The sequence below is a fragment of the Burkholderia sp. Leaf177 genome (genome assembly GCF_001424345.1).
Lineage (GTDB): Bacteria > Pseudomonadota > Gammaproteobacteria > Burkholderiales > Burkholderiaceae > Caballeronia.
In genome coordinates, this window is record NZ_LMPF01000011.1 from 1 (window position 1) to 50,497 (window position 50,497).

A 50,497-nucleotide genomic window follows, 5' to 3' on the forward strand; every position below is an offset into this window, starting at 1 on the left:
CCGGGTGATGGAACTTGACCTGAACCAGCCCCCGACCTCACTATGAAAATGTGTCAGCTATGTCCCCGTACAAGTGTCAACCATGTCTCCGGTCTAAACAGCCGTTGGACAAAGAAATGAAGTCCCGCCACGGACAGTGGCTAATAGTGATAAAGAAGTCAGTTAAGACAGAGTCCGCGAAGGCCTAAGCAGCAGCAACCCGGCACCAACCCCGACCGCAACAAACAACCGCTCAAGCGTCAGCGTCCAACCTCGTGAAAATGAAGTCCTGCCACGGACAGTGGCTAACAGTGCTAAAGAGAACAACAAAGACAGAACCCGCGAAGGTCTAAGCAGCAACAACCCGGCATAAAACTCCCCCGACCGCCCCCAAGCGCGAACAAAACCCCACCTCCTATGCCGGTTCAACCAAAAACCCGCGCCTGCGCAATAACTCCAGCACCCCCCGCTTCCCCCCCAAGTGCAACGCGCCGATAGCAACAAAAATCGGCTTATTCGGTGCCGCCAGCAGCACCGCCCTCGCAACAAACCGATAATTCCGGTCATACACCAAACGGTTATCGATCTGCGCTGCAAGCGCCCTCGACCGTGCGATCTTTTCCGTCTTGGCATCGTCCCAAGCCTTCAGCGCATCAGCATCCCCAATGCGCCATAAACGATGCAACTCCTTCACATCCGCGACATTCTCCGCCGGCGTCTGCGCCAGATCCTGCGCGAGCATTTCGCGCTGCTGCGCCTGCGTCAGCCGCGTGAACGCCGATAACTGCTCGCCGATCGTCTCAAGACCAACCACGCGTCCGCGCGGCCGCAAATACACGTTCTGCAATTGCGTCTCGGAACCGTATTCGGTCTCGAAACCGGCCTTGATCGTATCGATGGTTTCAACCAGCATCGACGCAAGCCACGGACGCGACCGGCTGATATCCGCGAACATGGCGGGATTGTTGCGCAAGCGCGCCTCGAGACGTTTCCAGAGCGCATCGGGCAACGCGCGCTGCAGGCAAGGCACGCGGCACGTGCCGTACTTGCTGACTTCATCCTGCGATACAAGCAGGTCATCGGGCGAGATTTCGAGCGCAAGAGTCGGCGATGCATCCAGCGCGCCGAGTATCGGCTTTCGAAACGGCATGCTGGCCGGGTAATCGTCCGCATAACCCACATGCAGCGTGCCGAGCAAATAGATGGTGGTCTGGCCGCGCGTGGCGACATAGAACGGCATATGCGCCGGTTGCGCACGGACCGGGCCGCTGGCGGTGGTGCCGTCGGAACGGTCGGTGATATCGGGCGCTGCGGGGCGCGGCGATGGCACACGCAAACCGGGCAATGAAGCGGAAGGCGCCGCCGATGGCGTAGGCGGCGCCGCGACGCCGGTCAAGGCGAAAGCAGGCGCCGGACAACACGAAGCCATCACGACGACCAAAACAGCCAGGCGGCACGCGACCTGCCGCGCCGCCGTCGTGTCAGGCATCGATCTCCCCGACCTCCTCGGCGCGGTGACACGAGACGTGCCGACCATCGACGAAACGCAGCGCCGGTTCTTCCACGCGGCATTTATCGATTGCATACGGGCAGCGCTGATGAAATGTGCAACCTGATGGAGGGTTCAGCGGCGACGGCATTTCGCCTTGCAGCCGGATCTTGATGCGCCGGTCTTCTTCGAACAAAGCAGGCGTCGCCGACATCAGCGCGCGCGTGTATGGATGACGCGGCCGTGCGTAAATGGTTGCTTTGTCCCCGAGTTCGGCAACACCGCCAAAATACATCACCATGACGTCGTCGGCGATATGTTCCACCACCGACAAGTTGTGCGAGATGAACACATAACTCGTCCCGAATTGTTGTTGCAGATCCATGAACAAATTCAGGATCTGCGCCTGAATCGATACATCCAGCGCGGACACGGGTTCATCGGCGACGAGAATCTGCGGGTCGAGGATCATCGCGCGCGCGATTGCAACACGCTGGCGCTGACCGCCCGAGAACATGTGCGGATACCGCGCGGCATGTTCCGGCCGCAAACCGACCGTGCGCATCATGTGCGCAATGCGCTCGGCGCGCTCGCTCGCGGTCAGCTTCGTGTTGATCGCGAGCGGCTCGCCGAGCGTTTGCTCGACCGTCTTGCGCGGATTCAGCGACGCAAACGGATTCTGAAACACCATCTGCACGCGTTGCCGCAAATCCGCAATCTTCGCGCGATTCGCGTCCGCCACATCTTCGCCATCGATCAACAATCGGCCCGATGTAGGCGCTTCGATCATCGTCAACTGGCGCGCCAGCGTCGATTTGCCGCAGCCCGATTCGCCGACTACCGCAAGCGTCTTGCCGCGCTGGAGCGAGAACGATACGCCGTTCAGCGCCTTCACCGTGCCTTGCGCGAACATGCTGCGCTTGACGCTGTAGTGCCTGGTGAGTTTATCGGCGACGAGGACCGTATCTTGAGCCGCTACTCGAGGAACTGCGTTCATTGCGCGCCTCCGTGTTCTGCCACGAGTTCCATGTTCAGCGGCTTGATGCAGCGCGCGCGCACAGCGGGATCGTTCGGAGCGAGTTGAAAGAGCGCCGGGCGCGCCTTGCGGCAATCTTCGACGGCATATTTGCAGCGTGGCGCGAACAGGCATCCGACCGGACGATCGTCACGGCCCGGCACCATGCCTGGCAACGCCGCGAGACGCTCGGCGCCGCGGCTGTGCTCGGGAATCGCGGCGAGCAACGCTTCCGTGTACGGATGATGCGGCTCGCTGAAGATCGTAGGCACGTGATTCGTTTCGATGATCTCGCCCGCGTACATTACGGCCACGCGTTGCGCGACTTCCGAGACAACGGCGAGATCGTGCGAAATCAGCACGAGCGCCATGCCGCGTTCCTTCTGCAACTTCACCAGCAACTCCATGATCTGCGCCTGGATGGTGACGTCGAGCGCGGTCGTGGGTTCATCGGCGATCAGGAGTTTCGGGTTGCACGCCACGGCCATCGCGATCATCACGCGCTGGTTCATGCCGCCCGACATTTGATGCGGGAAAGCATCGATACGGCTTTTGGCATCGGGAATGCCGACCTGATCGAGCAGTTCCAGCGCGCGTTGATGTAGCTTCGATCCACGCAAACCTTCGTGCAGCTTCAAGACTTCCTTGATCTGATATCCGACCGTGTAGCTCGGATTCAGACTGGACAACGCGTCCTGAAAAACCATTGCAATGTCCTTGCCGATGATCTTCCTGCGTTGCCGCGCCGACGCCTTCAACAAATCGATGCCGTTGAACGTGACCTGATCGGCGGTGACGATTCCGGGTGCGTCGATCAGACCCATCAAGGCCATCATCGTGACGCTTTTGCCGGAACCCGATTCGCCGACAACGCCGACCACTTCGCCGGGTTTCACGGAAATATCGATGCGATCGACAGCCGGCAAGCCGTTGAAGCTGACCGCGAGATTTCGAATAGTGAGGAGATCTTCCATGGTCACGCCATCCGCTTGAGTTTGGGGTCGAGCGCGTCGCGCAAACCGTCGCCGAGCAGATTGATGACGAGCACCGAAATCAGGATGGACAAGCCGGGCATGGTCACGATCCACCACGCGCTTTCAATGTAATCCCGCGCCGACGCCAGCATGGCGCCCCATTCCGCTGCCGGTGGCTGAACGCCGAGGCCGAGAAAGCCGAGCGCGGCGGCATCCAGGATCGCCGATGAAAAACCCAGCGTCGCCTGCACGATCAACGGCGCGGCGCAGTTCGGCAAGACTTGCGAGAACATCAGACGCACGGTGCCAGCGCCAGCCACGCGCGACGCCGTCACGTATTCGCGCTGCAACTCACCGAGCGCCGCGGCGCGCGTCAGACGCACGTAACCCGGCAACGCAACGATCGCGATGGCAAGCATCGTGTTGACCAGCCCCGGCCCGATGATCGCGACCACCGCAACCGCCAGCAACAGCGAAGGCAACGCAAGCAGCACGTCCATGATGCGCATGATGGGTGTATCGAGCCATTTCTGGAAAAACGCCGCGATCAACCCGAGCACGATGCCCGGAATCAGCGCCAGCACCACCGACACGAAGCCGATCCAGAACGACAGCCGCGCGCCGTACATCAAACGCGAAAGGATGTCGCGGCCGGCTTCGTCGGTGCCGAGAACGAAACGCCAGTTGCCACCATCGAGCCACGCTGGCGGAATCTTGACGTTGTCCCGATATTGCTCGATAGGACTATGCGGCGCGATCAGCGGCGCGAAGATCGCGATAAACACGAGAATCAGCACGATCGCGCCAGCCACGACCGCGCCACGATTACGTGAAAAGTTCGCCCAGAATTCGCGTGCCGCCAGCGTGCGGCCGCCTGGGATGGGCGCCAACGCGCCAGGATTGTTTTGAATGTCGGCCATCGGCTTACCTCGTATGGCGAATGCGCGGATTCAGCACGCCGTACAACAAGTCGACGATTAGATTCACAAGAATGACGAGCGTCGCGATCATCAGGATACCGCCCTGCACGACGGGATAATCGCGGCGGCTGATGGCATCAATCAGCCACTTTCCAACGCCCGGCCACGAGAACAACGTCTCCGTCAGCACGGCGCCCGCGAGCAGCGTGCCGACTTGCAAGCCGATCACGGTGACCACGGGAATCAGCGCGTTACGCAACGCATGCACGATCACCACGCGTCCGGGCGCAAGACCTTTGGCGCGCGCCGTGCGAATGTAGTCCTCGCGCAAGACTTCGAGCATGGAAGAACGCGTCATCCGCGCGATCACCGCCAGCGGAATGGTGCCCAGCACGATAGTCGGCAAGATCAGATGGCTGACGGCGGACTTGAACGCGCCTTCGTCGTCGGAGAAAAGTGCGTCCCACAACATGAAGCCCGTGCGATGCGGAATGTCGTATTCCACCGCGATACGCCCGGATACCGGCGTCCATCCCAGCTTCGCCGAGAAGAACATGATGAGGATCAAGCCCCACCAGAAGATCGGCATCGAATAACCCGTGAGCGCCGTGCCCATGACGCCGTGATCGACAACCGTGCCGCGCTTGAGCGCAGCGGCCACGCCGGCGGGAAGGCCGACGACGAGCGCAAAGATCATCGCGCAGAAAGCGAGTTCCAGAGTGGCCGGGAAGCGGCCGAGGAATTCGCCCATCACGCTGGTATTGGTGATGATCGACATGCCGAGATCGCCTTTCAGCGCGTGTCCGACATAGTGGAAATATTGAACAGGAAGCGGCAGGTCGAGCCCGAGGCGCTTCATGGCTTCGGCGTGCATTGCCGGGTCCACGCCGCGCTCGCCCATCATGACTTCAATGGGATCGCCCGGGATCAGGTGGATGAGTGCGAAAGCCAGGATCGTGATGCCGATAAACGTCGGAATCACCATGCCTATGCGTCGCAGAACGAATCGGAACATGGTTCGTCTCTTTGGGGAGGAAAAATGCGACCGGCGACGCGGGCTTGTGACCCTTGTCGCCGGACCTTTTCGACTAGTTATAGTTTTCGTGCAAGAAGCGTACCGCTAAAAGATTACTGCACGCCGACGCCATCGAAACGCAGGTAACCCAGCGGCTCGATCTTCATGCCCGTCACCTTCTTGCTTGTCGGCTGATAAACAGTCGAGTGGGCGATCGGCGAGAACGGCAGTTGATCGGCGAAAATCTGCTGCGCCTGCGTATAAGCCTGCGTGCGCTGCGCCTGGTCCGACGTGTTGCGGCCCTTGATCACCAAGTCGTTGAACGGCTTGTAGCACCAGTGCGAGAAGTTGCTGCCGTTGACGGCATCGCAACCGAGCAGCGTGCCGAGCCAGTTGTCCGGATCGCCATTGTCACCCGTCCAGCCGATCAGCATGGCGTCGTGTTCGCCTGCGTGAGCGCGCTTGATGTACTCGCCCCACTCGTACGATGTGATGTTCGCCTTCACGCCGATCTTCGCCCAGTCAGCTTGGATCATCTCGGCCATCAAGCGCGCGTTCGGGTTGTACGGACGCTGGACCGGCATGGCCCACAACGTCATCTCGAAACCGTTCGGGAAACCGGCCTTCGCGAGCAGCGCCTTGGCTTTGGCGGTGTCGTAGGTCGCGAGCTTCAGGTTCTTGTCGTAGGACCATTGCGTTGGCGGCATCGGCGCGATCGCGGCTTGTCCCGCGCCCTGGTACACCGATTCGATGATCGCTTTCTTGTTGATCGCCATGTCGAGCGCGCGGCGGACATCGACGTTATCGACGTTCTTCTTCGTCACGTTGTACGCGACGTACCCTTCGTTGAAGCCCGCTGACGATGGTGTGTCGAGATTGGAATCGGCTTTCAGCGGCGCGATGTCAGCGGGACGCGGATAACTCATCACCTGGCATTCGTTGCTCTTCAGCTTTTGCACGCGAACGGCGGCGTCTGGCGTGATGGAGAAAATCAGCTTCGAGATTTTGACGGCGCCGGCTTTCCAGTAATCAGGATTACCATCGAAACGAATGGTCGCGTCTTTCGTATAGCTGCGGAAAATAAACGGACCCGTTCCAACCGGTTGCTGATTAATGTCCGACGCCTTGCCGGCTTTCAGCAATTGCTGGCCATATTCATCCGATTGGATCGATGCATATTCCATCGCCATATTCTGAATGAATGGTGCGTTCACTTCTTTGAGCGTGAATTTGACCGTGTACGGATCGACCTTTTCGATCTTCGTGATCAGCTTGTCGAGACCCATGTCCGTGAAATACGGGAACGATGCCGGATACGCCTTGCGGAATGGCTGATTCGGATCGAGCATGCGGTTGAACGTGAAAAGCACGTCGTCCGCGTTGAATTCGCGCGTGGGCTTGAAGAACGAGGTGGTCTGGAACTTCACGCCGTGACGCAGATGGAACGTGTACGTTAGTCCATCGGACGATACTTCCCACTTTTCAGCGAGACCCGGTTCTACTTTCGTGCCGCCGCGCTCGAACTCGACGAGGCGGTTGAACACCGTGAACGTGTTCGCGGTGAAATCGGTGCCGGTGGTGTATTGCGCGGGATCGAAACCGGCCGGGCTGCCTTCTGAGCAGTAGACGAGCGTTTTGTTCGGAATCGGTGCCGCATGAGCGACGCTCGCGGTTACGAGCGATGCCGCGATGGCGGCGCTGACGGCCATCGACAGATGGGCAGCTCGCAACAGGCCAATTTTCTTCATGTTTCCTCCAGGTCTTGTGCCGGCTAAAACCGGCGTAGCGCGATATTACTGAGCTTTGCCGGGAGGAACAAGGCGACGAAATTATCGGAGGGAACGTGTCTGGTAATAGGGTATGACGGAGCGTGATAGTAATCCGCGAGCCGAGGTCTCGAGCGGCCAGGAAGCCTACGGCTTACGCGGACGTTCTCGTGGCGGAGGAATCTCGAATCTGCCGACTGCTCAAACCAATGTTTATTCGATATCGCTCTGATTTTAAATAGTCGTTGCTTAAAAGCCTAATTACCCGATATCCAGGTCTTTTCCAAATGATATTGGATATCGATTAATTCGCGTTTAACCGCTTTATGTTGGGTACTGGTTTAACCGGGCGTCAACGCTAGATAAAATGGGAAAACAAGAACCGCGCGACGAACGCCGCGCGGGTACACCTGAAATATTACTTGCCCAACAACTTCAACCGCTCGCAAATTGTCTTGCTCGCGGCCGCGCCGTTCAGCGTATAAAAATGCAGCCCGGGCGCGCCTTCCTTCACAAGCCGTTCGCACAAACCCGTCACCACATCCAGCCCGAAAGCGCGGATGGATTCCTTATCGTCGCCAAAACTTTCCAGACGACGTGCAATCCACTTCGGCACTTCCGCGCCGCACATCTCGGAGAAGCGCATCAGCTGCGAGAAATTCGTGATCGGCATGATGCCCGGCACGATAGGAACATCCACGCCGAGCTTTCTGGCCTCATCGACGAAACGGAAATACGCGTCCGCGTTGAAGAAGTACTGCGTGATCGCCGAGTTCGCGCCGGCTGCATGAGAATCATGGCGTAGCACCGCCCGTGTCTTCTCACAAAACCATGCCCATGAGCGGTTCGGCGCCGTTGCGCATTACGTCCGCCAGTGCCGCAAAGCCCTCGCGTAAAATCCCGTCTCCGCTCGATGCATTGCTGACGCTGATGCGTATGCATTCAGGGAAGGTGCCGCGGCTTACGCTGAACGCTTCTGCCGTGGCGACTACCTGGTTTCGCTGACGCAGATTCCTGTCGATTTCGGAAGCGCGCCAAGGTGCGGGAACGTCGATCCAGAAATGCGGGCTGAACTGGTGCGTGCGATAGGTCATACCTTCAAGCTGTCCCATAACCAGCGTCTTGCGCCGCTCGATCTCCTTCGTCTGCTCGTCTAGCAGCCTAAATGTCGTGCCGTCGTCAATCCAGACATTTGCAATTTCGAGGCTCAACGGGGTTGCCATCCAGCAGGAGTTGCGGATTGCTGCGGTCATGCGGCTCACCATGGCCGCGGGCATGTGCACGTAGCCTGCCCGAAGACCCGCGGCAACTGCCTTGCTCAGACTACCTATGACAACACCCCGCTCCGGGGCAAAGTAACTGATAGGTAGCGGACGCTCCCGCATTAGCACGGCATGCGTTTCGTCTTCAATGATAAGGAGGTTGTGTTCGCGGCAAAGCTGTGCAATCACCTCCCTGCGAGCGAGGGACATTAACGCTGTCGTCGGGTTCTGGATCGTTGGCGTGCAATACAGAGCGTTGATCCGATGCGCGCGACAAAGTTCGTCGAGTGATGCGGGCAACAGCCCTTCCTTGTCCACCTCAACGCCCATGAGCTTGATGCCGAGCAAGCGCGATACACTGATCAATCCCGGATAGGTAAGCTGTTCCGTGATCAGCGTGTCGCCCGCGCGCATCGTTGCCATGAGCACCGCGAGCAAACCATGCTGACTCCCGTTCACGCAGACAATCTGTTCCGGCGATGGCTGAAAATTACCGTGGGCGAGCCATTTTGCGCCAGCTTGGCGGTGTCGTAATATTCCCGCCTCCGGTGTATATAGGAGCAACTCCTGCAGCCGTTCGGGATCCTTGGCAATCTGCGTTAGGGTGAGCGCAAGCAAGTCGGCCTCAACACCCGGTATGTGCATGTTATGGCTCATATCGTGGAAGCGATCGGGCGCGCCAGGAAAATTGTGAAAACCGGCATCCCGGCTGCGTTCTTGGTCGCGCTTACGAACAAACGTGCCGTCGCCGACCCGCGCTACCACCAATCCCGTGCGTTCCAGTTCAGCGTACGCATTACTTACGGTCCCGGCAGTGACCCCGATCTTGTCAGCAAGGATGCGATGAGGTGGCAGCTTGTCACCCGCCCGGATAGAACCGACTCGAATGGCCTCTTCAATGGCCTTTGCCAGCCGTTTGTACTTGACGCCCACGCCGCTAGCCAACAGATCTCGACAAATTGAAACGGTGTCAATACTTCCTTTGACTGTCATGTCAACCTCGAATTAACCTGCATGGTATTCCGAATGGCAGAAATTAAAACGGGTCAACTTAGAAAATATGGATTACTGAGGATAACTGCGGCATGACAAAGATTTTGACAATTGATAACCGACGGTCTTCGCGGATTACTGCCTTCGTGACAAGCATCTCATCCCGAGATGCTCAGCAACCGCACCTCGCGACCGGTCCACAAGCTGGCCATCGATGAAACCATTGGAGATGTTGTGACGAAAACTAAAGCATTGTTTCGTGAGGATGCCTATATGAGGCACTGTGAAGCGCACGTTATTCGCGCCGACAGCAACGGCCTGCTCTTGGATCAAACGGTTTTTTATCCGCGGGGCGGTGGGCAAGCAGGAGATACCGGCTATCTGATTCTGGACGACGGAACTCGATTGCGTATCGCAGATACACGTCTGGCAATATTCGACGGAGCGGGGCCGGACGAAGCACTTCACATTCCAGATCAGGACCAAGATTCAGTGTTGGAAAGGTTTGTTGTAGGCCAGCGTGTCCATGCGCAGATAGATTGGGAGCGCCGGTATCGGCACATGCGCCTGCACACGGCGGCACATTTGCTCTGCTCGATCGTTCCATTCCCGATCGATGGCTGCAGCATCACCGCGGAACATGCCCGCCTCGATTTTGTTACTACGGATACGCTGTCGCGTGACAGCATCAATGCTGCTCTGGCTGAACTCGTTGAAAAGGGAGCGATGGTATCGACCAGCACAATGAGCGACGAAACATTCGAAGCCAACGCAGAGCTTGTCCGAACCATGAATGTGAAGCCGCCTGCAGGAACCGGGCGAGTTCGTCTCGTGATAATCGATGGTACGGATCTGCAGCCTTGCGGGGGAACTCACGTAGCCAGCACGTCAGAAGTAGGTGTGGTGCGGGTCGCAAAGATGGAGAAGAAAACGGCACGTACACGCCGTGTCGTGTTGGCATTGGATTAGCCGCTATACGCAGTTTGCTCAACGGGATTGGACGTCAATACCCTGAAGCAAGACTGCTCGGCAGCATGCTTTGTTGAGTAGCGGTTACAGAGACAACGTGCTCACGGCCATTTGATTTATTGGAATTCCTCGGCGTCACTCCTCAAAATCGCGCGATAGAGCAGTCAAGGGCCGTGCGAAAGCTGCCGCACGGCCCTTGTGCATTCATCCCAACAACTTCAACCGCTCACAAATAGTCTTGCTCGCGGCCGCGCCGTTCAGCGTATAAAAATGCAGCCCGGGCGCGCCTTCCTTCACAAGCCGTTCGCACAAACCTGTCACCACATCCAGTCCGAAAGCGCGGATGGATTCCTTATCGTCGCCGAAACTTTCCAGACGACGCGCAATCCACTTCGGCACTTCCGCACCGCACATCTCCGAGAAGCGCATTAGCTGCGAGAAATTCGTGATCGGCATGATGCCCGGCACGATAGGAACATCCACGCCGAGCTTTCTGGCTTCATCGACAAAACGGAAATACGCGTCCGCGTTGAAGAAGTACTGCGTGATCGCGGAGTTCGCGCCCGCTTGCACCTTGCGCACGAAGTTGTCGAGATCGGACTTCGGCGAACGCGCTTGCGGGTGATATTCCGGATACGCCGCGACCTCGATGTTGAACCAGTCGCCATGCTCGGCGCGAATAAAGCTGACGAGTTCCGACGCATATCGCAACTCGCCGACTTCGCCCATGCCCGAAGGCAAGTCGCCGCGCAACGCGACAATGTGCCGAATGCCATGCTCGCGATACGCGCCCAGAATGCCGCGCAAGCTTTCCTTCGACGACCCGATGCACGACAAATGCGGCGCCGCCTCGAGACCTTGCTTCATCATCTCGAGAACGGTATTGAGCGTGCCTTGCTGCGTTGAGCCGCCCGCGCCGAACGTCACGGAGACGAACTTCGGATTGAGCGTCTTCAACTGCGCGCCGGTAGCGCGCAATTTCTCGATTCCTTCCGGCGTTTTCGGCGGGAAAAACTCGAATGAGAGTTCGATCGGTTTCATGATGATCTTTAGCCGGGTACGCGTGTTCGACGCGTTACCCGAAGGTGCGCTGACCGAGAATCAGCGCGGACAGCAGCCAGGACACGATGCTGTAAAGAATCGAGCCGATGAACGCCGACCAGAAACCCGATACCTCGAAACCCTTGAGCAAGGACGCGCACAGCCAGAAACACAACGCATTCACGACCAGGATAAAAAGCCCGAGCGTGAGAATGGTCACCGGCAATGTGAGCAGCACCAGGATCGGACGCAGGAATGTATTGATCAGCCCGAGGACGATCGCCACGATCAACGCGGTGCCGAAACTGCGAATGTGGATCGATGGCACGAGGTAAGTGATGATCAACAACGCGAGCGCGTTGATCAGCCAGGTCAGCAACACGGACATCGATGGTCTCCTGGAACTTGAAGTCAGAAGCGCATGGGCCTTGAAAAACCCATGCGCGGCCTAACGATTAATAGCGGTAATGGTTCGGCTTGAACGGACCCATCTTGTCCACGCTGATGTACTTCGCCTGGAAGTCGGAAAGCACGGTCAGTTCAGCGCCAATACGTCCCAGATGCAGACGCGCGACCTTTTCATCAAGGTGCTTCGGCAAGACATAAACCTTGTTTTCGTACTTGTCGCCGTGAACGAACAATTCGATCTGAGCGATCGTCTGGTTCGTGAACGACGCCGACATCACGAACGACGGATGGCCCGTTGCACAACCCAGGTTCACCAGACGCCCTTCGGCCAGCAGGATCACGCGCTTGCCATCGGGGAAAATGATGTGATCGACTTGCGGCTTGATGTTTTCCCGCGTGTACTGGCGCGTGGAAGCAACGTCGATTTCCGAATCGAAGTGACCGATATTGCAAACAATCGCGTTGTTGCGCATCGCCTTCATGTGGTCGTGGCCGATCACGTGGAAGTTGCCCGTTGCCGTCACGAAGATGTCGGCTTTATCGGCGGCATATTCCATCGTGACCACGCGATAGCCTTCCATAGCCGCTTGCAACGCGCAGATCGGGTCGATTTCCGTGACCCAAACCGTCGCGCCCAGACCGCGCAACGATTGCGCGCAACCCTTGCCCACGTCGCCGTAACCTGCAACGACCGCGATCTTGCCCGCGATCATCACGTCGGTCGCGCGCTTGATACCGTCGACCAGCGACTCGCGGCAACCGTACAAGTTGTCGAATTTCGACTTCGTGACCGAATCGTTCACGTTGATGGCCGGGAACGGCAGGCGCCCTTCCTTTTCCATCTGATACAGACGATGCACGCCCGTCGTCGTTTCTTCCGTCACGCCTTGAATGTGCACGAGGCGCTTGGAATACCACGTCGGATCGATATCGAGGTGAGCCGCAATCGACTTGTACAGCGCGACTTCTTCTTCGTTTTCCGGCTTGGCGATGACCGAGCGGTCCTTTTCGGCCTTCGAACCCAGGATCAGCAGCAACGTGGCGTCGCCGCCGTCGTCGAGGATCATGTTGGCGAATTCGCCGTTCGGCCATTCGAAGATGCGGTGCGAGAATTCCCAGTATTCATCGAGCGATTCGCCCTTGAAGGCGAACACCGGCACGCCGCCCTGAGCGATGGCGGCCGCAGCGTGATCCTGCGTCGAAAAGATGTTGCACGACGCCCAGCGCACGTCCGCGCCGAGAGCCGTCAACGTTTCGATCAGCACGCCCGTCTGAATGGTCATGTGCAGCGATCCGGCAATACGCGCGCCCTTCAACGGCTGTTGCGTCTTGTATTCCTCGCGCGTTTGCATGAGGCCGGGCATTTCCGTTTCAGCGATGTTCAGTTCCTTGCGGCCCCAGGCAGCAAGAGACATATCGGCGACGAGGAAATCTTGATTGGTTTTTGAATCGAGAACTGCGGCGTTCATCACGCCCTCCTTTCTAAAAAGAAACATAGAAATTTGACGTGAGCGCCGTTCGATGCGGTGGTTCAACAAGCGCTTGATTAATGACCCGCGCTGGTCGCTCCGTCCGATTGAATGCTTCGAGCCTGGCGGTTTTCCGGAAAGTTTTCCGTGTATTGATACAAACCGTCGCAACGCTCCTCGAAGCGAAGTGGGATTGTAGCAAATTGGGATGGCGCGCGGTGCGTGCTATTGGCGAGATCAGAACGGCAAAAACGTGAGTAACGGCGCGAGCAAAACCATGACAACGCCGGAAATCATCATCGTCAGGCTAGCGACCACGCCTTCTTCACTGCCGAGTTCGCGCGCTTTCGCCGTGCCTACGCCGTGCGCGGCCGCGCCGAAGAGTGCGCCGCGCGCAAGCCGGGCGCGCAATGGCACGAGCGCCAGCACGACTTCGCCGAAAAGCATGCCCACCACGCCCGTGGCAATCACGAACAACGCGGTGAGGTCCTTGGGCGCGTGAAGTTTGTCGGAAACGGCGAGCGCAAAAGGCGTGGAAACCGACCGCGTGGAAAGGCTGCGCTGCAATTCCGGCGATAAATGCAGCAATTTTGCGAGCGCGAGCGACCCGCCGACGCCCACCAGAATCCCGACGGTCACGCCCACCGATAACGACAGCCAATGCTTTTTCAAAAGATGCTGGTATTCGAAGATCGGCACGGCAAAAGCCACGGTGGCCGGGCCTAGCAGCCACATCAGCCAGCGGGTATCGGCGAAATAAACGGTGTAGGGAATCCGTGCCGCCATGACGATGATCACCAGCACGACCGGGACAGTGATCATGGGTGTAAGCAACGGCCGCCGGTACCTGGCGTACAGGCGCTTGAGCGCAAAATACAACGCCACCGTCAGCACGAAGCAACCCGCCGCGATCAGGGCGGCGGTGTTATCGGCGGAAATGGATTCGTGGAAGGCTGGCATTGCGGCGCGTTTCGTTCGATGTAGCTCAGGCGCGAGCGGCCCGGCGAGCGCTCGTGATTCGGCGCAGTTCCAGCCGGCGTTCTAACTTCGACGCTTGTTCCACGGCAAACGCCACCGCGATCATGACCATCAGCGTTCCGAACACCACGACCAGCGCGAGACGCCAGCCGTCTTCGCGGAACAGGCCGCCGTACTGGACGGCGGCGACCGCGGCGGGAATAAAAAACAACAGCATGTCGGTCAGCAACCAGTCCGCGCCTGCCTTGATCCAGCGCGGCGCGATTCCGCCGCTGAACAAAAGGGCAAGGAGCGCCAGCAAGCCAATCACGCCGCCCGGAACCGGCAAATGGAACGTGCGAGCGGCCAGATCCGCGAGTAACCAGATTCCCGCCAGCGCCGCGCTCTGTAACGCGATCCGCATGAACCGGCCAGCGGGCGCGCGACCGCGCGTTACAAATTTTGAAAACGGCAAAATGGCGGCGAGAACGATCATGGCGGACCTTGCTGCAGACGAATGCGATGAAATAAGGGTTAACCTGTAGTCGAATATAACGTGCGTCTGAACATAATTAAAATGACTTAAACTTATCGACCGCATTCCAAGGTGGAATCAAAGGGGCGTGTATGGAGTTGCGATCGTTGCGGTACTTCGTGGAGGTCGTGAAGCAGAAAAGCTTCACTGCCGCGGCGGAGAAGATGTTCGTCACGCAGCCGACCATCAGCAAGATGGTGAAATCGCTCGAAGACGAAATCGGCTCGCCGCTTCTGTTGCGCGAAAGCCGCCAGATGGTGCTGACGGACGCCGGCCAGATCGTCTATCAGCGCGGGCTCGAAGTCCTCGCGGCGCATGCGCAACTCGAAGCCGAACTCAACGATCTCGGCAAACTCGGACGCGGCACGCTCACAATCGGCATCCCGCCAATGGGCGGATCGCTGTTCACGCCTGCCATCGCGGCGTTCAAGAAACGGTATCCGAAGGTGGAACTGAAGCTGTTCGAGCGCGGTTCGAAAGCAATCGAAGCCGCTTTGATCGATGGCGAACTGGAACTCGGTGGCGTGCTGGAACCCGTCGATCTCGCTACCTTCGACGTGATGCCCGTCAGCCGGCAATTGCTATGGCTCGTGGCGCAAAAAGGCTCGCGCTGGGACGCGATGACAGACGTGCCGCTCGCTGATCTGGCATTGGAATCGTTTGTTTTTTACGGCGAAAGTCTCGCGTTGTCCGATCTGGTGCTCAACGCATGCCGCGAAGCGGGTTTCTCGCCGACCATCGTCAGCCGAAGCGGACATTGGGATTTCATGGCGGCGCTGGTGCAGGCCGGCGTTGGCATTGCGCTGCTGCCAGCGCCGTACTGCCGCCGGCTGGATATCAATGCGTTCACATGCCGGCCAGTGGTCGATCCCGAAATTCACTGGAACATGGCGGTTGGCTGGCGGCGCAACGGATATTTATCGAACGCGGCGCGCGCGTGGCTGGAAGTCGCACGAAAGGCATTACCGGCCAATCTCGGCGATGACTTCCTGCAAGGCGCGGCAGCCCGGTTTCCTGCGCAGGCGCGCGATGCTTCATCGAGATAGCCGCTTGATCAAAGCACAATGAAAAACACCCGGTCGCACGTCACGCGCGACCGGGTGTTTTTTTGCTGCTTACCGACCGAACTCAAACCCGTCCGGTCGCACGATTACTCTTGAATCGCGAAATCGATACGGCGGTTAGCGAAACGTCCGCTGGCCGTCGAGTTATCGGCGATTGCATGCTGGTCGCCATAACCTTGTGCCGTCACAGCGTCGGCGGAAACACCGTGCTTGACCAGGAAGGCGCGCACTGCTTCAGCACGTTTCTTAGAAAGCGCCAGATTCGAGCTCGGCAGGCCGACGTTGTCCGAATAACCACCAACGTTCAGCTTGACCGTCTTGCCGGCGTCCTGGCATGCCTTCAACATCTGCGCCGATTTCGCCAGCGCGAGTTGCGCGTCTTGCGGCGGTACGTCAGAACCAGTACGGAAGTTGATGACTTGCAGGTTCAGCACCTTGGCGACGTCGGCGGGAGCGCAATCATCGTTCAGCGATGAAAACGCGCTCATGAACGATTCCTTCGCGCTCTCAACTGCTTGCTTGACGTCGAACGTGCCAATGGTGAAGCCTGCGCCGAAAAGCGACTTGAGCTTGTCCATCCAGCCATTGCGTGCGTCAGCCGCCGTACCGCTCAATTCGATCTTCTCACCCGACAATTTGGCTTCCGCGCCCGGCAATTGCATCAGCGGCAACAGGCCGTCGAGCTTGTCCAGCCAGCTAGCTGGCTTCACTTCCGGATCGACCGCGATGGTCGCGTTGAGATGATCCGCGCCGAACTTCGCCGTCAATGCGGCGAGCAGCTTGGCCTTCTCTTCTTCGCTGCCAACCGTGGCACGAATGGACGGTGCACCGAGCTTGTCGACGGTGAACGTCAGCAAGGCGTCCTTGGTCGGCAAGGGCGCGGCAACGGCAGCGGGCGCCGAAGCAGGTTCCGAAGCCGGCAATGCCGCGACTGCCGGGGTTGAGTTCACCACAGGCGCTTCGGCGGGAGCGGCCGTTACGGGCTGCTGGTTGGTGCAGCTGCGGCCGAACAGCAAGGCCAGCAATGCAAGCGCGGCAGCAACCGCGAGCCACCACCATTTCTTCGATCCTGCCTTCTCTTCCATCACAATCTTGTCGAGCGATGAATTCACCGCCGATGAAGAACCGCCAGCCGTTGAAGGATGTTCCAGATGCGACGACACCGCTTTCAACTGCGCCGCCACGCCCGTCAGGAAATTGCCTGCGCCGCCAAGACCGAGCGCGCTGGAAATGTCTTCAGACATGCTTGCCTTCACCATTGGCAACTGATGGCCGAGGAGCGTGGGCAACTGGCCGACGTTGCCGCCGGACTTCGAGAAGTAGTGCTTCAGCACGCCGAACAATGCGGTCGTGACAATGCCGCCCAGCGCGTGCGTAGCGCCTACGGACACGCCGGTTTTAGCGGCGACTGCGTTGCTCAGTCCGTTGATGCGTTCTTCGGAAGCGACGCCCGAAGCCAGTCGCGTTCCCGCTGCCAGCAGCGATTGCAAGCCGTCGCCGTGCACGAGTTGTGGCAGCATCTCGACGATGTTCGCGTTCGAATCCGGCGACATGATGGACGCGAACAAACCGCGCGCGCCTTCAGGCGACGACGCCTTGTTCATGAGCGAGCCGACCATTGCGGGCGCGATCATGCCGACCACGCGCTTTGCCGCTTCCGGCGCAACGCCGAGTTTTGTGGCGAGTTGCTGCAACACGCTTTCGGTTAAAGCGCCCTGTACTAGCTGAATAACGTTAATGCTCATTTGATTTGCCTTTCCTTACTTGCGTGATGTCGCCAAACGCCCAGAATGGGATCGGCGATTATAGGTTCGGGTTTAAAGAGATAAGGAGTTCCGACTAAAAATCGGAAATACCTCAAGACAGAATATTTAAGAGAGTTCTCAGTGGCTCTCGCTTTAGTCGGGTCGATCCGAAGCGCAGCTTTTAGGCGCAAAATATTCCCTTCGACGGAGGTAACCGATGACCCCATCCACCTACGGCCAGACCCACGAAGTCACGAACCAGGCGCCCCCGCTCGAGCGCTACAACGCGATGACCACCGACCCGGCGCTTTGCGCCGCGCTCGAACGTGAAGGCGCGGGCTGGCATCTCGAAACGCTCATCCGCGATGGTCGTGCGCTGACGGAACCCGACGTCATCGCGCTTGCGGATCTTGCCAACCGGCATACGCCTGAACACCATCCGTTTAGTGCGCGTGGCGAGCGTATCGATGCAATCGAGTTTCATCCTGCCTGGCATACGCTGCTTTCAATGTTGCGCGAACAAGGCTTGCACGCGCTGCCGTTCGAAGCCGGTCCGTCGGGCACGCCGCGGCTGGGCGCCATGGCCGCGCGCGCCGCCGGATATTTCCTGCACGCGCAACTCGAAAGCGGATCGTTGTGTCCGCTGACCATGACGTTTGCGAGCATTCCCGTCCTGCAAAACGAACCCGCGCTCTACGCACGCTTGCAGGCGCAGTTGCTTTCTCGCAAGCACGATCATCGTGATATTCCGCTCGATGCCGGCAAGGAATCGATGCTGATCGGCATGGGCATGACCGAGAAACAAGGCGGCTCGGACGTGCGCAGCAACCGGACTCGCGCGGTTGCGTCAGGCGCGGGCGGACGCGGCGGCGAATATCGGCTGATCGGCCATAAATGGTTCTTCTCCGCGCCGCAATGCGACGCGCATCTGGTGCTCGCGAGGACTGGCGAAAGCGCCGAAAGCGCCGATGAAAAAGGCCCGATCTCGTGCTTCTACGTACCGCGCTTCGCACCCGACGGTTCCAAAAACGCGGTCCATATTCAGCAACTGAAGGACAAGCTCGGCAACCGCTCGAACGTGAGCAGCGAAGTCGAGTTGCTCGATGCCTACGGCGTCATGATTGGCGACGAAGGACGCGGCGTGCCGACGATCATCGAAATGGCGAACTTCACGCGGCTCGATTGTGTGATCGGCAGCGCGGCGTTGATGCGCGCCGCGCTGATCCACGCGATCCACCACGCGCGGCACAGGCGTGCGTTTGGAGCGAAGCTCGTCGATCAACCCCTGATGCGCAACGTGCTCGCCGATCTCGCGCTCGAATCCGAGGCAGCGACCACGTTGTTCATGCGGCTCGCGGGCGCATTCGAGAATTCATCGACGGCCGAGGAGCGCGCGTGGCGGCGCATCGTGACGCCGGCAGCGAAGTTCTGGGTCTGCAAGCGGGCGCTCGAATTCACTGGCGAAGCAATGGAAGTCTGGGGCGGCAACGGTTACGTCGAGACAGGGCCGATGGCGCGGTTTTATCGGGAAGCGCCGGTGAATTCGATTTGGGAAGGCTCGGGCAACGTGATGTGCCTCGACGTGTTGCGGGCGATCGAGCGCGAACCCGAGGCCGCGCGTGCGTTGCTGGATTCGTGGCACGCGGTCGCGCAGGAACATCCGGCGTTGCGCGACGCGTTGAACGCGCTGCTCGGCATGCTTCAGGTCGATGTGGCTTCGCGCGAAGCGTCGGCGCGGCGGATCGCGCAGCAGCTCGTGCTGACCGCGCAAGGCGTGTTGCTGGCGCAGCACGCGCCGGCGGATGTGGCGGCGGCGTTCATCGAAACCCGTCTCGGCGATGCACATAGCGCCACGAATCGCGTGTACGGCACGTTGCCGGCGCGGTTTGATTTTGCTGCGATCATCGCGCGGGCGTTTGCTGCTTAGCGTTTTTTCGAATGCACCGCTATCTTTTCGGCATCCCGGCGACCGGCGCGACTTCCGGCGCCGGCACTTCTTCAAGCCCGTTTTCCAGCCTGTAGAACCACGCCAGCAGTTCCGCCACGGCCTGATATAACGCGGGCGGAATGCGGGCATCGAGATCGACCTGCATCAGCAGCGACACCATATCCGGCGATTCGTGCACGTACAAACCCGCGTCCTTCGCGCGCTGCACGATCATCTCGGCGACGAGACCGTAACCCTTTGCGACCACGCGCGGCGCGGCATCGGGTTTCTTCGTGTCGTAGGTGAGCGCGGTGGCTTGCTTGCGCGCATCGTTTGGCTGCGTCATGCCGCGCTCTCCGCGCCGGATGGCGGCGTATCAATGTCCGGTGACACGGCGCCCGTCGATTCGGCCAGCGGGTCCATCGCGCGGATGGTGATACCGGCGAGCCGCAAGCCCGCGGCTTCGAGTTGCTGCTGGAAATGCTCGCCATCGCGGGCAAGCAGGATCGCGCCGTCCGCGCTCGCGTTCAGCTTCACCAGCAATTGCTGCCCGGTGAGCACCAGGTTTGCGTCGACGTTGCCGAGCGTCGGCAGCGCCAATGTGACGCGTGTGTGCCAGGCGCGTTCATCGCCAAACGTCGGGTTCGCGGCGCCATCGTGCGCGCGGCGTTCTCGCGGCTCGATCTCCCAGTCGAACTTCGCGCCGGGCCACGCTTCGCCGGACCAGCGAAACTGATGGGTGGCGAGCAGATCGAGTTGCTGGCGAACCAATGGGATAGTCGATGGATGGATGCCCGCGTTGATCGACGCCTGCACGGCGGGATCGTGAGTGTTTTCATCGGCTGCGGCAGATGCGGATCCTGCGCCCGGCTTCATGCCCGGAGGCGAGAACACGTTCGGCGGCACAGCGCGCACCGAAGCCGCCAGCGCCGCCGCCTGCTGCGGCGTGAGCGGCATGGGAACGAGGCGCACGGGGTTCATCGGATCGGGCGGATCGGCGGAAAAAGTCGGCGGCAGCAGGGATTCATCGATCCACACTTCCGCCGGCAGATCGGGCTGCGGTTGCGGTGTATCGAACGGAAGCGGCGCCGTCAGGTTATCCGCGCGCGCTTGCGGTTCATTGTTCAGCGACGCGAGCGTGCGTTGCCCGGCAAGCCATTGCGCGATGTGGCTTTCGTAGAAAAGCCCGCTTTCGCTCACGGTTTTCGCCAGCACGGACGCCAGCGCGTCGGCCGGCAAAACCTGCGCGGCTTGACTGACCGCGGCGGTGGCAGCGGTGGCGGTTGAAGCACTCGAAGCGGTCGAAGGCGCCGTGGAATACGCCGAAGCCGAAGCTGCGTGGGTATCGAACAAGGAACCGGACAACGTGGCGAACGCGCTCGCGGCAAGCAGCGGGCGCGGCGCGGTTGGCCACAACGGAGCGTTGCTTGTCATTGGCGGCGTGTTCTGGCCGCCGAACCGGGAAATGGCGTCGAGCGTGCGCGCGACATTGCTGAGCGCGGTTTGTGCGGAAGCGGGCGGCGGCGTATTCGCGGCGTTTGCCGGAGCGGGAACCGCAAACGCCGGGTTATCGACGAGAAGTTGCGACGTGCTGGTCTGCGCCGTCGCGCCCGAGGTCGATCCACCTTGCGGAAGGAGCGCCGATAACAGCATGTCAGTGCGGCTGGCGATAAGCGCAGCGATCGCGGTGTCCAGGCCAGGCATGCCGGTTTCCTCGGGTAACCGGTCAAGCGATCGACAATCGGATCAGCCCGTCACCGGTTTTCGGCGGGCTGCAAACACGTGAACCACAAGAAACGTGTTTATCGCAGCCCGATCATCTTTTTCAAAACTCGCGCGGGCCTGTTCACCGTGAACAGCGCCGATAAACGCGCAAGGCTGGGTGCGCTCAAATCGCGAATGGCGGCGTCGTCGGCGAGAATCCGGCGCACCAGCTCGAACTTGCGGGCGCGCGCGGTGTCGTCGAGCTGGGACGCGGCATCGACTTCCCGCAAACCGTCGATCAACTCGCGATACGCCCCCTGCATGATCTTCAACTCACTCCAGTCTCCACCTCTCGCGGCGGCCAGCATGCGCGCGGAAAGTTCTGCTATCGCTTCGTAATGAGAGAAATATTCTTGTGTCGTTTTCATTATGTGCGGACATATTTCGTAATGTCACGCCGCAGCCATTCTTGCTGCGTCGGGCGCGATTGCGATCCAGGCATCTTCCAGAGTTGCCAACAAGCCATCGACTTCAACCAGTATCGGTTCGCTTTGCTGCAGGTTCGCTTGCAGAAGGCGGTGCGACATATAGGTATAGAGCGCGTCCAGCCGCGCCGCGATTTCGCCGCCGGCTTCCTTGTTCAGGGCCTGCTGCAAACCGCTTTCTATAATGCCGATCGCCTTCGTGATCGCTTCTCCGCGCGCCGCGATGTTGCCCTGCTGCAAGTGCATCCGCGCCTGGGCGATAGCCTGGCGCGCGCCCTGATACAGCATGACCACGAGTCTGTGCGGACTGGCGCCCATCACTCCGGTTTGCACGCCGACGCGTGCGTACGCGTTGGCTCCCGCATGTCCCTGGGAAAACATCCGACTTCTCCAAATTCGGCTTCTGCGCGCGCTGACTGCAGAAACGTGATGAACCGATGCCGGCTTTACGATCGAGACCGCTTATTTGTCTGACTGTTTGCCGTGCTGTTACTTAGGGTTATCGGAGAAAGCGGCGAAAGCTTTAGGAAGGCTTTGCGTCACAACGGATTCCGGAAAGTGCAACGGTCGCAAGCCGGCGTTCACGACCAGTCTCAGACCGAGATGTTCATGATGTCGTTGTAGGCGGACACGAGCTTGTTGCGCACCTGCAGCCCGAATTGCAGGCCGACATTGGCTTTTTGCATGTCCACCATGACGTCGTTCAGCGACACGTTCGGCGCACCGATTTCGAACGCGTGCGCTTCGCTCATTGCGCTCTTCTGGGCGCTGCTGATGTTGTCGATGGACGATTTCAGCGCATCCGCAAAACTGCCCGCGCTCGCCGCCCCCGATTCCGGCACGACCGCGCCGCCCGCGACATTGCCCGCGCCGCCGGCGGCCTGCGTGGCCATGGACTGAAGTTGCTGGAGCGCCGAACTCAGCGGGCTGATGGATGCATTCATGGTGACTCCAGAAGGATCAAGCGGTAATCAAACTCTCAAATAAGGTAACCGGCGGCAACGTATGGTGGGCGGTGTTGCTGGGACATATCGAACCGGGGCCTGTCCCGGGCCTAAGGCTGGCGTCTGCGCCGGAGCCTGGGCGGTTCGCCATACGGCCTGACCGATTACGAAAAAGTCTAGCAGCGGCGCGGTTTTGCAAAGCCGGGAAAGAGCGCCAAAACCGGCTTCTGTTCGCTCAATCGACTTACTCGTCCTTACGGATAATTCCTCTCATGAAAGAGTCTGCGATTGCGCCCGGCGTCAGCCGGACACCTCGCGGAAAACGCAAGATTCGGAGAGCTTCGACGCATGGATTCCACCAATAACCTGATCAACCCGGACGCCCGCATGGGTCTGGCCGGCGCGCAGCCGGCGGCCGGATCGATCGCGGCAGGTTCGGGCGGCGCCGGTTTTGCCGGCAGTTCCGACTTCAGCGGCAGCCTCGGCGGCCGCATGCCGATGCTCAACCAGTTCCGCAACAACCCGCGCATGCCGCTGATCATCGCCGTCGCCGTGCTGGCCGCAGTGGTTGCCGGGCTGGTGATGTGGTCGCGTCAGCCGGATTACCGGGTCCTGTTCAGCAATCTGTCGGATCGTGACGGCGGAGCAATCGTCGCCGCGCTGCAGCAGGGAAATATTCCCTACAAGATCGCCGAATCGGGCGGCGCGATCCTGGTTCCGAGCGAATCCGTGCACGAAACGCGCTTGCGGCTGGCATCGCAGGGATTGCCCAAGAACGGTTCGGTCGGCTTCGAACTGATGGACAACCAGAAATTCGGCATCAGCCAGTTCGCCGAGCAGGTCAACTATCAGCGCGCGCTCGAAGGTGAACTGGAAAAGACCATCGCGTCGATATCCTCGGTCCGCGAAGCCCGCGTGCATCTCGCCATTCCGAAGCCGACCGTGTTCGTGCGCGAAAAGGAATTGCCGACGGCGTCGGTCATGCTGAATCTCTATCCCGGCCGCGCGCTCGACGAAGCGCAGACGCTCGCGATCCAGCACATGGTCAGCTCGGGCGTGGCGGATATGCCGGTGAAGAACGTGACCATCGTCGATCAGGACGGCAACCTTCTTACGCAGCAAAGCAGCGGGCCGAACGGCCTCGACGCGTCGCAGCTCAAATACGTGCAGCAGATCGAACGCAATACGCAATCGCGTATCGATGCAATCCTGGCGCCGTTGTTCGGCGCGGGTAACGCCCATTCGCAGGTGAGCGCGGATATCGACTTTTCGAAGCTGGAACAAACCGCGGAAAGCTACGGCCCGAACGCGAATCCGCAAAACACCGCGATCCGCAGCCAGCAATCGAGTGAATCGAAGGAAGGCGGCGGCGCGAGCGTGGGCGGCGTGCCCGGCGCGTTGTCGAACCAGCCGCCGGCAGCGGCATCGGCGCCTATCGATGCAGCCGCGAGCGGCGTCGACGGCGCAAAAGCCGCGCCGGTGAATTTGCGCAAGGACACCACGACCAATTACGAAGTCGACCGCACCGTGCGCCACTACGAGCAGCCGGTGGGCGGCATCAAGCGCCTGTCCGTCGCGGTGGTCGTGAATTACCAGAAACAGGTGGACGCGAAAGGCATCGTCACCATGCAACCGCTTCCCGCCGACAAGCTCGCGCAAGTCCAGCAGCTCGTGAAAGACGCAATGGGCTACGACGAAAAGCGCGGCGACTCGGTCAACGTGGTGAACAGCACCTTCCTGGTGGATACGAACGTGATCCCCGATGTGCCCTGGTGGCGCACGCCGGACATGATCGCGCGCGGCATCCAGCTGGCGAAGTACGCGGGTATTGGTCTGGTGGCGATGTTCCTGTATTTCTCGATGGTGAAGCCGGCGCTGCGCCGCGCTTTCCCGCCGCCGCCCCCGCCGCCCGCGCTTGGCGCACCGGACGAACTGTCGCTGCTCGATGGTCCGTCCATGCCGAAGAGCGCTATCGATGAAGAAAAGGATGCCGAAGTCAGCTTGCTCGGCAACGAAAGCAACAAGGCCAAGTTCGAACGCAATCTCGACTACGCGCGGATGATCGCGCGCCAGGACCCGAGAATCGTCGCGACGGTCGTCAAGAACTGGGTGTCCGATGAACGCTGAAGGCCTCAATAAAGCCGCGCTCCTGCTGATGTCGATCGGTGAATCCGAGGCAGCGGAAGTCTTCAAGTACCTGGGACCGCGCGAAGTCCAGAAGATCGGCGCGACCATGGCGCAGTTGAAGAATGTGACGCGCGAGCAACTCGACAACGTGATGACCGAGTTCGTGCACGAAGCCGAACAGCACACGGCGCTGTCGCTCGACTCGAGCGAATACATCCGCACGGTGCTGACCAAGGCGCTCGGCGAGAACAAGGCCGGGGCGCTGATCGACCGGATCTTGCAGGGCAGCGACACGAGCGGTATCGAGGGCTTGAAGTGGATGGATTCGGCCGCGGTCGCCGAGCTGATCAAGAACGAACATCCGCAGATCATCGCGACGATTCTCGTGCATCTGGACCGCGATCAGGCATCGGAAATCGTGGCGCTTCTGACCGAACGCCTGCGCAACGACGTGCTGTTGCGAATCGCCACGCTCGACGGCATTCAGCCCGCCGCGCTGCGCGAACTCGACGACGTGCTCACCACCTTGCTTTCCGGCAGCGACAACCTCAAGCGCGCGCCGATGGGCGGCATTCGCACGGCGGCGGAAATCCTCAACTTCATGTCGACGGCGCACGAAGAATCCGTGATCGAAAACGTGAAGGAATTCGATGCGGAACTGGCGCAGAAGATCATCGACCAGATGTTCGTGTTCGAGAACCTGATGGACCTCGAAGACCGCGCCATCCAGATGCTGCTGAAGGAAGTGGAATCGGAAACGCTGATTGTTTCGCTGAAAGGCGCACAACCGCCGCTGCGCCAGAAGTTCCTCGCGAACATGTCGCAGCGCGCAGCCGAATTGCTCGCGGAAGACCTCGATTCGCGCGGTCCGGTGCGTTTGTCGGAAGTGGAAACGCAGCAACGCAAGATCCTGCAAGTCGTGCGCAATCTCGCCGAAAGCGGCCAGATCCAGTTAGGCGGCAAGGCCGAGGACGCATATGTCTGACGCAGCAGAAGCCGCGAAGCAGGCTCACGCGACCGACGCCGAAAAGAAAGGGCGCATGTCCGCGTATCAACGCTGGGAAATGGCATCGTTCGATCCGGTTCCGGTGGATCGATCCGCCGCCGATCACGCCGCGCTCGAAAAGCATCTTCGCCGAGTCCGCGACGAAGCGCATGCGCAAGGTCTGGCGCAAGGGCACGTCGCCGGCCAGGCGATGGGTTATCAGGCCGGCTACGACCAGGGTTACGCGAAGGGCGAAGAAGAAGGCCGCATGGATGCCCGTTCCGAAGCGGCGCGGCTTGCATCGATGGCCGATGCCTTCAAGACCGCCCTGCAAGCCGCCGACGCCGTGGTCGCCGACGCGCTTACCGCGCTGGCGCTGGATATTGCGCAGCAAGTCGTATCGCAGCATTTGACGCTCGATCCGACCGCGGTGCTCGCCGTTGCGCGATCAGTGATCGCGGCTGAACCGGCGCTTTCCGGCGCGCCGTACCTGATCGTGAACCCGTCGGATCTGCCGATTGTCGAAGCATATTTGCTGGAAGAATTGCAAGCGGCCGGATGGACGTTCCGCACTGATCCGGACATCGAGCGCGGCGGCTGCAAGGCGCACGCGGCAAGCGGTGAAATCGATGCAACCAATGCAACGCGCTGGGAGCGCGTCGCGGCGGCGCTCGGGAGGTCGCAACCGTGGTAACGCAAACTCATAACACCGCGAGCGCAGCGCGCCGCGTGACGCAGGAAGGCTTAAGCGAACTCGAGCAGGAACTCGCGCGGGCATCGTTCGGACCACTCGCCGATCCCGACGTCACGCCCGAGCCGACACTGGAAGACATGGCGGCGCAGACCATCGTGGAATTGGCGGAGATGGTCAACAATCCGCATCTCGATGGATGGCGCGCCCAGCTCGAAGCCAGCAAGGCGCGCAGCCAGATTTCGAAGCCGTTGCACGCGTGCGGCCGGTTGACGCGTGCGGCCGGCCTCGTGCTGGAAGCCGTGGGATTGAAGCTCGGCGTGGGATCGGAATGCATGATCGAGTTGCCCGCCGGCAGTTCCATTCCAATGGCTGAAGCCGAAGTCGTCGGCTTTTCCGGCGACAAGCTGTTCCTCATGCCGACCACCGAAGTGTCCGGATTGCTGCCCGGCGCGCGGGTTTATCCGCTGGAAAGCGCGCCGATCAATGATCCGATGGCCGGCGCCAAGCGCCTGCCGGTCGGCTGGGAAATGCTCGGCCGCGTAGTCGATGCCTCCGGCCGGCCGCTCGACGGCCTCGGCCCGCTCGGCGCAAAACGCGACGCGCCGTTGTCCGCGCCGACCATCAACCCGTTGAATCGCGAACCGATCCACAAAGTTCTCGACGTCGGCGTGCGCGCCATCAACTCGCTGCTGACTGTTGGACGCGGCCAGCGCATGGGCTTGTTCGCGGGTTCGGGCGTGGGTAAATCCGTGCTGCTCGGCACGATGGCGCGCTACACCAGCGCTGAAGTCATCGTGATCGGGCTGATTGGCGAACGTGGCCGCGAAGTGAAGGAGTTCATCGAACAGATTCTGGGCGAGGACGGACTTGCGCGCTCTGTCGTGGTTGCAGCGCCCGCCGACGTTTCGCCGATCCTCCGTATGCAGGGCGCAACATATGCAACCTCGCTCGCCGAGTATTTCCGCGATCAGGGCAAACACGTACTGCTGCTGATGGATTCGCTCACGCGCTACGCCATGGCCCAGCGCGAAATTGCCCTGGCCATCGGCGAACCGCCCGCCACGAAAGGCTATCCGCCCTCGGTGTTCGCCAAGTTGCCGGCGCTCGTGGAGCGCACCGGCAACGGGCCGGAAGGCGGCGGATCGATCACGGCGTTTTATACGGTCTTGACGGAAGGGGACGATCAGCAAGATCCTATCGCCGATTCCGCGCGCGCGATTCTCGACGGACATATTGTGTTGTCGCGTTCCCTGGCCGAAGCGGGGCATTATCCGGCCATTGATATCGAGGCATCGATCAGCCGCGCAATGACGGCGCTGATCGACGATAAACATCTGGATCGCGTGCGTCTGTTCAAGCAGATGTTGTCGCGTTATCAGCGCAACCGGGACCTGATCAACGTGGGCGCGTATTCCAGCGGACGGGATGCGCTGCTGGACCGGGCGATTGCGTTGTATCCGCGCATTGAAGCGTTTTTGCAGCAGGGATTTCGCGAGCAAGCCATGTTCGAGCCGAGTCTGGCCAAACTCGACGAGCTGTTCGCGTAACAACACGATAAAGATAATCAGGAATTAGACCTCCATGTCCAAGCATCTGCCGATCAATACCCTGATCAACCTCGCAGAAGAAGAACTCGAAGCCGCGACCAAAAAGCTCGGCAAGCTGCAGCAGGAACGCAACGAAGTGGAGACGCAGTTGAATTCGCTCGTGACGTATCGCGATGAATATCACGCGCGCTTCACGGCATCGGCGCAAGAAGGTACGACCGCGCAGACCTTGCGCAACTTCCAGGCATTCGTGGATACGCTCGATTCCGCCATCAACCAGCAACGCAACTTGCTCATGGCCGCGACCGCACGGCTCGAGGCAGCGAAGCCGGAATGGCAGCAGAAAAAGCAGAAGCTGGGTTCGTATCAGGTTCTGGCCGCACGCGCGGACGCCGTGCAGGCCAAACAGGACGCGCGGATCGAACAGCGTGATTCGGATGAGCACTCGGCCAAGATCCTGCGGATGCGGGCCGAACGGGCTTAAAGGTTTATCGCGGTTTTATCTCGCACAAGATACAAGAGGTCACTCATGTCGTCAGTAAATTCCGCCAGCGCGCTGCTGGGTTTATCGAGCGTATCGTCTGTTTCACGTAGCGCAGCGGCCGCGTCCGCTCGCGATGAAGCGGCGGCATCGTTTGGATCCACGCTGCACAACATTACTGCCAAGGCCAATGAGCGCGAAGCGGCTCAGGCTAAAGTGCAGGAACGCGCTCAAGCCGATAAAGCCGCCGCGAAGGCCGCAGCAGCACGTGGCAGCGTTCACGACGCGTCGAAAGCCGATGCCACGGATTCAACTGATCAAGATAAATCGGTGAGCGACGCAGATCAAGGCGCGGCGGCGGATCAGACGGCTTCATCGGCAGCTGACAAGCCTGCTTCGGCGGATAAAACTGCCAGCGCCACCAAAGCTGCGCCCGGCACGCCCGAGGCTATTGCAGCCGCTGCCGCAGAAAAAGCCGCGATTTTGAAAGCGCGCGCCGCCAACGGCGCGGCCAGGACGCCGGCGGATCTGGATGACGCGGCGGCATCGGCGACTGCGGACGCGACATCGACCGATAGCACCGACGCAAGCAACACGCCCACGCCCGCCAAAGCCGCCGATGCAAAGGCCGCGGCCGACGCGCTGCAGGCGTCGCTGACGGCGGCGGCGAATGTGCAAACGCCGGCCACGCCGCTCAATGCAGCCGCCGCCGCGATGAGCGCAGCGCACGCCGGCAACATGAACAACGGCACGCCGACAGGCACGACGACGGGCACGAAAGCCGGCCGCGACGCGCCGCTCGGCGTCACCGCCGATGGCAAAACGCAGGGTAACGCGGCGCTGACGCAACCCGGCGGCGCGGCCGCCACGCAGCAAGCCGATGCAGCCGCGCTCGCCGCGCTCACCCAGCCCGCCGACGGCAGCGCCGCATACAAGGCAAGCGCCGCAAACGCCGACGCCACCGCGAACGCGAGCGTGCAACAGGCGGCATCGGCGGCGACGGGCGGCGCGACCTTGCAAGGTGCTGCGACCGCAGCCGATAGCGCGGCGATTGCGCCGCACGTTGGATCGAGTGGTTGGGACGATGCGTTCAGCCAGAAGGTCGTGTTTTTATCGAATGCGCATCAGCAGAGCGCCGAGTTGACGTTGAACCCGAAGGATCTCGGGCCGCTGCAAGTGGTGCTGCAGGTCGCGGGGAATCACGCGCATGCGCTGTTTGTGTCGGACCATGCGCAGGTTCGCGCGGCCGTTGAAGCTGCGTTGCCGACGCTGCGTGAAGCGATGCAGGCGAATGGCATTGGTTTGGGCAGCACGAGCGTCAGCGATGGCTTCGCCGGGAAGCAGGCGAGTTCGGGGCAGCAGGATGGTGGCGGAAGGTCGTCGTCGTGGGGCGGTTCGGGTCAGGGCGGCGGGATCGGTGCAGTGGGCGATACCGCGAGCACCGTCAGCATGCCGCTGCGCCGTCAGGTTGGTTTGGTGGATACGTTCGCTTAAGCCGCTTCACACGCCACGAACAAACCACGAACACGCCACGGAACAAGCCGCGCGAGCCTCACCGCCGCGCGGCTTTTTCACGTCCGCCGGTCTGCGGGCATCGCAAACGTGAAACCCTCCTCTTTGCGCAAACTCCCGAGTTAGCCCTAATAACCCCTTCTGTTCGACCCATCGCGCACGCCCACTTTCGCCAACAATTCAGGCTACAGAAAGAGGCTCGCAAACATGGCAACCACAGCAACAGCACAGCAACCCGTCGCGCCGGCTAAAACCGGCAAGCTCAAACGCATCCTCGTGATCGCGGTGGGCGCAATCGTCCTGCTCGGCGCAGGCGGCGCAGGCGCGTACTTCTGGCTGCATAAAACCGCATCGCACGAACCGGCGAAACCCGCGCCCGCGTTGCCGCCCGTGTTCTATCCGCTCGATTCCATGACCGTCAACCTGCAATCCGACGACGGCATGCATTACCTGCGCATCGGCCTCACGCTGAAGCTACCGAACGAAAAGGCGCAAGCCGCGCTCGTCGAACGCATGCCGGAAGTGCGCAGCCACATCCTGATGCTGCTCTCCGCGAAACATCCGGAGGACCTGGCGGGTATCGATGGAAAACGCACGCTTGCCAAAGAACTGCTGACCACGGTCAATACGTATGGCGGCTCGCCGGAAGAACCGGCGCATGTGCAGGAAGTGCTGTTCACGGAAATCGTGGTCCAGTAACGCCCTTACGCCGTCACGCGCTTAGACCCGCACACCGAGGAACACTCATGGGCCACGAAGAGTTCATGTCGCAGGAGGAGGTCGATGCCCTGCTCAAGGGCGTCACCGGGGAAGTCGACACCATTGCCGACGAAACACGCTATCAAGGCGTCCGCCCCTACAACCTCGCGACGCAGGAACGTATCGTCCGGGGCCGGATGCCGGGCCTGGAAATCATCAACGACCGCTTCGCGCGTCTCTTGCGCGTGGGCATCTTCAACTTCATGCGGCGTTCGGCGGAAATTTCGGTTGGTCCGGTGAAGGTGCAGAAGTACAGCGAATTCACCCGCAACCTGCCGATCCCGACGAACCTGAACCTCGTCCACGTGAAGCCCTTGCGCGGCACGTCGCTGTTCGTGTTCGATCCGAACCTGGTGTTTTTCGTCGTCGATAACCTTTTCGGCGGCGACGGCCGGTTCCATACCCGCGTGGAAGGACGTGAGTTCACGCAGACCGAGCACCGGATCATCAGCAAGCTGCTCAACCTCGTGTTCGAGCAGTACGCGGCGTCGTGGAAAAGCGTGCGCTCGCTCAACTTCGAATTCGTGCGCTCGGAAATGCACACGCAATTCGCAAACGTCGCCACGCCGAACGAGATTGTGATCGTGACGCAGTTTTCCATCGAGTTCGGATCGACGGGCGGCACGCTCCACATCTGCATGCCGTATTCGATGATCGAACCAATCCGCGACGTGCTGTCATCGCCCATACAAGGCGAAGCGCTCGAAGTCGACCGGCGCTGGATTCGCGTTTTATCGCAGCAAGTCCAGTCCGCCGAGGTGGAACTCACGGTCGATCTCGCGCAAGTGGGCACGACGTTCGAACAGATTCTCAACATGCGCGCCGGCGACGTCCTGCCGCTCAACGTACCCGAACATGTCACGGCAAAAGTGGATGGCGTGCCGGTGATGGAATGCGGCTACGGCGTTTTCAATGGTCAATACGCGTTGCGGGTCCAGAAGATGATCAGCGCAACCGACACGATGAAGGAAGGTGGATATGAGTGATGTAACCGAACCAGGCACGCTGCCGTCCGACCCGCTGAAAAGCGCGGATTTCGGCATGGACGACTGGGCGAGCGCCCTGGCAGAACAGAACGGCAATGAGACGCCGGCGGCGGCTTCGTCGGCGGGCGTGTTCCAGCCTTTGTCGAAAGTCGCGGCGCCGGCAACGCGCAACGACATCGACATGATTCTCGATATCCCCGTGCAGATGACGGTGGAACTCGGGCGCACGAAGATCGCGATCCGCAACTTGCTGCAACTGGCGCAAGGGTCGGTGGTGGAACTCGACGGCCTCGCCGGCGAACCGATGGACGTGCTCGTCAACGGCTGCCTCATCGCGCAGGGCGAAGTGGTGGTCGTGAACGACAAGTTCGGTATCCGCCTGACCGACATCATCACGCCGTCGGAACGCATCAGGAAGTTGAATCGATGAAACGTATTGCCGTTGCCTTCCCGGCGCTTGTCTCAGCATTTTCAGCGCACGCCGCCGATATGAACGCCGTGAATCACGCCGCGCAGATTGCGTCGGGCGTGGGCGCGGGAACGGCGGTGCCGTCGCTCGGTTTCGGCGCCGTGCTGCAGACGCTGCTCGGACTGGCGATCGTCATTGCGTTCGTGTTCGGTTGCGCGTGGCTTGCACGCAAGTTCGGCGTGGCGGGAACGAAGCGCACGGGGCTGGTGAAGGTGATCGGCGGTGCGTCGCTTGGGAACAAGGAACGGGTATCGGTGGTGGAAATCGGCGATACATGGCTCGTGCTCGGCGCCGCGCCCGGCAACGTGCGATTGCTGCACACCATGCCGGCGGGATCGGCGGAACTCGACGGCGTGGACGCGGGAACAGCGCCTGAGTCGAGCGGACTGCAAGGCAATTTCGGTCAGCGTTTTCGCGATGCCCTCGCCGGTGAAGCGACCAGACGTCTGCAAAAATTCGCGGGCGGGAGCAAGTAATGCAGGTTCGGTTTTCAGCAACACGATGCGCGAAGCTGGCGCTGCCAGTTCTCATGGCCGCTCTTCCCTACGCGGCCTTTGCACAAAGCACGGCGGGTTTGCCGGCCTTCAACACCAGCCCGGGTCCGAACGGCGGCACGACGTATTCGCTCAGCGTCCAGACGATGCTGCTGCTCACCATGCTGTCGTTCCTGCCGGCAATGGTGCTGATGATGACGAGCTTCACGCGCATCATCATTGTGTTGTCGCTGTTGCGTCAGGCGCTCGGCACGACCAGCACGCCGCCCAATCAGGTATTGGTCGGGCTGGCGCTGTTTTTATCGTTGTTCGTGATGTCGCCGGTGCTCGACCGCGCTTATAACGACGCGTACAAGCCCTTCTCCGACGGCACGATCACGATGGACCAGGCGGTCACGCGCGGCGTCACGCCGTTCAAGCAGTTCATGATCCGCCAGACGCGCGAAGCGGATCTCGCGCTCTTCGCCAAGATCTCCAAGGCCCCGCCGATGAACGGCCCGGAAGACGTACCGCTTTCGCTGCTGGTGCCATCGTTTGTGACGAGCGAACTGAAAACCGGCTTCCAGATCGGCTTCACCATTTTCATTCCGTTTCTGATCATCGACATGGTCGTGGCGAGCGTGCTGATGTCCATGGGGATGATGATGGTGTCGCCGACGACCATTTCGCTGCCGTTCAAGCTGATGCTGTTCGTGCTCGTCGACGGCTGGCAATTGCTGATTGGTTCGCTCGCGCAGAGCTTCGTTTCGTAAGCCTTCAAAGCACAGAGATACACACGATGACCCCCGAATCCGTCATGTCGATCGCGCATCAGGCCATGTACGTGGCGCTGTTGCTCGCGGCTCCGCTGTTGCTCGTCGCGCTGGTCGTAGGCCTTGTGGTGAGCCTCTTCCAGGCCGCCACGCAGATCAACGAAAGCACGCTCTCGTTCATTCCGAAGCTGCTCGCGGTCGCCGTCACGCTCGTGATTGCCGGCCCGTGGATGATGGAAACGCTGCTCGACTACATGCGCCACGTGTTCACCATCACGCCCGCAATCACGGGCTGACGCAACCGATGTTTTCGGTCACGTATGCGCAGCTCAATGTCTGGCTGACATCGTTTCTCTGGCCGTTCACGCGGATTCTTGCGCTGATCGCGACCGCGCCGTTATTGAGCCACATGGCGATTCCGGTGCGCGTCAAGGTCGGGCTCGCGGCGTTCATCTCGCTGATCGTGGCGCCGACGATCGGCGCAGTCCCCCAGGTCACCGTTTTTTCCGCCGATGGCGTGCTCATCCTCATCAACCAGTTCATGGTCGGCGCGGCGCTCGGTGTGACCATGCAGATTGCATTTGCGACTATCGATGCCGCCGGTGAGTTTATCGGCCAGCAGATGGGCCTGGGTTTCGCGATGCTCTACGACCCGCGTCAGGGCGGCAATTCGGTGGTGATATCGCGGTATCTGAATACCATCGCGTTCCTCGCTTTTCTCGTTTTCGATGGTCATCTGCAAATGATCAGCGCACTCGTGCAGACGTTTGAAAGCGTGCCTGTGAGCGCGAACGTGCTCGGCGCGGTGACGCATGCGCGCGGCTGGCAGACCGTTGCGAGCTACGGCATGAGCGTGTTCTCGACGGGATTGTTGTTGTCGCTGCCGGTGGTGGCCGCGTTGTTGATTGCGAGCCTGGCGCTCGGGATCCTGAATCGCGCGGCGCCGCAGATCGGGATTTTTCAGGTGGGTTTCCCCGTCACGATGCTCGTGGGACTTTTGCTCATACAGCTGATGATCCCCAACCTGATTCCGTTCTTTCAACGCATATTCGAGAACGGCATCGGCCAGATGGGACGGGTGGCGGCTGCGCTTTAGTCGCCTGGGAACCCGGACGCGCCTTTCGCAAAAGGACGTATTTGCCGCAGATTGTGCGGTGAATAACTCGCCTAATCTCCGCACAATATGCGGCGAATAACCCTTCCATTCCCCGCATCACGCCAAACAAATAAAAAGGGCCGCCTCGAAAGGCGGCCCGAAACACTTCCAACTACCCCCATCATTCCCCGTAATCCCTGCCTTGAATCAACTGCTGATGTACTGGAACAGCGACATCTTCTGAATCTGCGCAAACGCCTGCTGCGCGCCTTGAAGCGCATTCTGCGTCAACTCGTATTGGCTGATCGAACTGACCAGATTAATGCTCGTCAGGTCCTGCAATGAACTGGCGGTTTGCGTCGACGTCGTCTGCATCGCCGTCTGCGTTGCGGTGACTTCCTGCTCGCGGCCGCCAACCGATGCCTGCGTCGTCAGCACGTTGTTGTACATGTTGTTGACCTTCGTGCCGCCCGTGGTCAGCGCGTTCTGCAACGTCGCCTGCGCGGTCGGATTGCCCGAGGTCGGCTGCTTCAGCGCGCTGATCAGCGAATCCAGCGTCGAGAAGATGTCGGTATCGGAGGCATTGCCGGTGTTGGCCGGCGCGACCGTGAACTTGTCGCCGTCGGCCGGCGCACCGTCGATCGCCACTTTCTCTCCGCCACCCAGCGCAATGTCCTGCTTTGCCACATACGGCGTCGCGGGCGTGACCACGGCGCCGCTCTGGTCCGTGACCGTGTAAGTCGTGGTGGCCGTGGCGCCGGTGCCGGTGGTCGCGAACGCGATCGTGTAAGTCGATGCATTGCCCGCGTCGCCCCGGTTGCTGACGTTGACCGGGCCTATCGTGCCAGTACCCGTGTTGGCCGCCGCCGACGATGAAACCGGCACGCTTTCATTCGGCGACACACTTTGGAAAACGGTCGCGCCGTTGTCGGCTACGTTGATGGAACGGCCATCGGAAATTTGCACCTGGCGCTGGCCGTTGTCGCCGGCGTAGGTCGCGCCCGTGCCCGATGCATTGTCCGTGAACGGCTGCGTGGTGCCCTTGAAGCCCGAAAAGATGTAGTTGCCGTTGGCGTCGGTGGAATTGCTGAGCGTCATCAGGTTGTCGCGATAACCCTGCAACTGGGTCGCGATGGACGCACGGTCGGTATCGTTGAGCGCGCCGCTGCCCGAACGGTTCACGAGCGTCTGAATGCTCTGCACCACGTTGCCAATGCTCGTCAGCGTTGCGTCTTCCTGCTGCAACGAGGTCAGTGCAGCCGTCTGGTTGGTGCTGTACTGAGAAAGCGTGGCGGACTGGCTGCTCAGCTGCACGGCTTGCGCGGCGCCGAGGGGATCGTCGGACGCGCTCTGGATTCTCTTGCCCGACGAAATCTGCGCGTACTGCGCGGCGAGCGACGCTTGCTGGTCGCTCATCGTCGCGACGTTCATCGTGAAGTACTGCGAGCTGGAAATACGCATCGTGAAAACCTCAGTTGAAGATGCCGAGCAGTGTCTGGAACAGCGACGAAGCCGTCTGGATAACCTTGCTGTTGGCCTGATAAAGCTGCTGGTACTGGATCAGGTTGGCGGCTTCCTCGTTCAGGTTCACGCCCGATACCGCCTGTTGCGCCGACGTCGCCTGGTTAAGCACCGCGGTCGCCGACGTGCTCGACGCCTTCAGCGCGTTCGTCTGGTTGCCGATCTGGTTGACGAAGTTCGCGTATGAGCTCGTCAAGGTGTCGGTGCCGCCGTTCATCGACTTCGCGGTGCCGAGGTTCGCCATGGCGAGCGCGTTGCTGCCGTCGCTCGTGCCGCCTTTGTTCACGGCGATGGTGAAGCTGTCGCCCGTCGAAGGCGTGCCGTTGACGGTCGCGCTCACGCCCGTGCCGTTGGAGACGGTGAGGCCCTTCGTAGGGTCGTACGGGAACGCGGTGCCGGCCGGGACCACGGTGCTGTCCGGCAACGTGATCGCCACGTTCGACGTCATGGTGCCGCTGGTCGAGTTGTAGGTCAGCTTGATGTCGGTCGGCATCGTGTATCCCGCCGTGACCGTCGCCGCCGAGATCTTGCCCGTGCCCGTGTTACCCGTTCCCGCCGAAGCCACAGCCGGCGAAGCCGCGGCAATCGCCGACGCATTCGAGTTGCTGAGGGAAAAGTTATCGAGGGAACCGCGCGTTGGCAGGATGGTGAACGAATCGCCTTTTGTCATCGATCCGCTTGCAATCGATATGTTCATGCCCGCAATCGTGCCGCTCGTCGCGGGGCTTGCAAACTGGCCGACGACCGCGCCCGAAGAACGGTCGGTGAGCGTGTAGTTCGAGCCGTCGAAGCCGAGCGAATAATCGCCGGTCGGCGGCTGCGTGCCGTCGGCAATGGAAACGTTCAGCGCCGCGGTGCCGGCGTTGCGCGAGTTGGCGTAGACGGTCGGGCTGCCGGTCGAGAACAACGCACCGCCGGGGTTGCCATTCAGGTCGACGCCGAGTTCGTTCTGGTTGTTCAGTTGCGTGGCGAAGCTGGTCGCGATGGCACCGAGCTTGGCCTGCGCCGGATCGAGCGACTGGCTGCGAAAATCGAGCAAGCCGCCGATAGTGCCGCCGCCGCTGAACATGGAGTCCGGCAAGTATTGGGTTTGTTTGGCGGTTTGCGTGGAACCGTCGGCCGAGGCGTACGCAATCGACAATTCGCTCGGATCCGATGGCGAAGGCGCCGTCGTCAACTGGTACGAACTGCTGCCGGCAACCAACGGCTGGCCGTTGCCAAACGATACGTTGTAGCCGCTGTTGTTCGTGTTGACCTGGACGCTCACGAGCTGGCTCAAATTCGATACCGCGAGATCGCGCTGGTCGAGCAACTGGTTCGGCGGCTGGCCGGCCGAACTCGCCGTGGCAATCTGCACGTTGAGATCGGCGATCTGCTTGGCGTAGGTGTTCACCTGCGACACCGCGCTTTGCAGCGACTGGTTCACGCCATCGCGCAACTGGTTGTACGTCGTGGCGGCGGCGTTCATCTGGTCGGAGAGCGATTGCGCGCTGCTCATCAGCGTTTGCCGCGTGGCCGTGGTTCCGGGGCTGTTCGCGACCGACTGCAAGCCCGTGAAATAGCTCGTGATTCCCGCGCCGATACCCGTGGTCGGATCGCCAACGAGGTTGTTCAGCTGCGACAGCATCGAGTAATACGTGTTCAGCGAACTGCTGTTCGACTGGCTGCTGTTCAGCTGTTTGGTCAGGAAATCGCTATAGGAACGCGTGACGGTTGCTGTCGTCACGCCTTGTCCGGCAAATCCCGATGCCGTGTATTGCCCGGACGATTCCTGATACACGGGGCGCTCGAGCGTATAGCCCGGCGTCGCCGCGTTGCTGATGTTCTGGCCGGTCGTCGTCAGTCCCCACTGGGCTGCATTGAGACCGCTCACGCCAATATCGAATAGGTTGCTGGACATGCAAGGAATCCTGGTAAAGGCATGAGCCCCGGCTCGCCACGTGGCGACACTGATGTTTATCGGCCGATATGGATAAAAGTTGAGGTACAAGCGGCTTTTTATCGCCGACGTCCCACGCCGCAAGCGCACTGCGCCTTGTCCGGATTATTCATCGGCGCGACCGGATGCAATCCGTGAAGCAGCGGGGCAATTGGGGGCTAATTCAGCGGATGGAGCCAGATAAACCCGCGACGTTACGGGAACGACGTAACGCGATGAAGCGACGCAACAGGAACAAACCCCGCGCCGATAAAAAAGCCCGCGGCATGACCACGGGCTCGTATGCAAACTCAGCGCGCAGATTCAACGCGCGAGCGAACGCCGTTTCATCTCGAGCTGCGTGATCAAGCGCTGCAAAGTGTTTTCCGCCGATCCCGGCAGGCTCATGAACTTGAAGCCCAGCGTATAACGCCGGTCGCCTTTCGCGTTGATGATTTGCCGGTTCGACATGAGTTGCACGTCGAGCACGACCTTGCCCGGGTTGCTGAAATGCAGTTCCACGTCTTTCAGGATCACGCCGACTTCCAGCGCGGCCACGCGTTCGTCCATGGTCCGCAGCGCCACGCCGCCCAGCGACAGATCGTTGACTTCAAACCGGAAACGCTCGCCGCTTGGCAACGTGCCACTGCAGATATACGGATCGAGCACCGGCGCTTCCACGCGAAAATACTCGCGCCGCTGCATGTAGAACAGCACCGGAGGAAAGTCCGCTTCGAACGCCGGATTGCCTTCGAAAACGATTTCACGCGGCGTGCCGGTCGCGAACTCCACGCGCACGCCATCCGGGCTCGCGCTGAACATCAGGTTTTCGGTCGCGAGAACAGCCGTGTTCTCTTCGGCAACCGCGCCCCAGTCGAACACGAACGTTTGCGCGGCAGGATTCACGTCGAGCAGGCGCGTCACGATCTGCCCGCCGCCATGTTCGACCGTCAGGAAATCGCCTCGATTGACGAGGTTGCGTAGTGATACACCGATTTCCAGCGGATTCCGCCTGCCAAAATCGGGATGGTCGGACTCGTCGTCAGCGATGTCGGAACCGTTCGACTCGTTCATGTTCATGGGCTTGCCGTGTTCGTTTGCTCGTGCCGCCCCGGCTATCAAGTCCGGTGGCGTCCAACCGGACCATTAGATCCGGCACTTCGGTGTTCCATTTAGCGGCAACAGGGATGGATTATTTAGGGCTGACTGCAAAAATTTCCCAAAAACCCGTCTTTACCCCTGATTAACCCCTATTTCGCAACCGAAAACGTCAAAATCGCACGAAAAGAAACAAACTCGATCTCAGCCCCATTTCTATGCGGCTCGGCCGGCAGTCCGTCCCGCGCAACACATTTTGCGGGAACGGGACGCCGGCCGGCTTAGTCTTCTATTGCGACATTGGCCCCGTCGCTTCTGACACATTACTCGTATTACCAATGTTCCACCGGGAAAATTGCAGCAAAACGCGCGCCAGTGTGCACGCTTCGTCACGCAATGTGCTTCATGATGGAAATCAGCTTCTTCGCGTATTGCGGGTCGGTCGCGTATCCGGCCTTCTGCATGCCGTGCGCGAAACCGGCGGCATCGCGCGATGCTTCGACTACCGGCGCGTATCGCGGATTGCTCTTGAGCACGCTGGCGTAATCGGTGAGCGCGGATTCGTACGAGTCATACGCGCGGAACTTCTCCACCACTTTTTGTGGTTTGCCGTTCACGTATTCGGTCGTCACGGCGTTGGTGGTCTTGCCTGTCCAGTCGCTCGTTGCCTTGATGCCGAACACGTTGTGGCTCGTGCTGCCATCGGCATTCTTGATTTCGCGCTTGCCCCAGCCGGACTCCAGCGCCGCTTGTCCGATGATGAACCGCGCCGGAATTCCCGTCGCCGCGCTGGCCGCCTGCGCGGGCGCTGCAAGCCGGTCCACGAAGCCCGCCACCTTGTCCGATCCCACGCCGCGTGCCGGCGGTTCCAGCGCGCTGTTGGCGCTGTAGCCCTTGCCCTGCAACGCGTCCTTCGATGTCCCCGATGCCGCCGCGTTCGCGTAGGCCTTCGCCATGGCGTTCATCGCGGCAATGTTGCCGGCGTTCGCGCTGCTGTCGGAACCGCCGCTGGCGCCAGTCGGGTCGAGGCTCGAAGCCGATCCGGCGCCCGCGTTGCGCATCAGTTGCTTGAGCATCATGTCGGCCACGCCGATGCCCTTCGAGCCCATGTTTTGCGCCATCTGCTGGTCGAGCATGGACGTGAAGGTGGCGGTGTCGTGGGAATCGAAAGGGCTGTCGGACGGCGTCGCTTCACGCATGCTTTTGAGCATCATCTGCGTGAAAACCGTGTCGAACTGCTTGGCCGCCGCCTTCAAACCCGCCTGCGGCGAGGCGTTGGCCTGGGCGCGCATGGCGTCGAAACCTTGCACGTCGAGCGCGAACCGGTTCGATAAAGAATTCAGGCCGCCGCTCGTATCCGAGCCACTCAGTGAAGCCAGCGTGCTGTTTGCCGTCCCGTTCGCGTTCATGTGCGATTGTCCTTATATGATTTCCAGGTCGGCGCGCAAGGCGCCTGCTGCTTTCATCGACTGGAGGATCGAGATAAGATCCGCCGGCGTTGCGCCGAGCGCGTTGAGCGCCTTCACCACTTCGGCGAGCGTGGCGCTTGCCGCGACCGTCTTGAGCGCGCCCGAGTCCTGCTTCAACTGAATATTCGATTGCCGCGCGGCGACCGTCTGGCCGTTCGAAAACGCGCCCGGCTGGCTCACGGCGGTTTGCGTGTTGATCACGACCGACAGATTGCCGTGCGCGACCGCGCAGTTCTGCAACGTCACCATCTGGTTCATCACGATAGAACCCGTGCGCGCGTTCAGGATCACCTTGGCGGCGGCTTGCGACGGACGGACATCGATATTCTCGAGCTGCGCCATGAACGACACCTGGCTCGTCGGGTCGGTCGGAGCGTGCAGCTGGATCGTGCGGCCGTCGAGTGCGACTGCCGTGCCCATGCCGAACTGGTTGTTCACCGCCGCCACGATCTTCTGCGCGTTATCGAAGTCCATGTCGCGCAGTTCCATCTGCATGGTGCCGCCGGGTTGCGTGAAGTTGCTCGGCACCGCGCGTTCAACGAGCGCGCCGCCCGAAATCCGGCCCGCGCCCAGCGAGTTGACCTGGACCTTGCTGCCGTTCGCGCTCGCGCCCGCGCCGCCGATCACCACGTTGCCCTGCGCCATGGCATAAACCTGGCCGTCAGCGCCTTTGAGCGGCGCCATCAGCAGCGTGCCGCCGCGCAAGCTCTTGGCATTTCCCAGCGATGAAACCGTGACATCGATTGCTTCGCCCGGCCGCGCGAACGGCGGCAGAACCGCGGTGACCATCACGGCTGCGACGTTCTTCAGCTGCATGTTCTGCGTGGTCGCCGGGTTCAGCGTGATGCCGAGATTGCCCAGCATGTTGGTCAAGCTTTGCGTGGTGAACGGCGTTTGCGATGTCTGGTCGCCGGTTCCATCGAGGCCGACAACGAGGCCGTAGCCGATCAGCTGATTGTCACGCACGCCCTGAAAGGAGACGAGGTCCTTCAGGCGTTCGGCTTGCGCCGCTTGCGGCAGCACGGCGGCCAAAGCCAGGGCGAGCGCGCCAAAACAAAAACGGAGAGCGAATTTCATGATCAGAAGGGCGCCACGTTGAGGAAGAATCGCTGCAGCCAGCCCATGTTTTGCGATTCATCGATATAACCCTTCGCCGAATACTCGATCTTCGCGTCGGCGACTTGCGTCGAAAAGACGGTGTTGGCGCCGGAGATGGTCGTGGGATTGACCACGCCGGAGAAGCGCACGAATTCGTTGCCCTGGTTGATGAGCATCTGCTTTTCGCCGCTCACGACCAGGTTGCCGTTCGGCAGCACGCCGGTGACGGTCACGGTGAGCGTGCCGTTGAACGTGTTGGCCGCGCTCGCGCCGCCCGACCCGTTGAACTTCTGCGAACCGCTGGCCGAAAGGTTGGTGTTGTTGAAAAGGCCGCCGAAGATGCCTGGTGTTGTCGGCACGGCAAACGCCGCAGCGCTGCCGCGCGCTGCATTCGCCGCCGATGATTTCGTCGCGTTGACGTTTTCCGCGATCACGATCGTCACGATGTCGCCCGTGTTGCGCGGCCGCTGGTCTTCGAACAGCGGCCGTCCAGCGTAGCCGGCGTTGTAGATCGCGCCCGGCGACTGCGTGTTCACGGGCGGCAAGGGCGGCCGAGCGGTCATCGGCTGCTGCGTGATCGGTTCTTTCGGCACGAGCCCGCACGCGCCGAGCGTGGCGGCGAAAACGCCCGCCAGCACGACGGTTGCAAAGCGGCGAAACGAGAAAGAAATGGGCGACATCTTCGTGATCCTTCGGAAATACGTATCAGGCATCGAGCCGTGAGGCTGCTCGATCCCGTTAAACCTGCATCTGGCTGAGCGTTTGCAGCATCTGGTCCGACGTGGTCACGGCCTTGCTGTTGATTTCGTAGGCGCGCTGCGTCTGGATCATGTTCACGAGTTCCTGCACCACGTTCACATTCGATGCTTCCACGTAGCCCTGTTGCAACGTGCCGCTGCCGTTCAATCCCGGCGTGGTGACGTTCGGCACGCCTGAACCGTTGGTTTCGGAGAGCAGGTTTTCGCCTTTTGCATCGAGACCGGCGGGGTTTGCAAAGGTCGCGATCTGCAATTGCCCGACCGTGGTGTTAGCCGAACTGCCTTGTTGCGTGACCGTGACCGTGCCGTCCGAGCCGATGGTTAGACTCGTGTAGTTCGTCGGCAACGTGATGGCCGGCGAGACCGGATATCCGCTCGATGTCACCAGTTGGCCGGTCGGGCTCGCCTGGAACGAACCGTCGCGCGTGTAGGCCGTGGTTCCGTCGGGCATGGTCACCTGGAAGAAGCCGTTGCCGTTGATGGCTACGTCCTTCGAGTTGCCGGTCTGCGACAGCGCGCCCTGCGTGTAGAGACGTTCCGTTGCGACCTGTTGCACGCCCGTACCCAACTGGCTACCCGAGGCGAGTTCCGTGGTTTGCGTGGAATTCGCGCCCGGCTGGCGGACGGTCTGATACAGCAAGTCTTCGAACACCGCGCGCGAACCCTTGAAGCCGTTCGTGCTGACGTTGGCGAGGTTGTTCGAGATCACGTCCATCTGCGATTGCTGCGCGTTCATGCCGGTTGCAGCGATGTAAAGAGAGCGGTTCATGTTTTTCTGGCCTTAGGCTTGAGCGAGATAAGCGAAATAAATCAGCGAAATAAGTAAGCGAGATAAATCAGCGAAACAAGCGGCGGCGGATCAGCTGAAATCGAGCAGCTTGTTGGCTGACTGGTCCATCTGGTTCGCGGAATCGAGCATCTTGGTTTGCATCTGGAACTGGCGCGCGTTGGTGATCATGTCCACCATCGCGGAAACCGCATTCACGTTGCTGCCTTCAAGCGATGCCGGCGCGACCGTCACAGCCGGATCGGCGTCGGCGGGATTGCCGTCGGCGGTGTGAAACAGACCGTCGTCGCCGCGCGAGATCGTCGCCGGATCGGGATTCACGAGCTTCAGCTGATCAACCGCGGCGATTGCCGTCGCCCGGTCGCCCGGACCAATCGCGCTCACCGTGCCGTCCTTGCCGATGGTGATTTCCGCGCCCGGCGGCACCGAGATCGGGCCGCCGGTGCCGATCACCGGCAGGTTGTTCGCCGTCACGATCTGCCCGTTCGCGTCCACATGCAGGTTGCCGGCGCGCGTGTAGGCTTCCGTGCCGTCGGCGGCCTGGACCGAAAGCCAGCCCGGCCCCTGAATGGCGACATCGAGCGGATTGCCGGTCTGCTGGACCGGACCCGGCGTGTAGTCGGCTGTCGGTGTCGATGCCAGCACGAAGGTGCGCGAACTCGGATCGCCGTTCGCATTGCCTTCGAAGCTCATCGGCACCTGACGGAACGCGGAGAGCTGCGCCTTGAAGCCCGTCGTCGACGCGTTGGCGAGGTTATTCGCCACCGTGCTCTGCTGTTCGAGCGACTGGGCGGCGCCGGTCATCGCGGTATAAATCAGACGGTCCATGCTGGCTCTCTCTCGCTTATGTGTCGCTAATGGTGCTTAAGCCGTGCTTACAGGTTGATCAGCGTCTGATCGACCGTCTGCTGCGTCTTGATGGTCTGCGCGTTCGCCTGATAGTTGCGCTGCGCCGTGATCAGGTTCACGAGTTCGCTGGTCAGGTCCACGTTCGAGTTCTCCACCGCGCCGCCTTGCAGCGTGCCGTGATTCGTCGCGCCCGGCACCGAGATCTGCGCCGCGCCCGACGCGCCAGTCTGCGCGTACACGTTGCCGCCGAGATCCTGCAAGCCGTTCTGGTTGGCGAAGTTGGCTAGCGCGATCTGGCCGAGCGCCTGCGTATTGCCGTTCGAGTAGTTGCCGGTGAGCGTGCCGTCCGTGCCGACCGAGAAACCCGTCAGGCTCGCCGATGCCGCACCGTCCTGCGAGCTGCTCTGGACGCCGCTCGTGGCGCCGAACTGCGTCGTGCCGGTGAAGTCCATCGTCAAGGCTTGCGTGCCGCCCGAAACCGCGCCGTCGGGGATCGTGAGATTGAACTTGCTCGTGCCGGTCATGTTGCCGGATGCATCGAAACTGACTGTGCCGAGCTTGCCGTCGGCATTCGGTCCAACAGGCGCCGGCGGCGTGCCGGTCGTGCCGTATGCGGTCCACGAACCGGTCGAGTTCTTCACGAAATACACCGCGACCTGATGCGTGCCGCCGAGCGAGTCGTTGACGTTGATGGAGCTGGTCGCGCTGTAGGTGGTCGAATCCGTGGCGCTGAACGCCGTCGTGCTCGGGATGTCCGCGGATTGCGAATTCAGGTTGAAGCCGAACTTCACGTTCTTGGTCGCGACCGGCGGAAGATTGGCCGTCGATACCGTCAGCGGCACCGTCGCCGCGCTGTTCACAATGCCCGACTTGTTGGCGGCATAACCCATCAGCAGAAGGCCCGCCGAGTTGCCGATCGTGCCGTCGGCGTTCAGGTGGAACACGCCGTTACGCGAATACACCGACGAACCGTTGTCCGACATCTGGAAAAAGCCGTTGCCGTTGATGGCGACATCGAGCGCCTGGTTGGTCGACGTGATCGTGCCCTGGCCGAATTGCTGCTGAACTTCAGCCAGCTTCGTACCGATACCCACCTGGTTGTTGACCGCGGTCGCGACCGAATTCGCGTACATATCGGCGAATTGCGCCTGGCTTTGCTTGAAGCCGACCGTGTTCGCGTTGGCGATGTTGTTGCCGATCACATCCAGGTCGCTCGACGCGCCCGACAATCCCGATAAACCTTGTTGGTAACCCATGACGGTCTCCGCTTTTGAATTTGATTAGAGAATCGAGGCGACGCTGGTCAGGCCGACCGTCGTGCCGTTCGCGAGCCGGAGTCCGGCGGTTCCATCGGCTTGCTGCACCACGCTTTGAACCTGCGATGCCGACAGCACCGTGGCCGTCGCAGCCTTGCCGCTGATCGTGCCGGCTGCCGAGATGGTGTACGTGCCGTCGGGCAGCGTTGCGCCGTTCTTGTCGACCGGCGTCCAGCCCGAGAGCGGCACCACGCCCGCCGGCTGCGCGCCGAGGTCGAGCGTGTTGACGATCTGGCCGGCCGAGTTCTTGACGTTGATGGTGAGGTCGTCGAGCGCGTTCGCCGTCTGCACGCCGAAGCTGGTCGACTTGCCGGAGGCCACCGTCACGCTGCTTCCCGGCGCCAGTACGGTCGAGCCGATCAGCAACGCGGCTTGTGTCGACTGCCCGGCGGACAACTGACCCGCGAGCGACGTCAGCGACGTATTCAACTGGCCGATACCCGACACCGTGCTGATCTGCGCGAGTTGCGAGGTCATCTGCGAGCTGTCGGTCGGGTTCGTCGGATCCTGGTTCTTCAACTGGGTAACGAGCAGCGTCAGAAACGTGTTCTGCAAGTCGGACGCGGACTGGCCGCCCGTCGCGCTGGAAGCCGAACTCGACGACGACGCGCTCGACGTGCCGTTCATGGTGTCCAGCAGCGTTTGGGATACGGTCGTCCCGTTGTTGCCGATCGTGGTGTTGGTTGTCACGGGGTTGTCCTCAGGTTCCGATCGTCAGGGTTTTAAGCATCAGCTGCTTGGCGGTATTGAGCGTCTCGACGTTCGCCTGGTACGAACGCGACGCGGAAATCATGTTGACCATTTCCTGCACCGGATCGACGTTCGGCATGGTCACGTAGCCGTCCGGGTTCGCTGCGGGATTGGTCGGGTCGTAGCTGGTTTTCATGGGCGTCGGGTCGTCGATCACGCCCGTCACCTGCACGCCGCCCACTTGCTGGCCGGACGCCGTGCGCGCGCCGCCGAGCGGATCGACGGCGAACACGACTTGCTTCGCCTTGTACGGCTGGCCGTCGGGACCGGTCGTGCTGTCCGCGTTCGCCAGGTTCGACGCCGTGACGTTCAGGCGCTGCGCCTGAGCCGACATTGCCGATCCGGCCACGTTGAAAATGTTCATTAAAGAAGGCATGGACTGTCCTTTTCGTGTGCTTGATCCGGCGCTTAGTTAGACGTGATCGCCGAAATCATTCCCTTGATCTGGGAAGAAATCACCGTCATTCCGGCTTCGAAGTGCAGGGCGTTATCGGCGAATTGCACGCGCTCCGAATCCATGTCCACCGTGTTTCCATCCAGCGACGGCTGGCTCGGAATCCGGTAGGCGAGCTTGCCGTAGTCGTCGGTGCTGCCACCGCTTGCCGTCAGCTTCGACGCGCCCGCCATGTGTCCCGGCGATGTCACCGCCAACCCCGCACTCGTCGAAACGCTCACGGGCTGCGCCATCTGCAGCGTCGACGTTCCGGATACAGCCGACGTTCCCGACGTATCGCCGGTCTTCTTCAGCGCGCCGGCGAGGGCGCTCGAGAAATCGACGTCGCGCGCCTTGTAGCCGGGGGTATCGGCGTTCGCAATATTCGACGACAGCAGTTCCTGCCGATACGCCCGTACATCGAGCGCCTCGCGGCCAAACGCAAATTCCTTGTCGAGCTTGTCCAGCATCACGGTTCTCCTTCGGCGTTCCGGGTCTTCGGTTCCGGCACTGCGCGGCACGGAAGACTTTTTGGCATGAGACGAATCTTAGGAGCGCGACGCAAGAAGCAATCAGACGAATAACAGGGAAAGGCAGCCTCTATTCGACGGTTGCCTTTCCCCGCCAATATCTAGAATTCATCTCGTAGGTTGTTATCGATGAGATTGATCTGGTTTGCCTGGGAGAACCGAGATGCACAGCTTCGCTGCGCCTGACCGTCAAACGGCCACGCGCCGTCACGAGACGGCTGGCTCGACGAGCATTACCGCGTGGCGGCTGAACGCGTTGTCGTTCGGGTGCGCGCTGGCGTTGGCTTTTGTCGCGATGCCGGCTCTCGCGCAGGAAAATGGCGGCGCCATCATGATCTCGGGCCCGGGCGAGACGAATCCCGCTAATGTCATCGCGATGGCCAAGAACGCCGGGATGAATGTGAACGGCGTGGCGGGCTCGGCTCAATCGCCGGCGAATGTGCAACCGTCTCTTCAACCGACAGGAACGCCCAGTCCGCGCGGTTATGCACGTGCCGTAAGCGGCGCCAACGCCGCGATGCGCGCCGCAGCGCTCGCGCTCGATGCCCGTGCCGACGCCGCCGATGCGTCATCGTCCTCCGCCGATAACAACGGCATGATCGTGATCCCCGGGAATGGCGAAGCCAAACCCGCGCAACCCAAGCTGGCGATGACGCCGAGTCAAAGCCTGAGTCAGAGCCAGAGCACGGCCCAAGGCGCGCCGGCCAGCGGCATGATCGAAATTCCCGGCAACGGCGAACCCTCCGCGCGCGCCGCTATTAGTAATAGTGCAGCTGCAGCGCGGCCGGTTCAGCGCGTGGCTGCATCGGCGAGAGACGTGACGCCGGTTGTGGTCGAAGCGAATGACGCGGTGGTTCCGAGCCGCATCGCCGCGCGCGGTTTTCAGGCCCGGCCGATCGCCGCCGCGCCTGCCATGCCGGTTACGGGCGGGATGATGGCTGTATCGATGCGCCCCGCCGCGCCTATGCCGGCCACGCCTATGCCGGCCGCGCCCATTCGCACCTCGCTCGCCGCTGCCGCCGCGACGCTCCCGAACGGTCAGCCTTCGCAGGACGGCGATTCCATCCGCGCAGCCGCGCTCGCGTTCCTACAGCAGCAAGCCGCCGGATTGCCCGGCAAAGCCGATATCACCGTCACGCCCGTGTTCCCGCGCGGCCTCGCCGCGTGTGCGACGCTCGAACCGTTCATGCCGCCAGGCGCGCGCATCTGGGGCCGCACCACGGTCGGCGTTCGCTGCACGGGCGACCGGCCGTGGACGCTGTATCTGCAGGCGCGCGTCTCGTTGCAAGCCACGTATTACCTCGCGGCCCGCGCCATGGCGCCGGGCGAAGTGCTGACCGCCGCCGATTTGACCGCCCGCGATGGCGACATCACGTCGATGCCACAAGCCATCGTCACCGATCCGTCCCAGGCAGTCGGCGCAACGACGTTATCGCGGATCGTGGCCGGCTTGCCGTTGCGCACCGACATGCTGCGCGGCGCCAGTTCGGTTGTGATCGGATCATCGGTACATGTGGTGACGAGCGGCGCCGGTTTTTCGATATCGGCGGAAGGCAGCGCCATGAACAACGCCACGCCCGGCCAGCAGGTTCGCGTGAAAACGGCCGGGGGCCAGATCATTACGGGCATTGTGAAGGACAGTTCGACGGTCGAAGTCCAGTTGTAAAAGCCGGGCTCGAGCGTCTTATGTGGGCTAACCCTCACTTGTTGCACTTTGTTTCAATTAGCTGGAAGCCTTGATGCGTAAGGCTTTTCAGCCGATGTAACCCGATAGCGGGTGGTTCCGGCAAGGCAAGGGGTTAAGTTTTTACACCGCTTCGCCGATAAAAGGATCACATCGTCAGGGAAGACCATCGTGAAAATCGATTCCAGCAACACCAGCCAGATCGCAGCATTGCAGGACGCTGCGCAACAACGTGCGGCGCAAGCCGATTCGCAAACGTCGGGCGCGACCGCCGGAACATCGGCCACCAGCAGCACCAGTGGCTCGACTTCGACGGTGAGTTTGTCGGCGTTATCGACGGATCTGCGTACGTCGAGCAGCGCCGATATCGACACGGCGAAAGTCGCGGCGATCAAGGCATCGATCGCGGACGGCAGCTACAAGGTCGATTCGGGCAAGATCGCCGACGGCATTCTGGCAAGCGCCAGCGAGTTGTTGAAGACGCAATCCCCGCCGGCCGGCTGAGCACGACGTCGTTTTACAGGCGCCGATGCTGCGCCGGGCGGCTTTTTCAGACCTTGGCACCGCCCTTGAGCGCGGGCCGGAGTTATTAGCGAGTCGCCCATGAAAGACGCTTTGCTTGCCACCGTCATAGAAGAAATCGCCGCTGTCGAGGCGTTTGAATCGCTGCTTGCCTACGAAGAGAAAGCGCTCACGGCTGCTTCGCCGCTGGAGACGCTGCCTTCGATCATCGAACAGAAGGTACTGCTGACCGAGCAGATTGCGGGGCTGGAACGCACGCGCGATGAACAGCTCGGGGCACTTGGCCTGCCTGCGGGTTTCGCGGGTATGGAAAAGGCCGTTACCGGCGATGAAAAGCTCACGCTGCACTGGCAGGATTTGCTGGAAGTGGCTGGGCGCGCCAAGCGCAGCAATAACAATAACGGTGTGCTGATCCGCACGCGCATGGAGTACAACCGGACGGCGCTGGCGGCGCTGACCATCGCGCCGGTGAAGTCGGCGTTTTATGGGCCGGATGGGCGGGTGCCGGGGGTTTTGGGGCTTTAAACAGCAGCCGGAGCTCAAGCCAGCAGGTGCGTCCGCAGCCAGTCGCGCAAAGCGTCATTCATGCGCGTTTGCCAGCCATCGCCGGTCGCTTTGAATGTGTCGACGATGTCGGCGGCGTAAGGAACCGTCAACTGAACCGTAGGCGTCTCGATGCGCGCCCACGCGCGCCCAAACGCTTCATTTTCTTGAAGTCCTCAGCAGGAACCCCATAGGTATCCGGGTCGGCGGCAATGGCGCAGTTGATCGCCACGTCTTCCTCGTTGACCGGCATGATGATCTTAGGCTTGTTCGACATAGCTTTTCACCTCTCGCTTATTCGCCTTTACGCATGCTGATGATGTGCGATCGCCATGCTTAAAAAGCATTCGGACGTGCCCGAAGCGAGCGGGAAACTTTGTCCCAAATTTCAATGGTTTCACCTTCGGTCAGCGATGCGCTCTTTATGTCGTAGCTTTCAATAAGCTCGCTCGGATAGCCGTTCATCATGTCCAACACTAGGTATGGCGTTGCTGGACCGCCCGCATAGTTGGCTTCCAGCGAAAGTAAATTGCCTTGTACAGGGGCAGTCGCGGGAGACCTGCCGGACATCAACGCTTCGTCGGCTTTCAGGCCTCCTTCAAGCGCGATGGTGCCCGATCGGATAAGCCGGCCATTCGTGGCTTTGAACAGCGCTCGC

Annotated in this window: 50 protein-coding genes, 2 pseudogenes and 1 riboswitch; of the genes and pseudogenes, 19 read left to right on the forward strand and 33 right to left on the reverse strand. The window is 61.0% G+C overall.

Annotated features, from left to right (window positions below):
• Positions 1–394 precede the first annotated feature (394 nt).
• From ASG35_RS10620 to ASG35_RS10655, 8 genes and pseudogenes are all read right to left on the reverse strand, one after another.
• Positions 395–1,468 (reverse strand): TraB/GumN family protein, encoded by a 1,074-nt coding sequence (locus ASG35_RS10620; protein WP_056356353.1) that lies wholly within the window; start codon positions 1,466–1,468, stop codon positions 395–397.
• Entirely contained in the window at positions 1,461–2,465 is a 1,005-nt protein-coding gene (locus ASG35_RS10625) for a peptide ABC transporter ATP-binding protein (RefSeq protein WP_056356354.1), read from the reverse strand. The genes ASG35_RS10620 and ASG35_RS10625 overlap by 8 nt, the downstream gene beginning before the upstream one ends.
• Positions 2,462–3,457, reverse strand: coding sequence for an ABC transporter ATP-binding protein (locus tag ASG35_RS10630; protein ID WP_056356356.1), 996 nt, complete (start codon positions 3,455–3,457; stop codon positions 2,462–2,464). The genes ASG35_RS10625 and ASG35_RS10630 overlap by 4 nt, the downstream gene beginning before the upstream one ends.
• 2 nt (positions 3,458–3,459) lie before the next feature.
• Positions 3,460–4,377 (reverse strand): ABC transporter permease subunit, encoded by a 918-nt coding sequence (locus tag ASG35_RS10635; protein WP_056356358.1) that lies wholly within the window; start codon positions 4,375–4,377, stop codon positions 3,460–3,462.
• Positions 4,378–4,381: 4 nt separating this feature from the next.
• Complete coding sequence (locus tag ASG35_RS10640; RefSeq protein WP_056356360.1) at positions 4,382–5,392, reverse strand: ABC transporter permease subunit; 1,011 nt, start codon at positions 5,390–5,392, stop codon at positions 4,382–4,384.
• A 113-nt stretch (positions 5,393–5,505) separates the two neighbouring features.
• Complete coding sequence (locus tag ASG35_RS10645; protein ID WP_056356362.1) at positions 5,506–7,140, reverse strand: ABC transporter substrate-binding protein; 1,635 nt, start codon at positions 7,138–7,140, stop codon at positions 5,506–5,508.
• A 436-nt stretch (positions 7,141–7,576) separates the two neighbouring features.
• Positions 7,577–7,942: pseudogene (locus ASG35_RS10650) on the reverse strand (methylenetetrahydrofolate reductase); the annotation flags it as partial.
• A 37-nt stretch (positions 7,943–7,979) separates the two neighbouring features.
• The gene (locus tag ASG35_RS10655) at positions 7,980–9,413 is read right to left on the reverse strand and encodes an aminotransferase-like domain-containing protein (RefSeq protein ID WP_056356364.1); all 1,434 of its coding nucleotides are present in this window, start codon (positions 9,411–9,413) and stop codon (positions 7,980–7,982) included.
• A 273-nt stretch (positions 9,414–9,686) separates the two neighbouring features.
• Between ASG35_RS10655 and ASG35_RS10660 the strand changes: the two genes are divergently transcribed.
• Positions 9,687–10,382, forward strand: a complete 696-nt coding sequence (locus ASG35_RS10660; protein WP_056356443.1) for an alanyl-tRNA editing protein — start codon at positions 9,687–9,689, stop codon at positions 10,380–10,382.
• A 204-nt stretch (positions 10,383–10,586) separates the two neighbouring features.
• Here ASG35_RS10660 and metF read toward each other — a convergent pair whose 3' ends face one another.
• From metF to ASG35_RS10685, 5 genes are all read right to left on the reverse strand, one after another.
• Entirely contained in the window at positions 10,587–11,423 is an 837-nt protein-coding gene (gene metF / locus ASG35_RS10665; protein WP_056356365.1) for a methylenetetrahydrofolate reductase [NAD(P)H], read from the reverse strand.
• 34 nt (positions 11,424–11,457) lie between these two features.
• Entirely contained in the window at positions 11,458–11,811 is a 354-nt protein-coding gene (locus ASG35_RS10670) for a phage holin family protein (protein WP_056356367.1), read from the reverse strand.
• A 67-nt stretch (positions 11,812–11,878) separates the two neighbouring features.
• Complete coding sequence (gene ahcY / locus ASG35_RS10675) at positions 11,879–13,300, reverse strand: adenosylhomocysteinase (RefSeq protein ID WP_056356445.1); 1,422 nt, start codon at positions 13,298–13,300, stop codon at positions 11,879–11,881.
• A gap of 33 nt (positions 13,301–13,333) precedes the next feature.
• A riboswitch (S-adenosyl-L-homocysteine riboswitch) is annotated at positions 13,334–13,485 on the reverse strand.
• A gap of 52 nt (positions 13,486–13,537) precedes the next feature.
• Entirely contained in the window at positions 13,538–14,260 is a 723-nt protein-coding gene (locus tag ASG35_RS10680; protein WP_056356368.1) for an LrgB family protein, read from the reverse strand.
• 25 nt (positions 14,261–14,285) lie between these two features.
• The gene (locus tag ASG35_RS10685; protein WP_056356371.1) at positions 14,286–14,753 is read right to left on the reverse strand and encodes a CidA/LrgA family protein; all 468 of its coding nucleotides are present in this window, start codon (positions 14,751–14,753) and stop codon (positions 14,286–14,288) included.
• A 131-nt stretch (positions 14,754–14,884) separates the two neighbouring features.
• Here ASG35_RS10685 and ASG35_RS10690 point away from each other — a divergent pair, with 131 nt between their 5' ends.
• Entirely contained in the window at positions 14,885–15,838 is a 954-nt protein-coding gene (locus ASG35_RS10690; RefSeq protein WP_056356374.1) for a LysR family transcriptional regulator, read from the forward strand.
• A 104-nt stretch (positions 15,839–15,942) separates the two neighbouring features.
• Here the strand turns inward: ASG35_RS10690 and ASG35_RS10695 are convergent, their stop codons facing one another.
• Entirely contained in the window at positions 15,943–17,601 is a 1,659-nt protein-coding gene (locus ASG35_RS10695; protein WP_056356375.1) for an OmpA family protein, read from the reverse strand.
• A gap of 217 nt (positions 17,602–17,818) precedes the next feature.
• Here ASG35_RS10695 and ASG35_RS10700 point away from each other — a divergent pair, with 217 nt between their 5' ends.
• On the forward strand, positions 17,819–19,528 hold the full coding sequence (locus tag ASG35_RS10700; RefSeq protein ID WP_056356377.1) for an isovaleryl-CoA dehydrogenase: 1,710 nt from the start codon (positions 17,819–17,821) through the stop codon (positions 19,526–19,528).
• A gap of 19 nt (positions 19,529–19,547) precedes the next feature.
• Here ASG35_RS10700 and ASG35_RS10705 read toward each other — a convergent pair whose 3' ends face one another.
• The 5 genes from ASG35_RS10705 to fliE form a co-directional block, all read right to left on the reverse strand.
• Positions 19,548–19,874, reverse strand: coding sequence for an EscU/YscU/HrcU family type III secretion system export apparatus switch protein (locus tag ASG35_RS10705; RefSeq protein ID WP_056356379.1), 327 nt, complete (start codon positions 19,872–19,874; stop codon positions 19,548–19,550).
• Positions 19,871–21,232, reverse strand: coding sequence for a flagellar hook-length control protein FliK (gene fliK, locus ASG35_RS10710; protein ID WP_056356381.1), 1,362 nt, complete (start codon positions 21,230–21,232; stop codon positions 19,871–19,873). Before fliK ends, ASG35_RS10705 begins: the two co-directional genes overlap by 4 nt.
• A 98-nt stretch (positions 21,233–21,330) precedes the next feature.
• Positions 21,331–21,660 carry a flagellar protein FliT gene (locus tag ASG35_RS10715; RefSeq protein ID WP_056356382.1) on the reverse strand — a complete coding sequence of 110 codons (330 nt, stop codon included), beginning with the start codon at positions 21,658–21,660 and terminating at the stop codon, positions 21,331–21,333.
• 24 nt (positions 21,661–21,684) lie between these two features.
• Positions 21,685–22,098: a flagellar export chaperone FliS gene (fliS, locus tag ASG35_RS10720; protein WP_056356383.1), complete on the reverse strand. Its 414-nt coding sequence runs from the start codon at positions 22,096–22,098 to the stop codon at positions 21,685–21,687.
• 212 nt (positions 22,099–22,310) lie between these two features.
• Positions 22,311–22,661, reverse strand: coding sequence for a flagellar hook-basal body complex protein FliE (fliE, locus tag ASG35_RS10725; RefSeq protein ID WP_056356385.1), 351 nt, complete (start codon positions 22,659–22,661; stop codon positions 22,311–22,313).
• 348 nt (positions 22,662–23,009) lie between these two features.
• Between fliE and fliF the strand changes: the two genes are divergently transcribed.
• The 13 genes from fliF to fliR all read left to right on the forward strand — a co-directional run bounded on the left by fliF (position 23,010) and on the right by fliR (position 34,563).
• Positions 23,010–24,788, forward strand: a complete 1,779-nt coding sequence (fliF, locus tag ASG35_RS10730; RefSeq protein WP_056356387.1) for a flagellar basal-body MS-ring/collar protein FliF — start codon at positions 23,010–23,012, stop codon at positions 24,786–24,788.
• Positions 24,778–25,773: a flagellar motor switch protein FliG gene (fliG, locus tag ASG35_RS10735; protein ID WP_056356390.1), complete on the forward strand. Its 996-nt coding sequence runs from the start codon at positions 24,778–24,780 to the stop codon at positions 25,771–25,773. Before fliF ends, fliG begins: the two co-directional genes overlap by 11 nt.
• Entirely contained in the window at positions 25,766–26,467 is a 702-nt protein-coding gene (fliH, locus tag ASG35_RS10740; protein WP_056356392.1) for a flagellar assembly protein FliH, read from the forward strand. The genes fliG and fliH overlap by 8 nt, the downstream gene beginning before the upstream one ends.
• Positions 26,461–28,014 carry a flagellar protein export ATPase FliI gene (gene fliI / locus ASG35_RS10745; RefSeq protein ID WP_056356395.1) on the forward strand — a complete coding sequence of 518 codons (1,554 nt, stop codon included), beginning with the start codon at positions 26,461–26,463 and terminating at the stop codon, positions 28,012–28,014. Before fliH ends, fliI begins: the two co-directional genes overlap by 7 nt.
• 34 nt (positions 28,015–28,048) lie before the next feature.
• Entirely contained in the window at positions 28,049–28,498 is a 450-nt protein-coding gene (gene fliJ / locus ASG35_RS10750) for a flagellar export protein FliJ (RefSeq protein WP_056356397.1), read from the forward strand.
• 45 nt (positions 28,499–28,543) lie between these two features.
• Positions 28,544–29,989, forward strand: a complete 1,446-nt coding sequence (locus ASG35_RS10755) for a flagellar hook-length control protein FliK (protein WP_056356400.1) — start codon at positions 28,544–28,546, stop codon at positions 29,987–29,989.
• Positions 29,990–30,214: 225 nt separating this feature from the next.
• Complete coding sequence (gene fliL, locus ASG35_RS10760) at positions 30,215–30,706, forward strand: flagellar basal body-associated protein FliL (protein WP_056356402.1); 492 nt, start codon at positions 30,215–30,217, stop codon at positions 30,704–30,706.
• 47 nt (positions 30,707–30,753) lie between these two features.
• Positions 30,754–31,752, forward strand: coding sequence for a flagellar motor switch protein FliM (gene fliM, locus ASG35_RS10765; RefSeq protein WP_056356403.1), 999 nt, complete (start codon positions 30,754–30,756; stop codon positions 31,750–31,752).
• The gene (gene fliN / locus ASG35_RS10770; RefSeq protein WP_056356405.1) at positions 31,745–32,182 is read left to right on the forward strand and encodes a flagellar motor switch protein FliN; all 438 of its coding nucleotides are present in this window, start codon (positions 31,745–31,747) and stop codon (positions 32,180–32,182) included. The genes fliM and fliN overlap by 8 nt, the downstream gene beginning before the upstream one ends.
• The gene (gene fliO, locus ASG35_RS10775) at positions 32,179–32,697 is read left to right on the forward strand and encodes a flagellar biosynthetic protein FliO (protein WP_056356407.1); all 519 of its coding nucleotides are present in this window, start codon (positions 32,179–32,181) and stop codon (positions 32,695–32,697) included. The genes fliN and fliO overlap by 4 nt, the downstream gene beginning before the upstream one ends.
• The gene (fliP, locus tag ASG35_RS10780; RefSeq protein WP_056356409.1) at positions 32,697–33,467 is read left to right on the forward strand and encodes a flagellar type III secretion system pore protein FliP; all 771 of its coding nucleotides are present in this window, start codon (positions 32,697–32,699) and stop codon (positions 33,465–33,467) included. The genes fliO and fliP overlap by 1 nt, the downstream gene beginning before the upstream one ends.
• Before the next feature lie 26 nt (positions 33,468–33,493).
• Positions 33,494–33,763: a flagellar biosynthesis protein FliQ gene (gene fliQ / locus ASG35_RS10785; protein ID WP_056356411.1), complete on the forward strand. Its 270-nt coding sequence runs from the start codon at positions 33,494–33,496 to the stop codon at positions 33,761–33,763.
• Positions 33,764–33,771: 8 nt separating this feature from the next.
• Positions 33,772–34,563: a flagellar biosynthetic protein FliR gene (gene fliR / locus ASG35_RS10790; RefSeq protein ID WP_056356414.1), complete on the forward strand. Its 792-nt coding sequence runs from the start codon at positions 33,772–33,774 to the stop codon at positions 34,561–34,563.
• A 207-nt stretch (positions 34,564–34,770) separates the two neighbouring features.
• Here the strand turns inward: fliR and flgL are convergent, their stop codons facing one another.
• The 12 genes from flgL to flgB all read right to left on the reverse strand — a co-directional run bounded on the left by flgL (position 34,771) and on the right by flgB (position 47,030).
• Positions 34,771–36,024, reverse strand: a complete 1,254-nt coding sequence (gene flgL / locus ASG35_RS10795; RefSeq protein ID WP_056356416.1) for a flagellar hook-associated protein FlgL — start codon at positions 36,022–36,024, stop codon at positions 34,771–34,773.
• Between the two features lie 10 nt (positions 36,025–36,034).
• On the reverse strand, positions 36,035–37,984 hold the full coding sequence (gene flgK, locus ASG35_RS10800) for a flagellar hook-associated protein FlgK (RefSeq protein ID WP_056356418.1): 1,950 nt from the start codon (positions 37,982–37,984) through the stop codon (positions 36,035–36,037).
• A 342-nt stretch (positions 37,985–38,326) separates the two neighbouring features.
• Positions 38,327–39,082, reverse strand: coding sequence for a flagellar brake protein (locus tag ASG35_RS10805; protein WP_056356420.1), 756 nt, complete (start codon positions 39,080–39,082; stop codon positions 38,327–38,329).
• A gap of 407 nt (positions 39,083–39,489) precedes the next feature.
• Positions 39,490–40,509, reverse strand: coding sequence for a flagellar assembly peptidoglycan hydrolase FlgJ (gene flgJ, locus ASG35_RS10810; protein ID WP_082508317.1), 1,020 nt, complete (start codon positions 40,507–40,509; stop codon positions 39,490–39,492).
• Between the two features lie 12 nt (positions 40,510–40,521).
• Positions 40,522–41,646: a flagellar basal body P-ring protein FlgI gene (locus ASG35_RS10815; protein WP_056356423.1), complete on the reverse strand. Its 1,125-nt coding sequence runs from the start codon at positions 41,644–41,646 to the stop codon at positions 40,522–40,524.
• 2 nt (positions 41,647–41,648) lie between these two features.
• Positions 41,649–42,347 carry a flagellar basal body L-ring protein FlgH gene (locus ASG35_RS10820; RefSeq protein WP_056356450.1) on the reverse strand — a complete coding sequence of 233 codons (699 nt, stop codon included), beginning with the start codon at positions 42,345–42,347 and terminating at the stop codon, positions 41,649–41,651.
• Positions 42,348–42,405: 58 nt separating this feature from the next.
• Complete coding sequence (gene flgG / locus ASG35_RS10825; RefSeq protein ID WP_056356425.1) at positions 42,406–43,194, reverse strand: flagellar basal-body rod protein FlgG; 789 nt, start codon at positions 43,192–43,194, stop codon at positions 42,406–42,408.
• 90 nt (positions 43,195–43,284) lie between these two features.
• A complete protein-coding gene (flgF, locus tag ASG35_RS10830; protein ID WP_056356427.1) occupies positions 43,285–44,040 on the reverse strand; it encodes a flagellar basal-body rod protein FlgF in 756 nt (251 codons plus the stop codon).
• 47 nt (positions 44,041–44,087) lie between these two features.
• A complete protein-coding gene (gene flgE, locus ASG35_RS10835) occupies positions 44,088–45,317 on the reverse strand; it encodes a flagellar hook protein FlgE (protein ID WP_056356429.1) in 1,230 nt (409 codons plus the stop codon).
• Between the two features lie 24 nt (positions 45,318–45,341).
• Positions 45,342–46,067, reverse strand: a complete 726-nt coding sequence (locus ASG35_RS10840; protein WP_056356431.1) for a flagellar hook assembly protein FlgD — start codon at positions 46,065–46,067, stop codon at positions 45,342–45,344.
• A 10-nt stretch (positions 46,068–46,077) separates the two neighbouring features.
• Complete coding sequence (gene flgC, locus ASG35_RS10845) at positions 46,078–46,503, reverse strand: flagellar basal body rod protein FlgC (RefSeq protein WP_056356433.1); 426 nt, start codon at positions 46,501–46,503, stop codon at positions 46,078–46,080.
• 32 nt (positions 46,504–46,535) lie between these two features.
• On the reverse strand, positions 46,536–47,030 hold the full coding sequence (flgB, locus tag ASG35_RS10850) for a flagellar basal body rod protein FlgB (protein WP_056356435.1): 495 nt from the start codon (positions 47,028–47,030) through the stop codon (positions 46,536–46,538).
• A 223-nt stretch (positions 47,031–47,253) separates the two neighbouring features.
• On the opposite strand from flgB, the gene flgA reads away from it, so the two are divergent.
• From flgA to ASG35_RS10865, 3 genes are all read left to right on the forward strand, one after another.
• On the forward strand, positions 47,254–48,756 hold the full coding sequence (gene flgA, locus ASG35_RS10855) for a flagellar basal body P-ring formation chaperone FlgA (RefSeq protein WP_056356437.1): 1,503 nt from the start codon (positions 47,254–47,256) through the stop codon (positions 48,754–48,756).
• Positions 48,757–48,945: 189 nt separating this feature from the next.
• Positions 48,946–49,278 carry a flagellar biosynthesis anti-sigma factor FlgM gene (flgM, locus tag ASG35_RS10860; RefSeq protein WP_056356439.1) on the forward strand — a complete coding sequence of 111 codons (333 nt, stop codon included), beginning with the start codon at positions 48,946–48,948 and terminating at the stop codon, positions 49,276–49,278.
• Positions 49,279–49,377: 99 nt separating this feature from the next.
• A complete protein-coding gene (locus ASG35_RS10865) occupies positions 49,378–49,821 on the forward strand; it encodes a flagella synthesis protein FlgN (RefSeq protein WP_056356441.1) in 444 nt (147 codons plus the stop codon).
• Between the two features lie 14 nt (positions 49,822–49,835).
• Here the strand turns inward: ASG35_RS10865 and ASG35_RS32510 are convergent.
• Both ASG35_RS32510 and ASG35_RS31760 read right to left on the reverse strand, forming a co-directional pair.
• Positions 49,836–50,116, reverse strand: a pseudogene (locus ASG35_RS32510) (BrnA antitoxin family protein).
• A 59-nt stretch (positions 50,117–50,175) separates the two neighbouring features.
• Positions 50,176–50,497, reverse strand: a 322-nt coding sequence (locus tag ASG35_RS31760; RefSeq protein ID WP_162244397.1) for a T6SS immunity protein Tli4 family protein, incomplete at its 5' end; no start/stop codon positions are given.

Bases quoted from the DNA above. Each gene is read 5' to 3' on its own strand.
- ASG35_RS10620 (WP_056356353.1), bottom strand. From the start codon at position 1,468: ATGCCTGACACGACGGCGGCGCGGCAGGTCGCGTGCCGCCTGGCTGTT.
- ASG35_RS10625 (WP_056356354.1), bottom strand. From the start codon at position 2,465: ATGAACGCAGTTCCTCGAGTAGCGGCTCAAGATACGGTCCTCGTCGCC.
- ASG35_RS10630 (WP_056356356.1), bottom strand. From the start codon at position 3,457: ATGGAAGATCTCCTCACTATTCGAAATCTCGCGGTCAGCTTCAACGGC.
- ASG35_RS10635 (WP_056356358.1), bottom strand. From the start codon at position 4,377: ATGGCCGACATTCAAAACAATCCTGGCGCGTTGGCGCCCATCCCAGGC.
- ASG35_RS10640 (WP_056356360.1), bottom strand. From the start codon at position 5,392: ATGTTCCGATTCGTTCTGCGACGCATAGGCATGGTGATTCCGACGTTT.
- ASG35_RS10645 (WP_056356362.1), bottom strand. From the start codon at position 7,140: ATGAAGAAAATTGGCCTGTTGCGAGCTGCCCATCTGTCGATGGCCGTC.
- ASG35_RS10655 (WP_056356364.1), bottom strand. From the start codon at position 9,413: ATGACAGTCAAAGGAAGTATTGACACCGTTTCAATTTGTCGAGATCTG.
- ASG35_RS10660 (WP_056356443.1), top strand. From the start codon at position 9,687: ATGAGGCACTGTGAAGCGCACGTTATTCGCGCCGACAGCAACGGCCTG.
- metF (WP_056356365.1), bottom strand. From the start codon at position 11,423: ATGAAACCGATCGAACTCTCATTCGAGTTTTTCCCGCCGAAAACGCCG.
- ASG35_RS10670 (WP_056356367.1), bottom strand. From the start codon at position 11,811: ATGTCCGTGTTGCTGACCTGGCTGATCAACGCGCTCGCGTTGTTGATC.
- ahcY (WP_056356445.1), bottom strand. From the start codon at position 13,300: ATGAACGCCGCAGTTCTCGATTCAAAAACCAATCAAGATTTCCTCGTC.
- ASG35_RS10680 (WP_056356368.1), bottom strand. From the start codon at position 14,260: ATGCCAGCCTTCCACGAATCCATTTCCGCCGATAACACCGCCGCCCTG.
- ASG35_RS10685 (WP_056356371.1), bottom strand. From the start codon at position 14,753: ATGATCGTTCTCGCCGCCATTTTGCCGTTTTCAAAATTTGTAACGCGC.
- ASG35_RS10690 (WP_056356374.1), top strand. From the start codon at position 14,885: ATGGAGTTGCGATCGTTGCGGTACTTCGTGGAGGTCGTGAAGCAGAAA.
- ASG35_RS10695 (WP_056356375.1), bottom strand. From the start codon at position 17,601: ATGAGCATTAACGTTATTCAGCTAGTACAGGGCGCTTTAACCGAAAGC.
- ASG35_RS10700 (WP_056356377.1), top strand. From the start codon at position 17,819: ATGACCCCATCCACCTACGGCCAGACCCACGAAGTCACGAACCAGGCG.
- ASG35_RS10705 (WP_056356379.1), bottom strand. From the start codon at position 19,874: ATGACGCAGCCAAACGATGCGCGCAAGCAAGCCACCGCGCTCACCTAC.
- fliK (WP_056356381.1), bottom strand. From the start codon at position 21,232: ATGCCTGGCCTGGACACCGCGATCGCTGCGCTTATCGCCAGCCGCACT.
- ASG35_RS10715 (WP_056356382.1), bottom strand. From the start codon at position 21,660: ATGAAAACGACACAAGAATATTTCTCTCATTACGAAGCGATAGCAGAA.
- fliS (WP_056356383.1), bottom strand. From the start codon at position 22,098: ATGTTTTCCCAGGGACATGCGGGAGCCAACGCGTACGCACGCGTCGGC.
- fliE (WP_056356385.1), bottom strand. From the start codon at position 22,661: ATGAATGCATCCATCAGCCCGCTGAGTTCGGCGCTCCAGCAACTTCAG.
- fliF (WP_056356387.1), top strand. From the start codon at position 23,010: ATGGATTCCACCAATAACCTGATCAACCCGGACGCCCGCATGGGTCTG.
- fliG (WP_056356390.1), top strand. From the start codon at position 24,778: ATGAACGCTGAAGGCCTCAATAAAGCCGCGCTCCTGCTGATGTCGATC.
- fliH (WP_056356392.1), top strand. From the start codon at position 25,766: ATGTCTGACGCAGCAGAAGCCGCGAAGCAGGCTCACGCGACCGACGCC.
- fliJ (WP_056356397.1), top strand. From the start codon at position 28,049: ATGTCCAAGCATCTGCCGATCAATACCCTGATCAACCTCGCAGAAGAA.
- ASG35_RS10755 (WP_056356400.1), top strand. From the start codon at position 28,544: ATGTCGTCAGTAAATTCCGCCAGCGCGCTGCTGGGTTTATCGAGCGTA.
- fliL (WP_056356402.1), top strand. From the start codon at position 30,215: ATGGCAACCACAGCAACAGCACAGCAACCCGTCGCGCCGGCTAAAACC.
- fliM (WP_056356403.1), top strand. From the start codon at position 30,754: ATGGGCCACGAAGAGTTCATGTCGCAGGAGGAGGTCGATGCCCTGCTC.
- fliN (WP_056356405.1), top strand. From the start codon at position 31,745: ATGAGTGATGTAACCGAACCAGGCACGCTGCCGTCCGACCCGCTGAAA.
- fliO (WP_056356407.1), top strand. From the start codon at position 32,179: ATGAAACGTATTGCCGTTGCCTTCCCGGCGCTTGTCTCAGCATTTTCA.
- fliP (WP_056356409.1), top strand. From the start codon at position 32,697: ATGCAGGTTCGGTTTTCAGCAACACGATGCGCGAAGCTGGCGCTGCCA.
- fliQ (WP_056356411.1), top strand. From the start codon at position 33,494: ATGACCCCCGAATCCGTCATGTCGATCGCGCATCAGGCCATGTACGTG.
- fliR (WP_056356414.1), top strand. From the start codon at position 33,772: ATGTTTTCGGTCACGTATGCGCAGCTCAATGTCTGGCTGACATCGTTT.
- flgL (WP_056356416.1), bottom strand. From the start codon at position 36,024: ATGCGTATTTCCAGCTCGCAGTACTTCACGATGAACGTCGCGACGATG.
- flgK (WP_056356418.1), bottom strand. From the start codon at position 37,984: ATGTCCAGCAACCTATTCGATATTGGCGTGAGCGGTCTCAATGCAGCC.
- ASG35_RS10805 (WP_056356420.1), bottom strand. From the start codon at position 39,082: ATGAACATGAACGAGTCGAACGGTTCCGACATCGCTGACGACGAGTCC.
- flgJ (WP_082508317.1), bottom strand. From the start codon at position 40,509: ATGAACGCGAACGGGACGGCAAACAGCACGCTGGCTTCACTGAGTGGC.
- ASG35_RS10815 (WP_056356423.1), bottom strand. From the start codon at position 41,646: ATGAAATTCGCTCTCCGTTTTTGTTTTGGCGCGCTCGCCCTGGCTTTG.
- ASG35_RS10820 (WP_056356450.1), bottom strand. From the start codon at position 42,347: ATGTCGCCCATTTCTTTCTCGTTTCGCCGCTTTGCAACCGTCGTGCTG.
- flgG (WP_056356425.1), bottom strand. From the start codon at position 43,194: ATGAACCGCTCTCTTTACATCGCTGCAACCGGCATGAACGCGCAGCAA.
- flgF (WP_056356427.1), bottom strand. From the start codon at position 44,040: ATGGACCGTCTGATTTATACCGCGATGACCGGCGCCGCCCAGTCGCTC.
- flgE (WP_056356429.1), bottom strand. From the start codon at position 45,317: ATGGGTTACCAACAAGGTTTATCGGGATTGTCGGGCGCGTCGAGCGAC.
- flgC (WP_056356433.1), bottom strand. From the start codon at position 46,503: ATGCCTTCTTTAATGAACATTTTCAACGTGGCCGGATCGGCAATGTCG.
- flgB (WP_056356435.1), bottom strand. From the start codon at position 47,030: ATGCTGGACAAGCTCGACAAGGAATTTGCGTTTGGCCGCGAGGCGCTC.
- flgA (WP_056356437.1), top strand. From the start codon at position 47,254: ATGCACAGCTTCGCTGCGCCTGACCGTCAAACGGCCACGCGCCGTCAC.
- ASG35_RS10865 (WP_056356441.1), top strand. From the start codon at position 49,378: ATGAAAGACGCTTTGCTTGCCACCGTCATAGAAGAAATCGCCGCTGTC.